The sequence below is a fragment of the Streptomyces taklimakanensis genome (assembly GCF_009709575.1).
Lineage (GTDB): Bacteria > Actinomycetota > Actinomycetes > Streptomycetales > Streptomycetaceae > Streptomyces > Streptomyces taklimakanensis.
Genome location: NZ_WIXO01000001.1, coordinates 4,463,555 through 4,520,443, shown reverse-complemented (window position 1 = coordinate 4,520,443; position 56,889 = coordinate 4,463,555). Strand labels below are relative to the sequence as shown.

Annotated in this window: 50 protein-coding genes (2 of these 50 only partly in view); 18 read left to right on the top strand and 32 right to left on the bottom strand. The window is 72.5% G+C overall.

Annotated features, from left to right (window positions below; all coding sequences use genetic code 11):
• Positions 1-107: the final stretch of a sucrase ferredoxin gene (locus F0L17_RS20035; protein ID WP_162466471.1), read on the top strand. Its footprint begins 820 nt before the window's first position; 107 of the gene's 927 nt are visible here — the last part of the coding sequence; the start codon falls outside the window, past its left edge; the stop codon is at positions 105-107.
• 39 nt (positions 108-146) lie between these two features.
• Here the strand turns inward: F0L17_RS20035 and F0L17_RS20030 are convergent, their stop codons facing one another.
• The 3 genes from F0L17_RS20030 to F0L17_RS20020 all read right to left on the bottom strand — a co-directional run bounded on the left by F0L17_RS20030 (position 147) and on the right by F0L17_RS20020 (position 4,631).
• Entirely contained in the window at positions 147-1,817 is a 1,671-nt protein-coding gene (locus tag F0L17_RS20030) for a sodium:solute symporter family transporter (RefSeq protein WP_155072133.1), read from the bottom strand.
• Positions 1,814-2,338, bottom strand: coding sequence for a DUF485 domain-containing protein (locus F0L17_RS20025; protein WP_155072132.1), 525 nt, complete (start codon positions 2,336-2,338; stop codon positions 1,814-1,816). Before F0L17_RS20025 ends, F0L17_RS20030 begins: the two co-directional genes overlap by 4 nt.
• Before the next feature lie 190 nt (positions 2,339-2,528).
• The gene (locus F0L17_RS20020) at positions 2,529-4,631 is read right to left on the bottom strand and encodes a DNA gyrase/topoisomerase IV subunit B (protein WP_155073912.1); all 2,103 of its coding nucleotides are present in this window, start codon (positions 4,629-4,631) and stop codon (positions 2,529-2,531) included.
• Positions 4,632-5,102: 471 nt separating this feature from the next.
• Here F0L17_RS20020 and F0L17_RS20015 point away from each other — a divergent pair, with 471 nt between their 5' ends.
• Entirely contained in the window at positions 5,103-5,333 is a 231-nt protein-coding gene (locus tag F0L17_RS20015) for a DUF7455 domain-containing protein (protein WP_162466470.1), read from the top strand.
• A 469-nt stretch (positions 5,334-5,802) separates the two neighbouring features.
• Here the strand turns inward: F0L17_RS20015 and F0L17_RS20010 are convergent, their stop codons facing one another.
• The 4 genes from F0L17_RS20010 to F0L17_RS19995 form a co-directional block, all read right to left on the bottom strand.
• Positions 5,803-7,377 (bottom strand): RNA polymerase sigma factor, encoded by a 1,575-nt coding sequence (locus F0L17_RS20010; protein WP_338018149.1) that lies wholly within the window; start codon positions 7,375-7,377, stop codon positions 5,803-5,805.
• 375 nt (positions 7,378-7,752) lie between these two features.
• On the bottom strand, positions 7,753-8,775 hold the full coding sequence (locus F0L17_RS20005; RefSeq protein ID WP_338018148.1) for a FadR/GntR family transcriptional regulator: 1,023 nt from the start codon (positions 8,773-8,775) through the stop codon (positions 7,753-7,755).
• Between the two features lie 235 nt (positions 8,776-9,010).
• Positions 9,011-9,766, bottom strand: coding sequence for an NUDIX hydrolase (locus F0L17_RS20000; protein WP_155072130.1), 756 nt, complete (start codon positions 9,764-9,766; stop codon positions 9,011-9,013).
• Positions 9,767-9,819: 53 nt separating this feature from the next.
• The gene (locus F0L17_RS19995; RefSeq protein WP_155072129.1) at positions 9,820-10,983 is read right to left on the bottom strand and encodes a DUF4192 domain-containing protein; all 1,164 of its coding nucleotides are present in this window, start codon (positions 10,981-10,983) and stop codon (positions 9,820-9,822) included.
• 140 nt (positions 10,984-11,123) lie between these two features.
• On the opposite strand from F0L17_RS19995, the gene F0L17_RS19990 reads away from it, so the two are divergent.
• Positions 11,124-13,286 (top strand): RecQ family ATP-dependent DNA helicase, encoded by a 2,163-nt coding sequence (locus F0L17_RS19990; RefSeq protein ID WP_155072128.1) that lies wholly within the window; start codon positions 11,124-11,126, stop codon positions 13,284-13,286.
• Positions 13,287-13,513: 227 nt separating this feature from the next.
• The gene (locus tag F0L17_RS19985; protein WP_238419465.1) at positions 13,514-14,098 is read left to right on the top strand and encodes a hypothetical protein; all 585 of its coding nucleotides are present in this window, start codon (positions 13,514-13,516) and stop codon (positions 14,096-14,098) included.
• Between the two features lie 64 nt (positions 14,099-14,162).
• Here the strand turns inward: F0L17_RS19985 and F0L17_RS19980 are convergent, their stop codons facing one another.
• The 4 genes from F0L17_RS19980 to F0L17_RS19965 all read right to left on the bottom strand — a co-directional run bounded on the left by F0L17_RS19980 (position 14,163) and on the right by F0L17_RS19965 (position 17,035).
• Positions 14,163-14,795: a hypothetical protein gene (locus tag F0L17_RS19980; protein WP_155072127.1), complete on the bottom strand. Its 633-nt coding sequence runs from the start codon at positions 14,793-14,795 to the stop codon at positions 14,163-14,165.
• Positions 14,796-14,862: 67 nt separating this feature from the next.
• A complete protein-coding gene (locus F0L17_RS19975; protein ID WP_155072126.1) occupies positions 14,863-15,540 on the bottom strand; it encodes a ribonuclease HII in 678 nt (225 codons plus the stop codon).
• 63 nt (positions 15,541-15,603) lie between these two features.
• Positions 15,604-16,332, bottom strand: coding sequence for a histidine phosphatase family protein (locus tag F0L17_RS19970; RefSeq protein WP_155072125.1), 729 nt, complete (start codon positions 16,330-16,332; stop codon positions 15,604-15,606).
• A gap of 94 nt (positions 16,333-16,426) precedes the next feature.
• Positions 16,427-17,035, bottom strand: a complete 609-nt coding sequence (locus F0L17_RS19965; RefSeq protein ID WP_162466469.1) for a DUF4937 domain-containing protein — start codon at positions 17,033-17,035, stop codon at positions 16,427-16,429.
• A gap of 446 nt (positions 17,036-17,481) precedes the next feature.
• On the opposite strand from F0L17_RS19965, the gene F0L17_RS19960 reads away from it, so the two are divergent.
• Entirely contained in the window at positions 17,482-18,012 is a 531-nt protein-coding gene (locus F0L17_RS19960) for a TerD family protein (protein ID WP_338018147.1), read from the top strand.
• 188 nt (positions 18,013-18,200) lie between these two features.
• On the opposite strand, the gene F0L17_RS19955 is transcribed toward F0L17_RS19960, so the two are convergent.
• Positions 18,201-21,071 carry a vitamin B12-dependent ribonucleotide reductase gene (locus F0L17_RS19955; RefSeq protein ID WP_155072124.1) on the bottom strand — a complete coding sequence of 957 codons (2,871 nt, stop codon included), beginning with the start codon at positions 21,069-21,071 and terminating at the stop codon, positions 18,201-18,203.
• 112 nt (positions 21,072-21,183) lie between these two features.
• A complete protein-coding gene (gene nrdR / locus F0L17_RS19950) occupies positions 21,184-21,834 on the bottom strand; it encodes a transcriptional regulator NrdR (RefSeq protein WP_155072123.1) in 651 nt (216 codons plus the stop codon).
• A 403-nt stretch (positions 21,835-22,237) separates the two neighbouring features.
• Between nrdR and lexA the strand changes: the two genes are divergently transcribed.
• Positions 22,238-23,041, top strand: coding sequence for a transcriptional repressor LexA (lexA, locus tag F0L17_RS19945; protein ID WP_162466468.1), 804 nt, complete (start codon positions 22,238-22,240; stop codon positions 23,039-23,041).
• A gap of 91 nt (positions 23,042-23,132) precedes the next feature.
• Here the strand turns inward: lexA and F0L17_RS19940 are convergent, their stop codons facing one another.
• The 3 genes from F0L17_RS19940 to F0L17_RS19930 form a co-directional block, all read right to left on the bottom strand.
• A complete protein-coding gene (locus tag F0L17_RS19940; protein ID WP_155072121.1) occupies positions 23,133-25,184 on the bottom strand; it encodes an ATP-dependent DNA helicase in 2,052 nt (683 codons plus the stop codon).
• A gap of 109 nt (positions 25,185-25,293) precedes the next feature.
• A complete protein-coding gene (locus F0L17_RS19935; RefSeq protein WP_338018146.1) occupies positions 25,294-25,950 on the bottom strand; it encodes a GNAT family N-acetyltransferase in 657 nt (218 codons plus the stop codon).
• 20 nt (positions 25,951-25,970) lie between these two features.
• Positions 25,971-28,016: an IucA/IucC family protein gene (locus F0L17_RS19930; RefSeq protein WP_338018145.1), complete on the bottom strand. Its 2,046-nt coding sequence runs from the start codon at positions 28,014-28,016 to the stop codon at positions 25,971-25,973.
• Positions 28,017-28,289: 273 nt separating this feature from the next.
• Between F0L17_RS19930 and F0L17_RS19925 the strand changes: the two genes are divergently transcribed.
• Complete coding sequence (locus tag F0L17_RS19925; RefSeq protein ID WP_155072120.1) at positions 28,290-29,507, top strand: trypsin-like serine peptidase; 1,218 nt, start codon at positions 28,290-28,292, stop codon at positions 29,505-29,507.
• A gap of 149 nt (positions 29,508-29,656) precedes the next feature.
• Here the strand turns inward: F0L17_RS19925 and panD are convergent, their stop codons facing one another.
• The 6 genes from panD to miaA form a co-directional block, all read right to left on the bottom strand.
• On the bottom strand, positions 29,657-30,073 hold the full coding sequence (panD, locus tag F0L17_RS19920; RefSeq protein WP_155072119.1) for an aspartate 1-decarboxylase: 417 nt from the start codon (positions 30,071-30,073) through the stop codon (positions 29,657-29,659).
• Positions 30,074-30,576: 503 nt separating this feature from the next.
• Positions 30,577-32,076, bottom strand: a complete 1,500-nt coding sequence (gene hflX / locus F0L17_RS19915; protein WP_155072118.1) for a GTPase HflX — start codon at positions 32,074-32,076, stop codon at positions 30,577-30,579.
• Between the two features lie 191 nt (positions 32,077-32,267).
• Positions 32,268-34,421, bottom strand: coding sequence for a RelA/SpoT family protein (locus F0L17_RS19910; RefSeq protein WP_155072117.1), 2,154 nt, complete (start codon positions 34,419-34,421; stop codon positions 32,268-32,270).
• An 83-nt stretch (positions 34,422-34,504) separates the two neighbouring features.
• Complete coding sequence (gene dapF, locus F0L17_RS19905; protein WP_162466465.1) at positions 34,505-35,407, bottom strand: diaminopimelate epimerase; 903 nt, start codon at positions 35,405-35,407, stop codon at positions 34,505-34,507.
• 88 nt (positions 35,408-35,495) lie between these two features.
• A complete protein-coding gene (locus tag F0L17_RS19900; protein ID WP_155073905.1) occupies positions 35,496-35,972 on the bottom strand; it encodes a hypothetical protein in 477 nt (158 codons plus the stop codon).
• Between the two features lie 107 nt (positions 35,973-36,079).
• Positions 36,080-37,018: a tRNA (adenosine(37)-N6)-dimethylallyltransferase MiaA gene (gene miaA / locus F0L17_RS19895; RefSeq protein ID WP_162466463.1), complete on the bottom strand. Its 939-nt coding sequence runs from the start codon at positions 37,016-37,018 to the stop codon at positions 36,080-36,082.
• 184 nt (positions 37,019-37,202) lie between these two features.
• On the opposite strand from miaA, the gene F0L17_RS19890 reads away from it, so the two are divergent.
• Both F0L17_RS19890 and F0L17_RS19885 read left to right on the top strand, forming a co-directional pair.
• Positions 37,203-37,562: a hypothetical protein gene (locus tag F0L17_RS19890; RefSeq protein WP_155072116.1), complete on the top strand. Its 360-nt coding sequence runs from the start codon at positions 37,203-37,205 to the stop codon at positions 37,560-37,562.
• 63 nt (positions 37,563-37,625) lie between these two features.
• Positions 37,626-37,835: an antitoxin gene (locus F0L17_RS19885; RefSeq protein WP_155073904.1), complete on the top strand. Its 210-nt coding sequence runs from the start codon at positions 37,626-37,628 to the stop codon at positions 37,833-37,835.
• Between the two features lie 150 nt (positions 37,836-37,985).
• Here the strand turns inward: F0L17_RS19885 and F0L17_RS19880 are convergent, their stop codons facing one another.
• Positions 37,986-38,693 (bottom strand): class III extradiol dioxygenase subunit B-like domain-containing protein, encoded by a 708-nt coding sequence (locus F0L17_RS19880; protein ID WP_155072115.1) that lies wholly within the window; start codon positions 38,691-38,693, stop codon positions 37,986-37,988.
• A 142-nt stretch (positions 38,694-38,835) separates the two neighbouring features.
• On the bottom strand, positions 38,836-40,323 hold the full coding sequence (gene miaB / locus F0L17_RS19875) for a tRNA (N6-isopentenyl adenosine(37)-C2)-methylthiotransferase MiaB (RefSeq protein WP_155072114.1): 1,488 nt from the start codon (positions 40,321-40,323) through the stop codon (positions 38,836-38,838).
• Between the two features lie 77 nt (positions 40,324-40,400).
• Here miaB and F0L17_RS19870 point away from each other — a divergent pair, with 77 nt between their 5' ends.
• Positions 40,401-41,399 (top strand): TAXI family TRAP transporter solute-binding subunit, encoded by a 999-nt coding sequence (locus F0L17_RS19870; protein WP_155072113.1) that lies wholly within the window; start codon positions 40,401-40,403, stop codon positions 41,397-41,399.
• Here F0L17_RS19870 and F0L17_RS19865 read toward each other — a convergent pair.
• Both F0L17_RS19865 and F0L17_RS19860 read right to left on the bottom strand, forming a co-directional pair.
• Positions 41,389-42,840 carry an ATP-binding protein gene (locus F0L17_RS19865; RefSeq protein WP_162466462.1) on the bottom strand — a complete coding sequence of 484 codons (1,452 nt, stop codon included), beginning with the start codon at positions 42,838-42,840 and terminating at the stop codon, positions 41,389-41,391. The two genes, F0L17_RS19870 and F0L17_RS19865, sit on opposite strands and share 11 nt — an antisense overlap.
• Positions 42,841-42,861: 21 nt before the next feature.
• On the bottom strand, positions 42,862-43,629 hold the full coding sequence (locus F0L17_RS19860; protein ID WP_155072112.1) for a response regulator transcription factor: 768 nt from the start codon (positions 43,627-43,629) through the stop codon (positions 42,862-42,864).
• A gap of 296 nt (positions 43,630-43,925) precedes the next feature.
• On the opposite strand from F0L17_RS19860, the gene F0L17_RS19855 reads away from it, so the two are divergent.
• The 7 genes from F0L17_RS19855 (at position 43,926) to F0L17_RS19825 (ending at position 51,191) form a co-directional block, all read left to right on the top strand.
• Positions 43,926-44,702 carry an amino acid ABC transporter ATP-binding protein gene (locus F0L17_RS19855; RefSeq protein WP_155072111.1) on the top strand — a complete coding sequence of 259 codons (777 nt, stop codon included), beginning with the start codon at positions 43,926-43,928 and terminating at the stop codon, positions 44,700-44,702.
• Between the two features lie 47 nt (positions 44,703-44,749).
• On the top strand, positions 44,750-45,577 hold the full coding sequence (locus tag F0L17_RS19850; protein WP_202917898.1) for a glutamate ABC transporter substrate-binding protein: 828 nt from the start codon (positions 44,750-44,752) through the stop codon (positions 45,575-45,577).
• 99 nt (positions 45,578-45,676) lie between these two features.
• Positions 45,677-46,354, top strand: a complete 678-nt coding sequence (locus tag F0L17_RS19845) for an ABC transporter permease subunit (protein ID WP_162466461.1) — start codon at positions 45,677-45,679, stop codon at positions 46,352-46,354.
• Complete coding sequence (locus F0L17_RS19840) at positions 46,351-47,262, top strand: amino acid ABC transporter permease (RefSeq protein ID WP_155072109.1); 912 nt, start codon at positions 46,351-46,353, stop codon at positions 47,260-47,262. Before F0L17_RS19845 ends, F0L17_RS19840 begins: the two co-directional genes overlap by 4 nt.
• Before the next feature lie 178 nt (positions 47,263-47,440).
• Complete coding sequence (locus F0L17_RS19835) at positions 47,441-49,006, top strand: FAD-dependent monooxygenase (RefSeq protein ID WP_162466460.1); 1,566 nt, start codon at positions 47,441-47,443, stop codon at positions 49,004-49,006.
• A 140-nt stretch (positions 49,007-49,146) separates the two neighbouring features.
• Positions 49,147-49,833, top strand: a complete 687-nt coding sequence (locus F0L17_RS19830) for a winged helix-turn-helix domain-containing protein (protein ID WP_155072108.1) — start codon at positions 49,147-49,149, stop codon at positions 49,831-49,833.
• Positions 49,830-51,191: an MFS transporter gene (locus F0L17_RS19825; protein ID WP_155072107.1), complete on the top strand. Its 1,362-nt coding sequence runs from the start codon at positions 49,830-49,832 to the stop codon at positions 51,189-51,191. The genes F0L17_RS19830 and F0L17_RS19825 overlap by 4 nt, the downstream gene beginning before the upstream one ends.
• 54 nt (positions 51,192-51,245) lie before the next feature.
• Here the strand turns inward: F0L17_RS19825 and recX are convergent, their stop codons facing one another.
• The 6 genes from recX to F0L17_RS19795 form a co-directional block, all read right to left on the bottom strand.
• The gene (gene recX / locus F0L17_RS19820; protein ID WP_155072106.1) at positions 51,246-51,776 is read right to left on the bottom strand and encodes a recombination regulator RecX; all 531 of its coding nucleotides are present in this window, start codon (positions 51,774-51,776) and stop codon (positions 51,246-51,248) included.
• Between the two features lie 4 nt (positions 51,777-51,780).
• Positions 51,781-52,908, bottom strand: a complete 1,128-nt coding sequence (recA, locus tag F0L17_RS19815) for a recombinase RecA (RefSeq protein ID WP_155072105.1) — start codon at positions 52,906-52,908, stop codon at positions 51,781-51,783.
• Positions 52,909-53,126: 218 nt separating this feature from the next.
• Positions 53,127-53,321, bottom strand: a complete 195-nt coding sequence (locus F0L17_RS19810) for a DUF3046 domain-containing protein (RefSeq protein ID WP_155072104.1) — start codon at positions 53,319-53,321, stop codon at positions 53,127-53,129.
• Positions 53,322-53,396: 75 nt separating this feature from the next.
• Entirely contained in the window at positions 53,397-53,705 is a 309-nt protein-coding gene (locus F0L17_RS19805; protein WP_162466459.1) for an AzlD domain-containing protein, read from the bottom strand.
• On the bottom strand, positions 53,702-54,517 hold the full coding sequence (locus F0L17_RS19800) for an AzlC family ABC transporter permease (protein ID WP_420802477.1): 816 nt from the start codon (positions 54,515-54,517) through the stop codon (positions 53,702-53,704). Before F0L17_RS19800 ends, F0L17_RS19805 begins: the two co-directional genes overlap by 4 nt.
• Positions 54,518-54,538: 21 nt before the next feature.
• Positions 54,539-55,399, bottom strand: a complete 861-nt coding sequence (locus tag F0L17_RS19795; protein WP_155072103.1) for an AraC family transcriptional regulator — start codon at positions 55,397-55,399, stop codon at positions 54,539-54,541.
• Between the two features lie 71 nt (positions 55,400-55,470).
• Here F0L17_RS19795 and F0L17_RS19790 point away from each other — a divergent pair, with 71 nt between their 5' ends.
• Positions 55,471-56,889: the 5' end (the start) of an ATP-dependent helicase gene (locus F0L17_RS19790; protein WP_155072102.1), read on the top strand. It continues 3,315 nt past the right edge of the window; the window shows 1,419 of its 4,734 coding nt (coding positions 1-1,419); it begins with the start codon at positions 55,471-55,473; the stop codon falls past the right edge of the window.

The window sequence follows — 56,889 nt, the reverse complement described above, 5'->3', positions numbered from 1 at the left end:
GCGTGACGGTCGCCGAGAACTCCGACGTGCCGCCCGTGGCCGCCGGCTGCGGTGTCGAGCCCGTCGCCCAACCCCGGATGACGGTCACGGCGGTCGTCCCGCTCTGAGCGCCCCGCCGCGCGGCGGGCGGGGCGGGGCGGGTTCCGTCACACCGCGCCCGTCCCCGTCAACGCCCGTACCTCCGTCTCGGCGTGACCGACCGCGCCGGCCGCCTCCCGGCGGGAGAGCAACGTCCCCGACAGTCCCGCGAGGAACCCGATCGGGACCGAGACCGGAGCCGGGTTGCACAGGGGGAAGACGGCGAGGTCCAGCTCGGGCAGGAGGGCCTGCGGATGGCCGGAGACGAGCGGGGAGAGGATCGTGAGCCCGACGGCGGAGACGAGCCCGCCGTGGAGGGCCCACCGGGCGCCGCGCGCGGTGAAACGACGCCAGAAGAGCGTGTACAGCAGCACGGGGAGGTTGGTGGAGGCGGCCACCGCGAGGGCCGAGCCGAGGACGAGGACGGGGCCCGCCTCCCCCAGGAGCGCTCCCGCGGCGACGCCCGCCGCGGTGACGCCCATGGCAGCGGCCCGAGCGGCCGGGACCTCGCTCCCGGACCGTCCGCCGCCGAAACCGGCCCCGGGGCCGCGACGACGGCGGGCGAGGGAGGACCGGGCGCCCGTCGAGACGGGGAGGCGCAGGTCGCGGACGACGGAGGCGGCGGAGGCGAGCGCGGTGCCCGCCACGGCGGCCGCGGTGGCGGTGAGGCAGACCACGACGACCGCCGCGGGCAGCACGGCTCCCCCGGCCGCCCCCACACCGCCACCCGCCTCGGCGACCAGCAGCGGGACGGCCGCGTTCCCGGGTGCGGCCGGACCGTTCCCCACCGGCCCCGCCGCACCGCCCGTGACACCGGCGGCCGCCGCGCCGAGGCCGAGCACCACCGCGGCCGGGCAGAGCAGCCCGACCGTCCCGGCCGACCACACCGCCGAGCGGCGGGCGGCCCGGGCGGTGGGAACGGCGGTGAGCCGGGCCAGGACGTGGGGCAGTCCGGCGGCGCCCAGGACGAGCGCCAGTCCGAGGGCCACGAGATCCGCCTTCCCGGCCCCGCCGCCGTCGTGGCCCGGGAAGAGGGAGAGGACGTCCCCGTCGCCCGACCCGGCCGCCGCCACGGCCGCCGACCCGACCGACGCGTCCGGGCCGGTACCGGTCCACGGCGGCGCGAACACGGCGAGCGCGCAGACGCCCACCAGGAGCGGGACGGTCACCGCGGTCAGGATGCGCGTGGTCGTGCGCATGCCGCCGTACACCCCCCGGAGCACCACCAGCGCCCCCGCGCCGGCGGCGACGCAGAGCACCGGCCCCTCGGGTTCCGCGCCGACCGTGAGCAGCCCCACCAGGGCGATCGCACCGGCCGTCTGGGCGGCCACACAGAGCACCGAGACCGCGACGGACACCACGCCCGCGGCGGTGCGGACCGACCGTTGCCCGAACCGGAGCACGACCACGTCGGCGAGGGTGAACCGGCCGCAGTTGCGGACGGCCTCGGCGACGAGGAGCAGGACCAACGGCCAGGCGGAGAGAAGGGCGGCGGCGCAGAGCGGTCCCGCCGGGCCGCCGAGCGCGGCCGCCCCGGCGAGGGGGAGGAGGACCGCGGCCGAGGGGTGTTCCCCGGCCGCGGCCAGACCGTTCTCCGCCGGAGAGAGCAGCCGCCCACCCGTCTGGTACTCCTCCAGGGTGCCGTGGCGGCCGACGCCCGTGCGGCGCGCGAGCACCAGGACGGCGACGGCCGACGCGCACAGCAGCAGGAGCGCCGGGAGCGGTGGGACGACGGTCATCGGACCGGCTCCCCGGGCTCCCGCGCCCCCGGGGCGCCGGAAGCCCGGCGGTCGGCCGAGCGCGCCAGGTCCTGGGCGTACCAGCGCAGCTCGAGCGCCGTCCCGTCCCGGTGCAGCCGCGCGTGCCCCAGGTAGGCCCGGACCACCACGAGGGCGATCACGGGTTGTGCGAGCGCGGCGAGCGTTCCGACCGTGAGCGGACCGCCGCCCGGCGCGCGGGCCATCAGACCGGGAGCGGCGACGGACGCGACCGCGTACGCCAGGTGACCGAGCAGGAGGCATCCGGCGGCCGGAAGGACGAAGCGGCGGTGGCGACGACGCATCTCCTCGAAGGCGGCGCTGCGGTGGACGGCCAGGCGGGCGGCGGTCCGGGCCGCCGCACGGGCGTCCGCGTGGCTCCCCGCGCCGCCGTTCGACCGTGTCCGAGCGGTCTCGACGCCCGGTCCGGGCGCCGGGAGACCGCCGTCCCCCTCGCCCCGGCCGGAGGCGAGTGTGTCGTGCCAGGGATCGTCGATGCGCATGCCCCAGGATGGGCAGGCTCCCGCCCTCCGGGGCGGGTGAATCGGGACTCTTCACCCCTTCAGGGGTCTGCCGGGCGGGTGGGGCCCTTCCCCGCGCCCCGTGCCCGCCCCGGTCGGTTCCTCCGGGACGGGCACGGGCACGGACACGGGTCACGGTCCGACGCCGGGCGACGGACCGGGACGCGTCCGCTCAGACGTCGATCCGGGACCGGTCCAGCGTCGCCGCCGAGGTGGTGATGAACTCCTTGCGGGGCGCGACCTCGTTGCCCATCAGCAGGTCGAAGGTCTTCTCGGCGGCCTCCAGGTCGCTGATGTTGATGCGTCGCAGGGTGCGGTGACGCGGGTCCATCGTCGTCTCCGCCAACTGGTCGGCGTCCATCTCGCCCAGGCCCTTGTAGCGCTGGATGGACTCCTTGTAGCGGATCCTCTTGCTCTGGAGCTCCAGCAGGGTCTGACGCAGCTCGTTGTCGGAGTAGGTGTACAGGTACTTGCTCTGTCCCCGCTTGGGGTTGATCAACTCGATCCGGTGCAACGGCGGCACCGCGGAGAAGACGCGTCCCTGTTCGACCATCGGACGCATGTAGCGCTGGAAGAGCGTCAGCAGCAGGCAGCGGATGTGCGCGCCGTCGACGTCGGCGTCGGCCAGGAAGATCACCTTGCCGTAACGCGCCTGGTCGATGTCGAAGGTCCGGCCGGACCCCGCTCCTATGACCTGGATGATCGCGCCGCACTCGGCGTTCTTCAGCATGTCCGAGACGGACGACTTCTGAACGTTGAGGATCTTGCCGCGAATCGGCAACAGCGCCTGGAACTCCGAGTTCCGAGCGAGCTTGGCGGTGCCCAGCGCCGAATCGCCCTCCACGATGAACAACTCGCTGCGCTCGACGTCGTCGCTGCGGCAGTCGGCGAGCTTGGCCGGGAGGGAGGAGGACTCCAGGGCCGTCTTGCGGCGCTGCGCCTCCTTGTGCTGGCGGGCGGCGATACGGGTGCGGGCCGCGGCGACGGCCTTCTCCAGCACCGCGCGGGCCTGCTGCTTGGCGTCGCGCTTGGTGGAGGTCAGGAACGCCTTGAGCTCCTTGGAGACGACCTGGGCGACGATGCGGGAGGCCGCCGAGGTACCCAGGACCTCCTTGGTCTGCCCCTCGAACTGCGGTTCGGCCAGCCGTACGGTGACGACCGCCGTCATGCCCTCCAGAGCGTCGTCCTTGACGATGTCGTCCTCGGCGACGCGCAACAGCTTGGTGGAGCGCAGCACCTCGTTCACCGTCCGGGTCACCGCCCGCTCGAAGCCGGCGACGTGGGTGCCGCCCTTGGGCGTGGCGATGATGTTGACGAACGACCTGACGGTGGTGTCGTAGCCCGTGCCCCAGCGCAGCGCGACGTCCACCCCCAGTTCGCGGGTGACCTCGGTGGGGATCATGTGACCGCGCTCGTCCAGGACGGGGACGGTCTCCTTGAAGGTGCCCTGGCCCGTCAGGCGCAGCACGTCGCAGATCGGCCTGTCCTGGGCGAGGAACTCGCAGAACTCGCTGATCCCGCCGTCGTAGTGGAAGACCTCCTCGACGGGCGGGGCGCCGTCGATCCCGCGCTCGTCGCGGACGACGATCGTCAGGCCGGGCACCAGGAAGGCCGTCTGGCGGGCGCGGGCGTGCAGGTTCTCCAGGGAGAGCCGGGCGTCCTTCAGGAAGATCTGCCGGTCGGCCCAGTACCGCACCCGGGTGCCCGTCCGGCTCTTGGGAATCTTCTTGTCCTTGCGCAGACCGCTCGCCGGATCGAAGGGGGCGTCGGGGCCGGACTCGGTGAAGATGCCGGGGACCCCGCGCCGGAAGCTGATGGAGTGGGTACGGCCACCGCGGTCGACCTCGACGTCGAGCCGGGCGGACAGGGCGTTGACGACGGAGGCGCCGACACCGTGCAGGCCGCCGGAGGCGGCGTACGATCCGCCGCCGAACTTGCCGCCGGCATGCAGCTTGGTCATCACGACCTCGACGCCGGACAGGCCCGTCTTGGGCTCGACGTCGACGGGGATGCCGCGGCCGTTGTCCCGCACCTCGACCGAGCCGTCCTCGTGGAGGACCACCTCGATGTGGTCGCAGTGCCCTCCGAGCGCCTCGTCGACGGAGTTGTCGATGATCTCCCAGAGGCAGTGCATGAGGCCCCGGCTGTCGGTCGAGCCGATGTACATGCCGGGCCGCTTGCGCACCGCCTCCAGCCCTTCGAGGACGAGCAGGTGCCGCGCGGTGTAGTTGGAGCCGTCACGGTCCGCACCGGTGAGCAGGGCGGTGGACGGCATGGGGTTTCCCCTGCCGGAGGCCAGGGGAGTCTCGGCGGTCACGCGGTTCGCTCCTCGCTGAATTTCGCTGGGGATGGCTGTCTTGCGGGTCAGAGGGTACCGAGGCCATGGAGAGGCCAGGTGAAGCCACCCAGGAGAAGCTCCATGCTAGACCAGAGTCGACCACGCGTTCGATAACTCGTCCGGGTGACGTGTACATCACGTTCCCTTCCGGGCATGAACCATCTAGGCTCCGGGCACGTCCTCAGGAACAAGACCGGGACACCGGCCCCGGAGGAGACAACCGAACAGACGGCATGACGACAGAAAAGATCAAAAAATCTCTGTAAACGGCTCATTCGCCGCCAAACCGGCAACATGTCAGCCACCTCACAGAGAGTTTTTCGAGGAAAAGCCACGAGCGGGAACGTTTTCGGCCTGGTTGGATGTTGACCCTGGTACGACAGCTCGTCGAGCTAGAGAAGAGGCGACGTGACTACTGTTCTGACCCCCGCGAGCCCGCTGACGGCCGCTGACCGCTGCGACCGCTGCGGCGCCCAGGCATACCTGCGTGTGGTGCTCGTCAGCGGTGGGGAGCTGCTGTTCTGCGCCCACCACGGCCGCAAGTTCGAGCCGGAACTCAAGAAGATCGCCGCGGAGATACAGGACGAGACGGAGCGGCTCAACGCCGCTCCCGGTACCGCGGGCGACAGCGAGCGCTGACGGCCGACCCGCCGCCTCGGCGGCGACCGCGTCCCGTATCCGACTCCGACGAGCTCGGACCGGCCCAGGGCCGGACGCGACGGGCGGTCGCCCTCCCACAGAGGGTGGCCGCCCGTTCCGATCGACTCTCCGTCGGCGCGGACACTTTCCCCTGGCACCGTCCGGTGCCGGGGCTTTTTGCGTTCGCGGCCTCCTCACGCCTCCGGGGGCGCGGTGGCTCGTGGAACGGGGCGACACCCCGTCGCGGCGCGGGAGACGACCACGACCGACACACAAAGCCTCCCGACCCTGTGACGCGTGAGGACACGGACGGCCCGGCGGTCGGCACCGCCGCCCGGCCCGGCCCATCCCAGGGTGAGCCATGCGGGCGTTTCCCGCATCCCGAGCCGGTACCGCCCCCCGCGTGCCGGAGGCCGGGCTCCCGGCGAGGAGCCCGGCCTCCGGCACGTGGATCGACCCGTCGGTCGGATCAGTCGAGGTAGTCCCGCAGAACCTGGGAACGGGAGGGGTGGCGCAGCTTCGACATCGTCTTGGACTCGATCTGGCGGATCCGCTCACGGGTCACACCGTAGACCTTGCCGATCTCGTCCAGGGTCTTGGGCTGGCCGTCGGTGAGGCCGAAGCGCATCGAGACCACGCCCGCCTCACGCTCGCTGAGCGTGTCGAGCACGGAGTGGAGCTGTTCCTGCAGGAGGGTGAAGCTGACCGCGTCCGCCGGGACGACCGCCTCGGAGTCCTCGATGAGATCACCGAACTCGCTGTCGCCGTCCTCACCCAGGGGGGTGTGCAGGGAGATCGGCTCACGACCGTACTTCTGGACCTCGACGACCTTCTCGGGGGTCATGTCGAGTTCCTTGGCCAGCTCCTCCGGGGTGGGCTCGCGGCCCAGGTCCTGGAGCATCTGGCGCTGGACGCGTGCGAGCTTGTTGATCACCTCGACCATGTGCACCGGGATGCGGATGGTGCGAGCCTGGTCGGCCATGGCGCGGGTGATGGCCTGGCGAATCCACCAGGTGGCGTAGGTGGAGAACTTGTAACCCTTGGTGTAGTCGAACTTCTCGACCGCGCGGATGAGTCCCAGATTGCCCTCCTGGATCAGGTCCAGGAAGAGCATGCCGCGACCGGTGTACCGCTTGGCCAGGGAGACCACCAGACGGAGGTTGGCCTCCAGGAGGTGGTTCTTGGCCCGGCGGCCGTCCTCGGCGATGATCTCCAGCTCGCGCTTGAGCTTGGGGGCGAGCTTGTCGCTGTTGGCGAGCTTGTCCTCGGCGAAGAGACCGGCCTCGATGCGCTTGGCCAGTTCCACCTCCTGCTCGGCGTTGAGCAGGGGGACCTTGCCGATCTGTTTGAGGTAGTCCTTGACCGGGTCCGCGGTGGCACCGGCGGCGGCCACCTGCTGGGCGGGGGCGTCGTCCTCGTCCTCGTCCGACAGGACGAAACCCTCGTTCTCGTTCTTGGGCTCGACGGCCGGCTCCTCGACGACCTTGCCGCCCTTCAGCGGAGGCTCGTCGACGAGCACGTCGTCGCCACCCTCGAGCAGCTCGTCGACGTCGCTCTTCTTGGCGGTGGTCTTCTTGGCGGCGGTCTTCTTCGCCGTCGCCTTCTTGGCGGTGGTCTTCTTGGCGGTGGCCTTCTTCGCCGTCGCCTTCTTCGCGGGCTTCGCCGGAGTCTCCTCCGCGGTTTCCTCCGCGCTCCCGGAGCGGGGCTCCGGCTCCGCGACGGCCTTCTTGGCGGTGGCCTTGCGGGCTGTGACCGTCCTGGTGGCGGTGCGCTTGGCCGGGGCCTTCGCCGCGACGCTCTTGCGGGTGCGCTTGGGTGCCTCCGCGGCGCTCACCACCAGCGTCACCCCCTCCTCGTCGAGGATCTGGTTGAGGCTGCGCAGAACGTTCTTCCACTGGGTCTGCGGAATCTGGTCAGCCTCGAAGGCCCGACGCACATCGTCGCCGGCGATCTGCCCCTCGGCCTTTCCCCGCTCAATGAGCGCCATCACAGACGCGGACTCGGCGATCTCCGCAGGGAGCGTACGGGATGTGCTGGCCGACACGAACAACCTCTCGGAACGATGGAAACGGCTTCGGCCCCGCCCGTGGCGGATCCGGGGCCTGCAAGCCCCGGCGGGGATGACCGGCGGCTCGGGCGGAGCGACGGGGGAGAGTACAGCGCCGGGCACGGCGTCCGTATTCCCCAGTGGCTGCCACCTCTTGAGTCATCGCGCTGCCACGCGAAGCGTTACGCCCAATCGGAGTGTCCCGAGTCACAGGACATATGCGACCAGATCGTCTTCAAAGTGTTCTCTTCCCCCGATGGACGGTCCGGTGCGGCGAGTACGACAGAGGTGGATCGCGGAGCCGGACGGTGTCGCCGGACCCCGCCCCGGGCGGGGTCCGGCGACACCGTGCGCGCGGTCGGCGCCTACCCCTCAGTGCTCGCGAGGGGGAGGCACCACACGGTCGGGAGCGTCGGCCGTCCCGGGTGTGGAGGGGACGGAGGCGGTCGCGGGAGTTCCGGCGGTCGCGGACACGGTGGCCTCGGCGGGGGAGGAGACGGCCAACGCCTGGCGCACCGCGCTCTCGGCGGCGGCGCCCTCCCCGGAGGCGACGGCGTCGGCGATCCTCCGGTGGTGGGCCACCAGGGCCTCGGTCGGGCGTTCGCACCCGACCGAGGCCGCCCCGGAGACCTGGAGGGCCGCGGCGACGATCCCGGACAGGTGTTCCAACATCCGGTTGCCGCCGGCCTGGAGGAGCAGGGCATGGAACTCCGCGTCCGCCCGGGAGAAGGTCAGGGCGTCCCCCTGGGCGAGCGTGTGCCCCATGATCTCGACCATGTCGGCGAGACGCTGGTGGATCTCGTCGCGGCCGTGTTCCGCTGCGAGGCGGGCGGCCAGGGGCTCGATCGCCCAGCGCAGCTCGCACAGTTCGCGGCGCTGGTCCTCTCGCTGCGGACCGAAGGCGCGCCACTCGATGATGTCCGGGTCGAGGAGGTTCCAGTCGCCGACCGGGCGCACCCGCGTACCGACATTGGGGCGTGCGCTGACCAGGCCTTTGGCCTCAAGGACCCGGAGCGACTCGCGGACGACGGTGCGGGACACCTCGAAGCGTTGGCCGATCTCCTCGGGCACCAGGGGGCGGTCGGCGCCGAGATCCCCGGAAACGATCATCTGGCCGAGTTGTTGGACGAGTTGGCCGTGCAGCCCGCGCCCCCGGTTCCCGGCGGCGCGGCGCCCGGCCCGCGCCATGTCCGCTTCGCCGCCGTCCCAGGCGGAGACGCTGGTGGCACGGACCGCGCCGGTCGACTCGGCATAGGCGTAACGGTCCGGCTCGCCCGGACCCGTGAGGCCGGAGTCGGCGGAGCGAGCCGAGGTCATCATGGTGTGCGCAAGGGTAGTCACGCATCCTTTGTCGGCGGTGCTCCGGACGGCCTTGAGGGCTTTGGTGAAAAGCACACGAAAGGGTGATCGGCGACCTCTACGCAATTGACGCCTTATCGGAAAGAAACGGTCTTCCGATCTGGTGCGTGCGAGAGTTGGGACACCTGACCGACGCCACGGGTGGTGGAGTGCCGCGGGCCGACCGGAGGAAGCCGACGAACGTAAGGCGCCAGGCCGCGCCCACCGTCCGACCGCCCCACGCGTTCGCGGGCCGACGTTCGGCGCCCCCTCCCCCGGATCCGGCCGGAAATCAGATCTCCGGTCGCAGCATCGGGGGGTTCAGCAACGTGGCGCCTCCGGCCCGGAACAGCTGTGCGGGCCGGCCCCCCTGGCGGGTGGTGGTACCGCCCGTGGGCACCAGGAAGCCGGGAGTGCCGGTGACCTTGCGGTGGAAGTTGCGGGGGTCGAGGGCGACCCCCCACACCACCTCGTACACCCGTCGAAGCTCCCCCACCGTGAACTCGGGAGGGCAGAAGGCGGTGGCGAGCGAGGAGTATTCGATTTTCGAACGAGCCCGCTCCACCCCGTCCGCGAGGATCCGACCGTGGTCGAAGGCGAGGGGATCGGGGCGTTTCCCTTCTCCGCCGTGCTCGTCACCGGCCGCGACGAGGGTGTCCACCGGGGCCCAGCGCACGCTGTGCGCGTCCCCTCCGGCCGTGGGAGTCGGCAAGTCCGGGGCGAGCACCAGGTAGGCGACGCTGACCACCCGCATACGCGGGTCACGCCGCGGATCGCCGTAGGTCGCCAGTTGTTCGAGGTGGACCCCGCCATGCGGCTCGTCCGACCCCTGTGCGTGCAACCCGGTCTCCTCGGCGAGTTCCCGGGCGGCTGCCGCTTCGAGGTCCTCGTCGATGCGTACGAAGCCTCCCGGCAGCGCCCACCGCCCCCGGTACGGCGACTCGCCGCGGCGTACGACCAACGCGCACAGCGCGTGCCCGCGCACGGTGAGCACGACCAGGTCGACGGTGACGGCGAAGGGCGGGAAGGCCGACGGGTCGTAGGGCATGCCGTGATCATAGTCGTCTGCCTGACGATAAACAGGGGTGTCGGCTGAGCCGGTCAGCCACGGATCGCCGCGGGCCCGGAGCCGTGCGCCGCCCGTTGCCTGCGCAGGCACTCCCTCAACGGTTCGGGATCGAGACCGCTGTTGCACGCGCTGTGCAGCAACCGCGCGAAGACGTACTCGGGGTCGAGTTCCAGAGCGCGCCCCAGCGCCACCCGTGCGCCGGGTTCGTCGCCGCTGGACCACGCGACCCATCCCGCCAGGGTGAGCGGGGCGGCGGCGTGCTCCCCGTAGGCGCCGACGCACCGCCGCGCCAGGGAGCGCCACAGCCGCAGCGCGGGCCCGGCGTCCCCTCCTTCCATCCACTCCGCCGCCCTGTCCCGGGTGACCCTGTCCTGGAGGCCCAGGATCAGTGTGGCGGCCTCCCCGTGGGAGACGAGCGCGTCGTCCCGGGCGTCCGCCCGGGACGGCCCCTTCCGCGGGTCCACGGGTGGGGCCGCCCGGTAGCGCTCGAGCAGCCGGCGGACGAGCGTGAGGGTCTCCGTGCGCACCGCCTCCCGGTCGTCCTCACCGAGCATCCGGGGCACCAAGGCGGCACCCGCGGTGTCGAGCGCCCGTTCCTGTGGTTCGGCGACCGGTGGACCGAGCGGCGCCACCCTGGCCTCCAGTTCCCGCAACGTCCCCTCCACTCGCAACCCGGCGTACGCGGCCGCCGCCGCCATGGCGGACGTTCCGGGAGGATCGAGCGGAACGCCGTCGGCGGGGCAGCACCGGGTGTCGGGGCAGCAGTAGGACCAGTACCTGCCGTTCGAGACGCACAACGCCTCGTAGACGGGCATCTCCAGCGCCCCGCAGGCGGTCCGCAGCCGCTGGGCGAGCGGCCTGAGCCGCTCCATGACGGCCCGGCCGTCGGCGCCTTCGGTCGGGTCCCGGTACAGGAAGACGAGGGCTCCGTCGGGACGGCCGACCCGTTCGACGCTGCTGTCGCGCAGGCACTCCGCGAGCTGCTCGGCGAGCTCGGACCAACCTTCCTCGCCGGCGGGGATCCCCACCCTGAGCCGGCCGCCGAAGCGTCCGTTCGGGCCGTGGAGGCCGACCAGGACGATCGAGTCGTCGGGGTGGTAGCCGAGCAGGTACGGGAGCGAGTCGATCAGTTCGGCCGGGCCGCGCAGGGTGATCCGGGCGGGCTGCTGCGGAGCGGATTCGCTGTGCTGTGTCATGCCCCGACAGTGCCCCGGGAGGGCGGTGCGCCGGGCGCCGTTGTCCACAGGCAGCGCCGATGGTCGTACTGATCATACGAATACCGTCTTCTCCACAGGCCCGTTCGCGCGATGTCGGTGCGATCGGGTTGCATGGGCGTATGAGCGAGGAGAATCTGCGTGCCGCGGCCGACGCCGTACTGTCCCGCCTCGTCGGTGACGCCGGCGGCACCGCGCGGCTGCGCGTCGACCAGTGGCGGGCCGTCGAGGCGCTGGTGGTGGAGCGCCGCCGGACCCTGGTGGTCCAGCGCACCGGGTGGGGGAAGTCCGCGGTGTACTTCGTCGCGACCGCGCTGCTGCGCGAGCGTGGCAGTGGACCGACGGTGATCGTCTCCCCGCTGTTGGCCCTGATGCGCAACCAGATCGACGCGGCGGAGCGGGCCGGCATCCGCGCGCGCACGATCAACTCCGCCAACCCCGAGGAATGGGAGGCGGTCCGCCTCGAGGTGGCCTCGGGCGAGGTGGACGTGCTGTTGGTGAGTCCCGAGCGGCTCAACAACCCCGACTTCCGCGACGGGGTACTGCCCGAGCTGGCCGCCACGACCGGTCTGTTGGTGGTCGACGAGGCGCACTGCATCTCCGACTGGGGCCACGACTTCCGGCCCGACTACCGGCGGTTGCGCACGATGCTCGCCGATCTCCCTCCCGGCGTCCCGGTGCTGGCCACCACCGCCACGGCCAACGCCCGGGTGACGGCCGACGTGGCCGAGCAGTTGGGCACCGGCGGCGACACCCCGGACGCCCTCGTGCTGCGTGGCCCCCTGGAACGCGAGAGCCTCAGCCTGGGGGTGCTGCGCCTGCCGGACGCGGCGCACCGGTTGGCCTGGCTCGACGGCCACCTGAACGAACTGCCGGGCTCGGGGATCGTCTACACCCTGACGGTGGCGGCGGCCGAGGAGGTGGCGGCGTTCCTGCGGCAGCGTGGGCACGCGGTGGCCGCCTACACCGGTCGGACCGAGAACGCCGACCGGGAGGCCGCGGAGGCCGATCTGCTCGACAACCGGGTCAAGGCGCTGGTGGCCACCTCCGCGCTGGGCATGGGGTTCGACAAACCGGATCTGGGCTTCGTGGTCCACCTCGGCTCCCCCTCCTCCCCCATCGCCTACTACCAACAGGTGGGCCGTGCCGGGCGCGGTGTGGAGCACGCGGACGTGCTGCTGCTGCCCGGGCCGGAGGACGAGGCGATCTGGCGTTACTTCGCGTCCCTGGCCTTCCCCGCCGAGGAGCAGGTGCGTCGCACCCTGGAGGTGCTGGCCGCGTCCGACCGTCCCCTGTCCCTGCCGGCCCTGGAGCCCCTGGTGGAGCTGCGCCGGTCGCGGTTGGAGACGATGCTCAAGGTCCTCGACGTGGACGGGGCGGTGCGACGGGTGCGCGGCGGATGGGTCGCCACCGGCGCCCCGTGGTCCTACGACCGCGAGCGGTACGACTGGGTGGCGCGGCAGCGGGAGGCCGAGCAGCGGGCCATGAAGGAGTACGCGGCCACCGCGGAGTGCCGGATGGAGTTCCTGCGGCGGCAACTGGACGACGAGGGCGCGGCACCCTGCGGCCGCTGCGACAACTGCGCGGGGCCCCGTTTCACCCCGGAGGTGGATCCCGCGGCCCTGGAGGCCGCCCGCGGGGAACTGGGCCGCCCCGGCGTGGAGGTGGAACCCCGCCGGATGTGGCCGACGGGGCTGCCCTCGGTCGGCCTGGAGCTCAAGGGCCGCATCCCGCCGGGTGAGCAGGCCGCCCCCGGCAGGGCTCTCGGACGGCTCTCGGACATCGGCTGGGGCAACCGGCTGCGGCCCCTGCTGGAACAAGGGGCTCCGGACGGTCGGGTGCCGGACGACGTGGCCGACGCCGTCGTCGCGGTGCTCGCCGACTGGGCCAAGGGCCCCGGTGGTTGGGCTTCCGGCCGACCGGAGGCCCCGGCTCGGCCGGTGGGAGTGGTGACGGTCGCCTCCCGGACCAGGCCGCTGTTGGTCCGGTCCCTGGGGGAGCGGATCGCCGCGGTGGGCCGTATACCGCTGCTGGGCACCGTGGAGTACTCCGATGACGCGGTGGACGCCCGTGTCCCGCGCAGCAACAGCGCACAGCGCCTGCGGGCGCTGCACGGGGCACTGACCGTGCCCGGGACGTTGGCCGAGGCGATCGCCGGCGGCGGGCCGGTGTTGCTGGTGGACGACTTCACGGAGACCGGGTGGACCCTGGCGGTGGCCGCACGGCTGCTGCGCCGGGCCGGAGCGGAAGCGGTGATGCCACTGGTGCTGGCGGTACGAGGCTGATCCGGAAGCGGCGCCGTTCGAGGAGCGCGGTCCCCGGGACGGAGCGGGTTCCGACCGGGCGCGGAGCAGCCGGCACGGCCGGGGCGAACGACGTGGGCGGGGCGGTGCGGCGGCCGCCTGACACGGCCTGGAGACCATCGGGCCGACGGGACGGGGGCCTCCATTGCCACCGACGCGCCCACCGATGAGAATCGGTGTGATCCGTGGACGGAGGGAAGGAGGGGGCCATGGCCTTCGGTTTCGCCACGCCGTCCCCTTCCGAGGTTCCGCCCGGCCTCGGCCGTGCCCTCGAGCCCGCCGAGTGGGTGTCCGCCGGGATCCCGCTGCTGCGCAGTCCGCGCGAGGTGGTGGTCGGCCTGCACACCCGCCATCTGCCCGGCCCGGCCACCACCGTCGTGGCGGTCCTCGGGCCGGACGAGCGAATCGTCGCCGGTGCCTCGTTCGTCCGGGCCAACTCCCGACCCGACGGCTGGGAGTGCCGCAACGTCCTGCTCTCCCACCTGCGCAGGATCGTCCCGCACGACCTGCGCCGCCGCAGGCCCGTGCGCACCGCCGTGCTGCTGTCCTGCCGGGAGGATCCCCCCGGGTGGACGGAGGAGGACGGTGCGTGGATGTGGGGGCTGCGTGACGCCTGTACCCTGCACGGCCTGCGGTGCGGGGCGTACATCACCCTGACCCGTACCGGTTGGCGGGTGCTCGGCGAGGACCGCGGTGGCCGACGTCCCTGCCTCGCCCCGGCGGACCGAGGCGGACGGACAGGAGACGGGAGCCCCGCCGCGGACGGCGCCTCGCGGCGCGCGGCGGCCCGCTGAGCGGCCCGTCCTCCGGATCACGGTCCCGCGCACGGGACCGCGGGACGGCAGCGGCCGCAGCCACTCAGAGCAGGCTGCGCAGTCGCTGCGGGTCGCCGCAGACGATCAGTCGGGTGTTCGCCCTGGAGAGCGCCGCGGGCAGCGCCCGGGCGGCCTGCTCGTCCGTGCCTCCGTTGACGACGAGCACGACGACGGAGCGGGCCGAGACACGGTCCGTGGTCTCCGCGTGGGCGTAGAAGACGTCCTGGCCGTCGGTCTGCTGGCTCCAGTAGGCGTCCTCACCGAAGGAGAGTTCATGCTGGGCCCACGGGTGGGGTTCACCGGTGGTGAGCACCAGGATGTCGGCGGGCGGGCAGCCTCCGTCGAGCAGTCCGTCGATCGTCTCGTCGGCGGTCTCGACCGCGGTGGCGTCGGTGGCCGTGACGAGTTGGATCTGCGGTGCGCTCCGGTCCGTTTCCTCGGGGGACGACCGCTTCCGCGCGGCGGGGCGCGGAGCCACCGCGGTGCGAGCCGGCGCGGTCCCGCCCGGGGCGGGGCGGCCGCTGTCCGCGCGCGGCGGCGCGGGCCTGGGGCCGGGTCTGGGGCCGGGAACGGGTGCGGAGGGACGGGGAGTCTGTGAGGTCCGGGGGGTGCCCGCGGAGTCGCGGGGGCCGGGAACGTTGGGGTGGATCTTGGGCTCCTTGGAGCTGTGCGGCATGGGCTGTTGTCTATCAAACGCCTGTGCCGAACTCGTCAGCGGGTTCGGGAAAAGATGCGGTTTCGATTCAGAAGAGGCCGATCTGCTCTGTTGGCCCGGGACGCGTCCGCTTCATGTGCCGCCAGCGCGGCAGCGCGTCCAGGTACGACCAGGAGAGCCGGTGGTGCGGTGTCGGTCCCCGTTCCGCGAGGGCGGCACGGTGCGCGGGCGAAGGGTAGCCGGCGTTCCGCTCGAATCCGAAGGCGGCGTGCTCGGCCCCCAGACGCGCCATGAGGGCGTCTCGACGTACTTTGGCGATCACGGACGCGGCGGCCACCGCGACGCAGCTCTGGTCGCCCTTGATCACCGTCCGGACCCGCCAGGGCGCGCCCAGGTAGTCGTGTTTGCCGTCGAGGATGACGGCGTCGGGCCGTACCGGCAGTGCTTCCAGGGCGCGCACGGCGGCGAGCCGGAGCGCGGCCGTCATGCCCAGCTCGTCGATCTCCCGCGCAGAGGCGTGCCCCAGGGCGTGAGCGGTGACCCACTCGACGAGTTCCTCGGCGAGGGCGGTCCGGCGCCCGGGCGCGACGAGCTTGGAGTCCGTGAGCCCCTCGGGCGGTCGACGCAGGCCGGTGACCGCCGCACAGACGGTGACGGGCCCGGCCCAGGCCCCACGGCCCACCTCGTCGACCCCGGCGACCACCTTCGCTCCCGTGGTGGCCCGTAGTGAGCGTTCGACGCGGTGGGTTGGAGGCTCGTACGGCATGGCGTCAGCCAGGGTACGCCCCGCCGGTCGGGGCGCGTTCCGGGGGTCGGGTCGGCGCCCCCCTCACCGCACGCCCCACCGGGCGGGGCGTCCCCTGATCTCGGCCGGACCGTAGCCCTCGCCGGACTCTCCCGCGTAGGGGCCCGCGTACGACTCGGGGGTGCACCACCGTTCGAAGGGCCGGTCGAGGTGGTAGCGACCGTTCGCGCCCAACAGCAGCGCCCTGATCTCCCCGTTGCCGGGGTTGGAGAGCGATTCGAACTCCGCGACCGTCCAGTGCAGCCACCTCATGCAGAACAGCCGCATGGTCAGCCCATGGGTCACCAGCAGAACGTTCGGCGGGTGGTCGGACGACTCGAAGCTGCGCCACAGGCTCTCCAGGAAGGCCCCGACCCGGTCGTAGACGTCCGCGCCCGACTCGCCCTGCGCGAAGCGGTAGAAGAAGTGCCCGTACGCGTCCCGGGCCGCCTTCTGGCGCCGCACCTCCTCGCGGTCCTGCCAGTTCCCCCAGTCCTGCTCGCGCAGTCTCGGCTCCTCGCGCATCCGCACCCGCGTCGGATCCAGGCGGAGGGCCCGGAAGGTCTGGTGGGTGCGACGGTACGGCGAGACGTACGCCGAGACGTGCTCGTCGCCGAACATCGCCCGCAGCCTCTCGCCCGCGGCCTCGGCCTGCCGGAACCCCCGCGCGGTCAGGCTCAGGGCATGGTCGGGGATCCGCTCGTAGGCGGAGTCGTCGACGTTTCCCTCCGACTCCCCGTGCCGGACCAGGACGATGCGTCGGGGTCGTGCCATGCGTCCAGCCTAGGCGCGCCCCGAACCGGTGGCCCAATCGCGCGTCGGGACCCGACGGCCCGAGCGGTCCCGGGTGCCCGTCGGCGGTCCGGGGTCAGACGGTCCAGGCGGGCTCGACGTCGATCACGTCCCCGCCCACCGCCGCGACGTCGGCTCCGAGTTGGGCGCGCAGCGCCAGTCGCTCGATGCGTTCCGTCCGGTACTTACCGTGTTCGGCCGCCGAGTCCCACATGGACAGCACCAGGAACTCGTCCTCGGACCGTGCCTGGGCGAACACTCCGCGCAGCATCCCGGGGGATCCGGCCATCGCCGGGTTCCACACCTTCTCCTGCATCAGGGTGTAGTGCTCGACGCGCTCCCGGCGGACCTTGCAGTGAGCCACCCGGAGCAGGTCCGCGTCCCCGAACCGGGGCTCGAAACCCACCTTCACGTCGAAGCGGTACTCGAAGAGACGGACCTGCGCGTCCTTGTGGGTGCCGTTCTGGGCGGCCGCCAGCCGGTCGTGGGAGCGCGCCATGAACGAGTCGTAGAAGGCGCGGCTCTCCCAGAAGCCGAAGAGGTGCGCCACCCCCGGACGGGAGCGGCTCCAACCACCGCCCTGCGCGCGGAAGCCGGGCTCGCCGAGCAGGCCCGCCCACTTCCGCTGCCCCCGTTCGAAGCCCCGGCGGTCGACCACCGTGCACCGCATCCACTTGACCAGCACCGCGCCATCGTACGGCCATCCGGGTGGCCCGTCGCGGGCTCGTCACGGACGGGGCCGGCGGAAGCGAGGACTCCGCCCTCGTATTCGACCGCCACGGCAGCGGCGGACCACCCCGTGCCGCCACGGTGCCACGGCCGGTCCCGACCCGACCGGAGGAACGGGCCCCGCCCCGTCCCTCCGGTCGGTGTCCCCTCCCCGCCGAAGGACCGTCACGGCCCCGCGGAACGACGGTCCGGTGTCGTGGGGGCACCGAATCTCCGGGCGTCCGAACCGGCCTCCGAGGAGGGTTCCTGACGGCCCGTCCGCACTCCGTCCGGGTTCGGGTTCCCCGTCCCGTGGGAATGCCGGGCGTGGCACCATGGACACACAGCGTCGAGCCCCGGCCGGGAACCGCCCGCGCGGTGGGGGAAGTTCGCGACGGCCCAGTCGCGAGGAAGGGGAGCCTGGTGAGCAGTCTCAACAAGGGGGTCGAGAAGGTTCAGGTGGCGCTCAGGTGGGATCCCAGCCCCTCCGGCGCGCCGGCCAACGACCTCGATGTCATCGCCGCGGTCTACTCCGCGGACGATCCGCACGGCGAGCCGGTCCACCTCGTGCACTTCGACAGGCGCTCCCCCGACGGCACCATCACCCTCAACAGGGACAGCAGGACGGGACTGGGTTTCGGCGACGACGAGGTCATGACCCTGGAACTCGACCGGATGTCGGACTCGTACACCCGTGTGGTGGTGGGCGTGACCATCCAGCAGGGCGGCCCCCGCAGGACGTTCGGCGACATAGCCAACGTCGGTCTGCGCATCACCGAGGGGTACGACGAGCTGGCCCGGCACGACTTCGCGGCCGTCTCCGACGCGACGGCGGCGACCGTCGCGGAGTTCACCCGGAACGGCTCGGGCGTCTGGGAGTTCCGCGAGGACGTCCGCGGGTTCGACGCCGACCCGGACTCCTTCGCGCGCCTGCTGGGTGCCGCTCCGGCCTGACGGGGAACACCCCGCGGAACGTCCCACGCCCCGGCTCGTGCGCACGCGTCCCGCGGCGCGCCGGTGGCGTCCGGCGAGCCGACGGACGAGGGAGGGGGCGCCGACCGGTGGTCGGCGCCCCCTCGTGTGCTCTCGGCGCTTCCGGCGAGGCGGACGCCACGGTCGTCTCGGACCGCGTCCGCCCGCCCTCAGCTGCAGCCGCTGGTGGAGCCGCACCCCTCGCACAGGTAGCAGCTGCCCGCGCGACGCATCTTGGTGCCGCAGGAGAAGCACAGCGGGGCGTCGGCGTTGAGGCCGAGCTGCATCTCCACCAACTCGGTGGAGCTGTGCGCCTCCTTCGGGGCCGGGACCGGAGCCTGGGGCTCAAAGGAGGCGCGCTCCCCCGTCCTGGGCGCGTCCACCTGGCGCGGTGCGGACTGTGCCAGGCCCTCCACGTCCACCTCGTCGTCGGTGGGCTCGTAGGAACCGGTCTCCAGATGACGCTGACGCTCCTCGGCGGAGTGGATGCCGAGGGCCGAACGGGTCTCGAACGGCAGGAAGTCCAGCGCCAGGCGGCGGAAGATGTAGTCCACGATCGACTGCGCCATCCGCACGTCCGGGTCGTCCGTCATGCCGGCCGGCTCGAAGCGCATGTTGGTGAACTTCGAGACGTAGGTCTCCAGCGGCACGCCGTACTGCAGTCCCACCGAGACGGCGATGGAGAAGGCGTCCATCATGCCCGCGAGGGTCGAGCCCTGCTTGGACATCTTCAGGAAGACCTCGCCCAGGCCGTCGTCCGGGTAGGAGTTGGCGGTCATGTAGCCCTCGGCACCGCCCACGGTGAAGGAGGTGGTGATGCCGGGGCGCCCCTTGGGCAGGCGCTTGCGCACCGGGCGGTACTCGACGACCTTCTCGGTCTCGCCCTTCTCCTCGGCCCGCTTCTCCTCCTTCCTCTTGGCGGAGAGCGGCTGGCCGACCTTGCTGTTCTCGACGTAGACGGCCAGTGCCTTCAGACCGAGCTTCCAGCCCTGGAGGTAGATCTCCTCGACGTCCTCGACCGTGCTGGTGGCAGGCATGTTGACGGTCTTGGAGATGGCGCCGGACAGGAACGGCTGGGCGGCGGCCATCATCCGCACGTGCCCCATCGGGGAGATGGAGCGCTCGCCCATGGCGCAGTCGAAGACCTCGTAGTGCTCGGGCTTCAGGCCCGGCGCGTCGACGACGTTGCCGTGCTCGGCGATGTGCTCGACGATCGCCTCGATCTGCTCGGGCTGGTAGCCCAGGCGCTTGAGGGCCTTGGGGACGGTGTTGTTGACGATCTGCATCGACCCGCCGCCGACCAGCTTCTTGAACTTGACCAAGGCCAGGTCGGGCTCGATGCCGGTGGTGTCGCAGTCCATCATCAGGCCGATGGTGCCGGTGGGCGCGAGGACGGACGCCTGGGCGTTGCGGAACCCGTTCTTCTTCCCCAGCCGCAGCACGTCCTGCCACGCCTCGGTGGCCGCGGCCCACACCGGGGTGTCCAGGTCGTCCATGCGCCTGGCCTCGGTGTTGGCGTCGGCGTGCTGCTTCATGACGCGCTGGTGGGCCTCGGCGTTGCGTGCGTAGCCCTCGTACGGACCGACGATGGCGGCCAGCTCGGCGGAGCGGCGGTAGGAGGTGCCGGTCATCAGGGAGGTGATCGCCCCGGCCAGGGCGCGGCCGCCGTCGGAGTCGTAGGCGTGGCCGGTCGCCATCAGCAGGGCGCCGAGGTTGGCGTAGCCGATGCCCAGCTGGCGGAAGGCGCGGGTGGTCTCGCCGATCTTCTCGGTGGGGAAGTCGGCGAAGCAGATGGAGATGTCCATCGCGGTGATGACCAGCTCGACGACCTTCGCGAAGCGCCCGGCGTCGAAGGACTGGTTGCCGGCGTCGTCGTCGCGCAGGAACTTCATCAGGTTCAGCGAGGCCAGGTTGCACGAGGAGTTGTCCAGGTGCATGTACTCGCTGCACGGGTTGGAGGCGGTGATGCGACCGCTCTCCGGCGAGGTGTGCCAGCGGTTGATGGTGTCGTCGTACTGGATGCCGGGGTCGGCGCAGACGTGGGCGGCCTCGGCCATCTTGTGGAAGAGCGCCTTGGCGTCGACCTCCTCGATGACCTCGCCGGTCATCCGGGCGCGCAGGCCGAACTTCTCGCCCGCCTCGACGGCCTTCATGAAGGCGTCGTTGACGCGGACGGAGTTGTTGGCGTTCTGGTACTGGACGGAGGTGATGTCCTCGCCGCCCAGGTCCATGTCGAAGCCCGCGTCGCGCAGGGCGCGGATCTTCTCCTCCTCCTTGACCTTGGTCTCGATGAACGCCTCGACGTCGGGGTGATCGACGTCCAGGACGACCATCTTGGCCGCGCGACGGGTGGCGCCGCCGGACTTGATCGTCCCGGCGGAGGCGTCGGCGCCGCGCATGAAGGAGACCGGGCCCGAGGCGTTGCCGCCGGAGGAGAGCAGTTCCTTGGAGGAGCGGATGCGCGAGAGGTTCAGTCCGGCGCCGGAGCCGCCCTTGAAGATCATCCCCTCTTCCTTGTACCAGTCGAGGATCGACTCCATGGAGTCGTCGACGGAGAGGATGAAGCAGGCCGAGACCTGCTGGGGCTGCTTGGTGCCGACGTTGAACCACACCGGGGAGTTGAACGCGAAGATCTGGTGGAGCACGGCGTAGGCCAGTTCGTGCTCGAAGATCTCGGCGTCGGCCGGGGAGGCGAAGTAGCCGTGCTTCTCACCTGCGGCGCGGTAGGTCTTCACCACGCGGTCGATCAGCTGCTTGAGGCTGTTCTCGCGCTGGGGCGTGCCGACGGCTCCGCGGAAGTACTTGCTGGTGACGATGTTGACCGCGTTCACCGACCAGAAGTCGGGGAACTCCACGCCGCGCTGCTCGAAGTTGACCGAGCCGTCGCGCCAGTTGGTCATGACGACGTCACGGCGCTCCCAGACCACCTCGTCGTACGGGTGCACCCCCGGGGTGGTGTGGATGCGCTCGATCCGCAGACCCTTGCCGCCCTTGCTCCGGGACTTGGAGCCTCGTGCCGGGTCGCTCGTCGTCTCTGTCATTCCGCCTCCCTGTACAGGCATAACGCCCTGACACGCCCGGTACTTCCCGGACGCGGTGTTCCGTATCGATGGCCGGAACGCGACAGCGTTCCGGTCGGACCGTGTGTGCCGCTCAGTCCCTGGCGGCCGACGGCGCGGGAAGGGTGACGGGGCCTCCGTCGCCCCCGCCGTCTCCCTCGCCACCGTTCTCTCCGGCGCCCCCCGAGCCACCGGAGTCACTGCCGTCACCGGCTCCGCCGCCCCGTCTCGCGGCGGCCGCGGGTCTTCCCGACTCCTCGCCGTCCCCTCCGTCGTCCGCGTCGCCGTCCGGACCGGCGGAGCACTCCCCGCGCAGTTCGGCGATCGCGGCCTCGAAGTCCTCCAGCGAGTCGAACGCCTGGTAGACGGAGGCGAAGCGGAGGTAGGCCACGAGGTCGAGCTCGCGCAGCGGCCCGAGTATGGCCAGGCCGACGTCGTGCGTGGACAGCTCGGCGCTCCCGGTGGCGCGGATCGCCTCCTCGACCCGTTGGCCGAGTTGGGCGAGCGCGTCCTCGGTGACCGGGCGTCCCTGGCACGCCTTGCGCACTCCGGCGATCACCTTGTCCCGGCTGAAGGGCTCGGTGACCCCACTCCGCTTGATGACCGTCAGCGACGCGTTCTCCACCGTGGTGAAACGACGGGAGCAGTGCGGACACTGGCGGCGCCGGCGGATCGCGGTGCCGTCGTCGGTGGTGCGACTGTCGACGACGCGGCTGTCAGGGTGACGACAGAAGGGGCAGTGCATCGTTTCCCACCCTCCTCACACCCTCGATGGCGCGGCACTGACGCAGTAACGCAGCATGAACAACCCTCGAGTGCCCTCGGCGGAGCTCTCGAAGCGGCCCCCAGCATAGGTGATGCCCGTCCCTCCCCTGAGATGGGGGACCACAAGTTCTGGGTGGCTGCCGACCATCTAACCACTACATCTGGTGCCCGATCGACGAACACGCCGGGCATGCCGGAATCACCGGGGCGGCAAACGTACGAGAGAGTACCGTAGTGATCGGCGGCGGTTTTTCTGCCCATACATCGACGACATCGATCACGTCAGCTAATCTGCGATATTTCACTCGAACGTGTGTTTGGCGCAACCTTTCGAAAGCACCTACCGTTGTCCAGCCAGGGAGAACCGTTCGAGAGGGGCCGACGTGACCACCACCGCAGAGAGCACCACCATCGCCGCACGGGACCGTTCCCAGGGCCGGACCGACCATGCGCGCGGAGCGAACACCGTCCCGGACCGGTCCGACGGGGTGGACGCTGCGGAAGCCCCCAGGCCCACCCGTTCGCTGCCGGGCCGTCCGCCGGGGATCCGCGCCGACAGCTCCGGGCTGACGGACCGCCAACGCCGGGTCATCGAGGTCATCCGCGACTCGGTGCAGCGGCGCGGCTACCCACCGTCCATGCGGGAGATCGGCCAGGCCGTCGGCCTGTCCTCCACCTCCTCCGTCGCCCACCAACTGATGGCCCTGGAGCGCAAGGGTTTCCTGCGCCGCGATCCGCACCGCCCCCGGGCCTACGAGGTGCGCGCCGCCGACGCGCCCACCAGCCAGACGACCGACACCACCGGCAAGCCCGCCGCCTCCTACGTCCCCCTGGTCGGCCGGATCGCCGCCGGCGGCCCGATCCTGGCCGAGGAGTCGGTGGAGGACGTCTTCCCCCTGCCGCGCCAGCTCGTCGGCGACGGCGAGCTGTTCGTCCTCAAGGTCGTCGGCGACTCCATGGTCGAGGCGGCCATCTGTGACGGCGACTGGGTCACCGTGCGTCGCCAGCCCGTCGCGGAGAACGGCGACATCGTCGCCGCCATGCTGGACGGCGAGGCCACCGTCAAGCGCTTCAAGCGCGAGGACGGGCACGTGTGGCTGCTCCCCCACAACGCCGCCTACCAGCCGATCCCCGGCGACGAGGCCACCATCCTCGGCAAGGTCGTCGCGGTGCTGCGCCGCGTCTGACCCGCCGACGAAGACCGGCCCCGGGACCACTGCGCCGGTCCCGGGGCCCACTCTCGCCCACTCCCTCCGGCCCGACGACCCATCCGACGGCCTACTCGACGGCCTCCCGGGCCGCGGCATCGATGGCTGCCAGGGAACGGCGCACCTGATCACGGTCGGTGGTGTACCAGAAGTCGGGCATCGAGGCCCGCAGGAAGCCGCCGTAGCGCGCTCGCGCCAGCCGCGAGTCCAGCACGGCCACCACCCCCCGGTCCCCCGTCGCCCGCACCAGGCGGCCCGCGCCCTGCGCCATCAGCAGCGCCGCGTGGGTGGCCGCCACCGCCATGAAGCCGTTGCCGCCCGCCTCCTCCACGGCCTTCTGTCGAGCGCTCATCAGCGGATCGTCGGGGCGCGGGAACGGGATGCGGTCCATCACCACCAACTGGCAGTTCGGTCCGGGCACGTCCACGCCCTGCCACAGCGACAGCGTCCCGAACAGGCAGGTCCGAGCGTCCGCGGCGAACCGACGGATCAGCTCCCCCAGCGTCTCCTCGCCCTGCAGCAGGATCGGCACGTCCAACCGCCCGCGCAGTTCCTCGGCGGCCGCCTGGGCGGCCCGCATCGACGAGAACAGCCCCAGCGTCCGCCCGCCGGCGGCCTGGACCAGCTCCGACAGCTCCTCCAGCATGTCGCCGCGGCCGCCCTCCCGGCCGGGCGGGGCGAGGTGCCGGGCGACGTAGAGGATGCCCTGCCGGCGGTAGTCGAACGGCGAGCCGACGTCCAGCCCCCGCCAGCGCGGTACGGCCGCTTCGGCCTCCCCGGCTCCCCCGGTGCCCTCGCCCTCTCCGGCACCGTCGGTGTCCTGCCCGGTGCCGCCCCGCTCCTCAGCGTCGACACGCCCCTCGGTCGTCAGCCCCAGGGAGGCGCCCACCCCGTCGAAGTCCCCGCCGAGCTTGAGGGTGGCGGAGGTCAGCACCACCGAACGGTCCTCGAAGAGCTTCTCCCTCAGCAGTCCGGAGACCGCCAACGGAGCGACTCTCAGCGAGGCGCCGTAGCGATCGTGACGCTCGTACCAGACGACGTCGTACTCCGACTCCGTCAGGACGCGCTCGGCCACCCCGTGGACGTTCTCCACGGACGCCAGGGCCTGCTTGCGCACCGCGTCCTCGTCCTGGACGGAACGATCCCGGGTGGCGCCCAGTTCGGTGATCACCGCACGGGCCGCGTCCCGCAGTGCCGCCAGGACGTATCCGAGGTCCTCCGGGATCTTCTCCAACCTGCCGGGCAGCGCCAGTTCCATCAACCGTTCGAAGCCCTCCGAGGCGGTCTGAAGCCGGTCGGCGGCCTTCTCGTCGACCAGCTTGGCCGCACGGCGCACCGCTCGGCCCACCCCGCCCGGCGTCAGCTCCCCGGTGGCCACCCCGGTGACCCGGGAGACCAGCTCGTGCGCCTCGTCGACGATCAGCACGTCGTGGCCGGGGAGCACCGGCGCGCCCTCGATGGCGTCGATGGCCAGCAGCGCGTGGTTGGTGACGATCACCTCCGCGAGCTTGGCCCGCTCACGCGCCGCCTCCGCGAAGCACTCGGCCCCGTAGGCGCAGCGGGTGGCGCCCAGGCACTCGCGGGAGGAGACCGACACCTGGGACCAGGCGCGGTCCGAGACCCCCGGGGTGAGGTCGTCGCGATCCCCCGTCTCGGTCTCGTCGGCCCAGTCCCTCAGCCGCAGCAGGTCCTTGCCCAGTCTGCTGGTGGGAGCGGCCGCCTCGAACTGGTCGAACAGGCCGTCCTCGTCGTCCTGCGGCACCCCCTCGTGGAGGCGGTGCAGGCACAGGTAGTTGGAGCGGCCCTTGAGCATCGCGAACTCGGCGCGGCGGCGCAGCAGCGGGTGCAGCGCCTCCACCGTGCGCGGCAGATCCCGTTCGACCAGTTGCCGTTGCAGGGCGAGCGTCGCGGTCGCGATGACCGTGCGCTCCCCGTGGGCGAGGGCGGGCACCAGGTAACCCAGCGACTTGCCGGTGCCGGTGCCCGCCTGGATCAACAGGTGGACATCGCTGTCGATGGCCTCGGCCACGGCTTCGGCCATGGCGACCTGGCCGGGTCGCTCGGTGCCGCCGACGGCGGTGACGGCGGCGTGGAGGAGTTCGGTGAGGGCGGGCTTGGTCATAGGGCAGCCACCTTACGCGGCGCCGCCGACAGCCGTGCCCCCGTCCGGCCGGCGGAAGGGGGCGGGCCGACGGGCCCGGACGGACCGCGGAGGGGAACGGCGCGTGAGGTCACACAAGGTGGCGCAGCTCCCGGTCGCGCACCATCAACGCCGCGCGCTTGTCGGGGAGTTCGACCTCGGCGGCCAGCCGGAAGCCCGCCCCGAGGAAAGCGGCGACGGAAGCGGTGTTGCGCAGATCGGGCTCGGCGACCACGCGCCGGCACCGCGGCCGGTTGTCGAGGACGAGATCGGCCACGGCGCGCAGCAGCGCGGTGCCGAGGCCGCGTCCGCGGTCGGCGGCACCGCCGATCAGCAGGTGGAGGCCGGTGTCGTGCGGAAGGGCGGGGTAGTGCCCGGCCAGCGGGTCGAGGTCGGCGCGGTAGACCTCCCAGTAGCTCATGGGCACGCCGGAGAGCACGCCCAGACAGGGCACGCTGCGCCCGTCCCCGTGGAGCTGGGCCCGAAGGTGGTCGGCGGTGGCCCCGACGGGGCCGGCCAGCCCCCAGAAGGCTGCCACGGCCGGGTCGTTCATCCACGCGGCGACCAGCCGCAGATCACGTTCGAGGCGGACGGGCACGAGCCGGAAGGGGCCGGCGGGGGTGTCGACCGGCCCCCAGGCGCCGACGTCGTCCGGCGGGGCCGTTCGTGCCCGGGGGACCGGTGCGACGCCCCGGCGGGAGAGGAGACCGCCCCCGCCGGGAGCCTCGGGGTCGAGCGCGGTGGTCACGGTGCCGCCTCCCGTACGGTTCACCGCTTCACCAGCGGATTGGTGACGGTGACGTAGACGGACTGGGTGTCCACGGGGCCGACCAGCTCGTCCAGCCCGTACAGCCGGGTGAGGAGGTTGGCCTTGCAGCGCAGCGTCGGGGACCACAGCAACAGGGCGGGCAGCGGCGACCGCCCACCGCCCGCCCGGTCGGCCCCCCGCTCGACCTCGGTGAGGAACCGACGGAACGCCGCGAGCAGCAGCCGTTCGTCGACCAGGCGCTGGGAGCCGAACGCCCCGATCAGCCCCAGCACGTTGTTGACGCCCAGGTAGTAGGCGAAGCGCTCGTCCACGACCTCGTCGGCCACGAAGGTGTCGCCGGCCGAGCCGACGCCCGGCAGTCGCCCGCCGAGTTCCTCGCGGCGGGTTTCGCGGAAGTAGTAGCCCTGGTTGTCCCGGTAGCGTCCGCCCACCGGCCAGCCGTCGCCGTCCAGCAGGACGACGGTGTTCTGCTGGTGCGCCTCCAGCGCCACGCCCGCCTCGGCGTCCAGCCACAGCACCGGGCGGACGACGGTGTGGAGGTAGCGCAGGAACCACTCCGCGGCGACGGCGGGCACCGGCCGCCCGGTACGGGCCGCGAGGCGGGTGACGACGTCGGCCAGGCGCGAGCGCACCGTGCCGCCCGGGACACCCGGGGCACCCGGCCAGGGGCGGGGCGAGACGAGGCCGGCCAGGCAGACGGCGTCGTCGCCGGGACCGAAGGGGTTGTGTCGGATCACGGTCTCCAGTCCCGCCACGGGCCCACCGCGGCCGTCCGTGACGGCCAGCCAGGCCGGATCGCGCACGATGTCGAACCCGGGACGGCCGGGGAACGCGGCCCGCCACCGCTGCCCCAACCCGGTACGGAGCAATCGGTGCACCTCCACGCCCCGGTGCAGTTCCTTGCGGAGGTTCTCGCGCCGGGAGTTGGTGATCCGCATCCCCAGCGAGAGCTTGAGCATGGCGGGCACGCCCGGCCGGTAAACGGTGCGCAGGGAGGACGTCGGGTGCCAGGGCTCGCCGTGCGGACCGAGGTCGTGCAGCAGACCCGCCTCCAACAGCGCGGCGACGGCGGGCCGGTGCCGCACCTCATGGGCCTGCCAGGGGTGCAGCGGCAGGGGGACCGTCCCCTCCGGCGCCCCCGGCAGCCGTCCGGCCAGTTCGGTGACGATCCGCTCCGCGGGGACGGTCCGACCGCGTACCGTCCAGGCGGAGTCGGCGGCCACCACCGAGGGGTCGGCGGCCATCCAGTGCAGGCGGAAGGCGCCGCGCAGCTCCGGGGAGTAGGCGCGTGCCGCTGCGTCGGAGAAGCCCTCGCGGCTCTTGGGCGTGGGATGCAGCGGATGTCCCAGGAGCAGGGACTGCTCGCCGTCCAGGAACGGGTCGACGCCGGAAGGCGCCTCTGGGCGGGCCCGTCGGTCGGTGAGGAAGACGGCGGTACGGCGCACCGAGTCGGCGACCCTGCCGACCAGTTCGGCGCTCTCGCCGGCAGAGGCACCGGGTGTCCCGGCGGCCGTGGCACCGCGGTGCGCGGCCTCCCCGGCCAGCAGGGCGGCCAGCGCCACGGCGTCGAGCGGGGCGGCATCGACGGGGGCCGGGCCGTCCGGAACGGGTGGGCCGAAGCGGTGCCAGCCGGTGGCGGACCAGTGGCGGACCGGCACCCGCAGCACCAGGCCGCAGGACTCCAGGGGAAGACGGAGTTCGGCCGCGAAGCCGGTCTCCTCGGGCCCGTACCGGGTCGGCGACGCTCCTCCCGGCGGGGCCCCGTCCAAAGCTGTGAGGTCGTTCTCCCGCACCCAGCAACGCAGCAGGTTCTCGCAGGTCGCGGCGTTGGCCGCGCGGACCGGATCCGGGTCCTCCAACGGATCGCCACCGGTCCGGTCGACGGCCGGGGACGACGTGGCCCCCGGTGTCGCCCCGGCCTCCGCGCCCCGGACCCCGTCGGTGTCCGTCCCGTCGCGGCTCGGCTGCCGGGGCACGACGGGAGCCGGCGGGCTCCCGGTGTCGGCAGGACCCTCGGCCCCGTCCGGGCGGGTGGATGCGTTCACGGAAAGTCTCCCTGGGGTGAGGGCACCGCTTCCGGGCGGTGGCCGTCCGGTTCCCGTGGACACGGCGTGCGCCGCGCTCCCGCACCTACCAACGACGCCACCCCGGCCGGATCACGGTCGCACGCGAGATCCTCGACCTTCCGGGGGACGGGAACCGGGAGTCCGCCGCGTGCCGTCCCCAGCAACACCGGCACGGTGGGGCCCGCTCCGTTCGGCGGGGTGCACGGCGTGCCGGTCGACGAAGAGCGCCGTTCCAGGGGGGGATTTCCGTCCATGTCATCTACCGGCAGGAGACGAGCCGTACCGATCGCAGTGGTGCTGGCGGCGGCTCTGACCGTCACCGCCACCGCGTGCGGACCCGAGGACGGCGGGAGCGACGCCGGAGCCGAACCCGGCGTCTCCGCCTCGGCCGGGAACGGCTCCGACGGCGGACGGCTGGGCGGCATCCGTCTGCCGGACGAACTTCCCGCCGCGCTGAGGGACTTCGATCCCGAGAAGTGGAAGAACGGGGAGTGGCGGGACTGGGACCCGGACCGCTGGCTGCGCGAGGCCAAGGACTTCGTCAACCCCGTCATCGAGGGCCTGTGGGACCCGGACCGGATGAGGGACGCCGAGGAGAACGACCGCCGGGTCGATGAGGAGGACGTCGACGGCGGCACCGACGGGGGCGGTTCGAGGGACGAGGGCGTCACCGACCCCGAGCCGGAACCGCGGAAGGCCCGACCGGTGCGGACCCCCTACCGGGAGAACGCCCCGGCGGTGGGCAAGGTCTTCATGGACACTCCCAAGGGGGCCATGGTCTGTTCCGGCACCGTCGTGAAGGATCCCAACCGTCCCGGCAGGTCCGATCTCGTCGCCACCGCCGGCCACTGTGTCCACGCCGGCAGGAACGGCGGCTGGTTCCGCAACGTCGTCTTCGTCCCCTCCTACAACGACACCGCGCTGGGGGCCGCCGAGTTGGGGAGAGCCTCCCGCGAGGAGGTCGCCCCGCACGGCGTGTACTGGGCGACCTGGGCGCAGACCACCGAACACTGGATCGAGAACGGCGCCGAGACCGGTGGGGCGGGCGCCTCCCAGGACTTCGCCGTGTTGCGCGTGGAGCCCGAGGAGAAGGGCGGCAGGTCCCTGGAGGAGACCGTCGGCGCCGCGCTGCCGGTCGACTTCGGCACGCCGGCGGTGTCCTCGGTCGCCGCGCACGGCTACCCCGCGGCCCCGCCGTTCGACGGGTTGACCATGCACACCTGCGCCGACCGGCCCGGGCGGCTGACGCTCGGCCCCTCGGAGTCCACGATGTACCGCATCGGCTGCACCATGACCGGCGGTTCCTCCGGCGGCGGCTGGTTCGCCGCAGACCCCTCGGGCGGGTCCGTACTGGTCTCGGTCACCTCCATCGGCACCCCGGACCATACCTGGTTGGCCGGGCCGCGGCTCGGGGACGAGGCCGAGGGCGTCCTGACGGCCGTCAGCGAGAAGTACGCCGGCGGGAGCTGAGGCCCGAGGGGTGTGCGGTGGGCGCCGGGGCCGGCCCGGGGTCCCGGCGCCCCGGTGGACGGCCGAGGGCCCCGTCGCTCCCTTCCCGGGGAGGAACGGGGCCCTCGATCGTCCGTACGCGGCCGCGGGCCGCCTCGGTCACGGCTCCGTCAGGCCAGTGCCATGGGGCTGCGCCGGGTGTCGCCGCCGGGGACCGGCTCGGACGGGTCGGTGCCCAGCTCCACGATGCGGTTGTCCGCGTCGACGTGCACCACCTTCGGCGTGTGGGCGCGCGCCTCGGCGTCCTCGAACTGCGCGTAGCTGATGAGGATCACCAGGTCGCCGGGGTGCACCAGATGCGCGGCGGCACCGTTGATCCCGATCACCCCGGAGCCGCGCCGTCCCTCGATGACGTAGGTCTCCAGACGGGCCCCGTTGGTGACGTCGACGATGTGGACCAGCTCGCCGGGCAGCAGGTCCGCGGCGTCCATCAGGTCCGCGTCGATCGTGACGGACCCCACGTAGTGGAGATCCGCCTCGGTGACCGTGGCCCGGTGGATCTTCGACTTGAACAGAGTACGCAGCATCGAACGCTCCCAAAATTCGGCTCCCTGCCTGCTCTCTGCAGGTCAAGGGCACTTCCCCACTCTACAGCGGTCCGGTTTCCGGCTGTTTTCCCGACTGGCGTTCCGGTGTTGGCGCCGACCGTTCGCCGAGCTCCCCGACGTCGCACCCGGAGGATGTGGAGACGTCCGCGCGGACCTTCCGCTTCACGACCACGGCCGACAGGCGGAACCAGGGTACGGAACGACGCTTCGGGCCGCACCGAGAGCCCTGTCACACCGACAAGGAACCCAAGCGGTCCCCGACACCGTCTCCGGCCCGTGCGCAGGCCCGACCGCATCGCCACCGGTCCCCGGAGACGGTCCCCCCTCACGGCCGGGCCGCGCGGAGGCGTACGCGGTCGTCCGGGGCGTGCCGTGCCGGTCCTCGGCGGGTGGCCGGGCGGGCACGGGCGCGGGCCCGCCCCCGAAGGGTGCGGGCCCGGTGTGCCGTGCGGTCGGTCGGAAGGCGGGTGCCCGGGGACGGGTCAGACCCCCGTGCCCGCCGTGACGTACGTCCTGAGTTCGGCCGCCAACTCCTCGTGGACGCGGACCGACAGGAGCGTGCCGCCCTCGGTGTGTTCCTCGGAGACCACCTCGCCCTCGGCGTGGGCCCGGGAGACCAGGTCGCCGCGGGTGTAGGGCACCAGTGCCGTCAGCTCCACGCCGGGGCGCGGAAGCTCACGGTCGATCAGCTCCAGCAGCTCGTCGACGCCCTGGCCGGTACGGGCCGAGACGGCGATGGCGTGCTTCTCGGCGCGCAGCAGTCGCTGGAGGACCAACGGGTCGGCGGCGTCCGCCTTGTTGACCACCACGATCTCCGGCACGTCCGCCGCGCCGACGTCCCGGATCACCTCGCGCACGGCGGCCAGTTGCTCCTCCGGCGAGGGGTGGGAGCCGTCGACCACGTGGAGGATCAGATCGGAGTCGCCGACCTCCTCCATCGTGGAGCGGAACGCCTCGACGAGGTGGTGCGGCAGGTGTCGCACGAATCCGACGGTGTCGGCCAGGGTGTAGGCCCGGCCGCTGGGGGTCTCGGCGCGGCGCACGGTCGGGTCCAGGGTGGCGAACAGCGCGTTCTCCACCAGCACGCCCGCGCCCGTGAGCCGGTTGAGCAGCGAGGACTTGCCGGCGTTGGTGTATCCGGCGATGGCGACCGAGGGGACCTTGTTCCTGCGGCGCTCCTGCCGCTTGACGTCGCGGCCGGTCTTCATCTCCGCGATCTCGCGGCGCAGCTTCGCCATCTTCTCGCGGATCCGTCGCCGGTCCGTCTCGATCTTGGTCTCACCGGGACCGCGGGTGGCCATGCCGCCGCCCGAGGAACCGGAGCCACCACCACCCATCTGTCGGGACAGCGACTGGCCCCAACCGCGGAGCCTGGGCAGCATGTACTGCATCTGGGCCAGCGCCACCTGCGCCTTGCCCTCGCGGGACTTGGCGTGCTGGGCGAAGATGTCGAGGATCAGGGCGGTCCGGTCGACCACCTTGACCTTGACGACGTCCTCCAGGTGGATGAGCTGGCCGGGGCTGAGTTCACCGTCGCACACGACGGTGTCGGCGCCGGTCTCCAGCACGATGTCGCGCAGTTCCTGGGCCTTGCCGGAACCGATGTAGGTGGCCGGGTCCGGCTTGTCGCGGCGCTGGACCACACCGTCGAGGACGAGCGCGCCCGCCGTCTCGGCGAGGGCGGCGAGCTCCGCGAGGGAGTTCTCCGCGTCCTGCACGGTGCCGGAGGTCCACACGCCCACGAGCACCACGCGTTCCAGACGCAGCCGGCGGTACTCGACCTCGGTGACGTCCTGGAGCTCCGTGGACAGGCCCACGACCCTGCGGAGGGCGGCGCGGTCGAAGCGGTCGCGCTGGTCACCGTCGCGCTCGCCGTCGATCTCGGGGATCCAAGCGACGTCCTCCTCCATCAGGGCGTCGGCTCGGCGGGGCGTCTCGGCGAGGCGCTGGCCGTTCTGCGGGAGGGAGGAAGAGAAGGTCATCGTGTCCTTACGTCGATGGAGTGACTGTCCGGGTCAACGCACGAGGTTCCCGGAACATTCCCGGGTGGCGCCGCCCCGACGTCGGGGCGTGGTCCGGCACCTCGATGGTGGCACGGTGCCGCCCGATCGTCACCTGGTTTGCGCCGCTTCCGGGGGCGCGACGGGCGTTCGGGTGGGCTCGGGAGCGGTTCTCAGGGAGTCCGGCGGGTGGTCCGTTCGACGTCGTAGACGCCCGGCACGTCCCGCATGGCCCGCATCAGCCGGGGCAACTCGCCGGCGTCCTCCAACCGCAGGGTGTAGGTGTGTCGCACCCGGTGTTCCCGGGGAGGTTCGACCTCGGCGGAGACCACGGCGGCGCCCTGCGCCGCGATGGCCTCGGTGAGGTCGGCGAGGAGGTGGGGGCGGTTGAGCGCCTCGGCGTACAGCCTCACCCGGCAGCCGGCACCGCCGGCATGCCACCGCACGGGGACGGTGGGACGTCCGGCGGCGACCATCCGGGCCACCGCGGGGCAGCCCTCGCGGTGGGCGGTCACCGCGCCGCCGCGCACCGCGAAGCCGACGACCGCGTCGGGGGGCACGGGCGTGCAGCAGCGGGCCAGCCGCACGGGGGCGCCGGGCGGTACGGCGACGGCCGCGGGCTCCTCCCGGGGGAGGTCGGGACGCCCGTGCGGGTCGTGGCGCTCGTCCGGGGCGGACGCGAGGGCGACGGCGGTGACGGCAGGGGCGGGAGCGGCGTTCGGGACGTCGGTGGTCCCGTCGGCCCCGGCGCCGTCGCCGGCGTCGAACGGGCCCGAAGTCCGGCTCCCGTCCCCCTGGTGGGTGTCGAGCCAGGTCCGGATGGCGATCCGGGCAGTGGGCGTGTGGGCGTGCTCCAACCATTGCGGGGAGGGCCCGGAGGTGCCTTCGGGCGCCATCAGCAGGTGCAGGGCGTCACCGTCGCGCAACACGGTGCCCAGCGTGGTCAGTCTGCCGTCCACCCTGGCGCCGACCAGCGCGTGCCCGGCCGCGCCGTAGCGGGCGTAGGCGGCGTCCACGCAGGTGGCGCCCGCGGGCAGGTGGAGGGTGGCCGTCCGGGCGGCGTTGTCCGGGTCGACGCAGAAGACGGTGATCTCCCGGTCCTGGGCGAGGTCGTCGCGGAGTTCGGCCCAGAAAGTGTCGGGATCGGGCGCCTGGCTCTGCCACTCCAGCAGCCGCTCCAGCCAACCGGGGCGGGTGGGGTCGGCGCGCTCGCCGCCGTCGGCACCGTCCTCGCCCGGGGCGTGGTGCGGGTCCCCCAGGGCGATCACCCCGGCCTCGGCGACGCGGTGCATCCGACGGGTGCGGACCAGTACCTCCGCCACCCGGCCCTCGGCGTCGGCGAAGGCCGTGTGCAGCGACTGGTACAGGTTGAACTTGGGAACCGCGATGAAGTCCTTGAACTCCGACATCACCGGGGTGAAGCAGGTGTGCAGCTCCCCCAGGACGGCGTAGCAGTCGGCGTTCTCGGCGACCAGGATCAGCAGCCGTCCGAAGTCGCAGGGACCCAACTCGCCGCGTTTGGAGCGGGCCCGGTGGACGGAGAGGAAGTGCCGGGGCCGGATGAGGACCTCGGCCGCGATGCCGGCCTCCCGCAGCACGCCCCGCACCGCCTCGGCGATCTCGGCGAGCGGGTCGGGGCCGGCGTTGTGCTCCCGGATCACCTCCCGGGTGCGGGCGTACTCCTCGGGGTGGAGGACGGCGAAGACCAGGTCCTCCAGTTCGGTCTTGAGCGCCTGCACGCCCAACCGCTCGGCCAGCGGGATCAGCACGTCACGGGTGACACGGGCGATCCGCGCCTGCTTCTCGGGCCGCATCACGCCCAGGGTGCGCATGTTGTGCAGCCGGTCGGCGAGCTTGATGGACATCACACGGACGTCGTTGCCGGTGGCCACCAGCATCTTGCGGAAGGTCTCCGGCTCGGCGGCCGCCCCGTAGTCGACCTTCTCCAGTTTGGTGACGCCGTCGACGAGGTAGCTCACCTCCTCGCCGAACTCCTCGCGCACCTGCTCCAGGGTGACGTCGGTGTCCTCGACGGTGTCGTGGAGCAGGGACGCCGTCAGCGTCGTGGTCTCGGCGCCGAGTTCGGCCAGGATCAGGGTGACGGCCAACGGATGCGTGATGTAGGGCTCGCCGCTCTTGCGCGTCTGGCCGCGGTGCGAGTACTCCGCCAGGACGTAGGCGCGGCGGAGGATGTCGAGGTCCGCGCCGGGGTGGTGGGCGCGATGGGCCTTGGCGAGGTGTTCGATGGCGTCGGGGAGGGCGTGGCGGGGCGAGGCGCCCAGGAGGGCCGCACGACCGAGCTTGCGAAGGCTCCGTACCGCACTCATGGCACCTCCCACTGCGCCGGGGCGCTTGATCCTATCGAGCCTGCCACGCGCCGCGTGTCGCCTCCTGTCCACAGTGGCCGGGATCACTCGTTCGAGTGGCCGCCCTTCCCGGGGGCGGCGAACCAGTCGGGGTCGATGGTGCCCTCGGCGACGATCACGGCGGGGCCGGTCATCTCGACACCGCCGTCCGGGTGTTCGGTGATCACCAGGCGCCCGCCGGGCACGTCGACGGTGTAGGAGACCGGAACGCCCTCGGTCGCCGGATCGACGCCGTCGCGCCGGGCGGCGGCGACCATGACCGCGCAGGCGCCCGTACCGCACGAACGGGTCTCGCCCGAACCGCGCTCGTGCACCCGCAGGGCCACGTGGCGCCGGCCGCGGTCGACGACGAACTCCACGTTGACGCCCTCGGGATAGGCCTCGGCCGGGGTGACGGCGGGGGCGGTGAGGAGGTCGCCGGCGTGGTCGAGGTCGTCGACGAAGGCGACGGCGTGCGGGTTGCCCATGCTGACGTTGCGCGCCGGCCAGTCGCGTCCGCCGACGGTGACGGTGACCGACGGATCGGCTCCGGCGGGCAGCCGGGCGGCGCCCATGTGGACGGTGACGTCGCCGTCCTTGGCCAGGTGCACCCTGCGCACGCCCGCCCGGGTGGCGACGGCGAGATCGCCGGCTCCGGCCAGCCCGGCACGCTGGAGGTGGCGCGCGAAGACCCGTACGCCGTTGCCGCACATCTCCGCGACACTGCCGTCGGCGTTGCGGTAGTCCATGAACCACTCGGCCTCGTCGGCCATTCCCCGCGCCTCGGGGTGGACGGCGGAGCGCACCACGCGCAGCAGTCCGTCGCCGCCGATGCCCGCGCGCCGGTCGCACAGTCGGGCCACGGCCTCGGGAGACGGGTCCAGCGTCCCATCGGGGTCGGGGATGATCACGAAGTCGTTCTCGGTGCCGTGTCCCTTGAGGAACCGCACGGGGGCAGAGCTGTCCACGTGTCCATCGTACGGGCCGGCCGCGCCCCTCGACGCGGGCGCCTCCGCCCCGGCGGGGGCCCGGTCACCGGGCGGGCGCCCCCGGCGGTCAGCGCAGGCGGGCGACGCGCCAGACGGCCAGGGCCACCAGGGTGCCGACGACCACCGTGTACAGCGCGACCAGTCGCCAGTCGGGGCGCTCGCCGGAGCCGCGCGCGGGCAGTCCGGGCCAGGCCAGGCCGGCCCGACGGGCGGCCATCATGCCCCAGCCGGCGGCGCAGCCGCTGAGGAGCAGACCGAGCATGGCGACCACCGCCCCCCCGTCGCCCAGTCCGAAGGCCAGGGGGAACGCGAACATCAGCGAGCCGGCGGCGCCCAGGCCCACGATCGGGGCGGTCTGCCACAGCCGCAGCCGCCGTGGTGGGCGGAGCTCGCCGTAGGACTCGTTCCCGTCCGCGGCGGGGTCCTCCCCCAGTCCGTCGAGGCCCTCCGCGTCCTCCAGTCCGATCGGACCGTCGGCCTCCGGGCCGTCGACCCGGATCGGCTCGACGGTCGGCTCGTCGCCGTTACGAGGGCCGGCCTCCATCGCCACGTGCCCTCCCAACTCCCGGCTCTGCGGCTCATCGATGGTCGATGATGGCACGTCCGGACAGCTGTCCAGTGCTCTCTGGGCGTCCCGATGCCATCACGTGATCAGGCTGTGACCGCCCGTTCGAGGAGCGCCAGGGCGCGCCCGGGGAGGGCGTCACGGTGCTCGGCCGCTCCACTGAGCCAGTGCACGCGTGGATCACGGCGGAACCAGGAGGCCTGCCGGCGGGCGAACCGCTTGGTGGCGCGCACGGTCTCGGCCCGCGCCTCCTCATCGGTGCACTCACCGGCCAGCGCGGCCAGCACCTGCTGGTAGCCCAGGGCGCGGGAGGCCGTGCGCCCCTCGCGCAGGCCTTCGCGCTCCAGTTCGCGCACCTCTTCGACCAGTCCCGCCTCCCACATGCGGTCCACGCGGCGGGCGATCCGTTCGTCCAGCTCCGGGCGCTCGACGTGAACCCCGATCTGGAGGGTCTCGTAGACGGGATCGGGGCCGGGGAGGTTGGCGGTGAAGGGACGGCCGGTGATCTCGACGACCTCCAGCGCGCGGACGATCCGGCGCCCGTTGCCGGGCAGGATCGCGCGGGCGGCCTCGGGATCGACCGCGGCGAGCCGGGCGTGCAGGGGTCCGGAGCCGTGCTCGGCCAGTTCGGCCTCCAGCCGGGCCCGCACCGTCGGGTCGGTGCCGGGGAACTCCAGGGCGTCGATGGCACCGCGCACGTACAGGCCCGAGCCGCCCACCAACACCGGGGTGCGCCCCCGCGCGAGCAGGCGGTCGATCTCGGCGCGGGCCAGCCGTTGGTACTCGGCGACGCTGGCGGTGACCGTGACGTCCCAGACGTCCAGGAGGTGGTGGGGGACGCCCTGTCGCTCCTCGGGCGTCAACTTGGCGGTGCCGATGTCCATGCCGCGGTAGAGCTGCATGGAATCGGCGTTGATCACTTCGCCGCCCAGGTGCCGGGCGAGGAAGACCCCGAGGTCGGACTTCCCGGCCGCGGTGGGGCCGACCACGGTGATGACACGGGGGGTGGAGGGTGGGCTGCTCACGGCCCAAGTCTCGCAAACGCGCGGAGGAGGAATCCGAACGAGTGACGTGACACCACACGTCCGGGGTCGTTGCCTGTTTGCGAGGTTCCGCCCGCGGACCTCGCGGACGAGGGTCCCGGGCGACCCCGTGAGCCGCTCCGGAGTGGGCGGAACATCGACCGCACGAGTAAGCTCTGGAGATGATATGGGCGTTTTTGCCTGGTTCCGTCGTGGTTCGAAGGCACCGGAGGAGGACGTCTCCCCCGCCCCCGCTCCCCTCCCGGAGGACGAGGGCGCACCGCGTGAGGGGGAGGGCCCGGACACCGGGGCCGGGCGGGCCGGTGAGGAGGTGGCCGGGACCGCGGACAAAAGCACCGCGGAAGGCGCTGGCCGGAGCAGCGCCGAGGAGACCGGCGCCGCCACGGGCGCCGGAAGGGGCGACACCGGCGGGGACGGCGAATCCCCCGGGGCCGCCGACGGCGACGCCGGGAGCACCCGGATCCCCGGACAGCAGTCCGCCGGACGGACGGCGGACGACGCCACCGGCACGGGCACCGCGGGCTGACGGCCCGCCCTGCCGCGCAGTCGCCGCCGATCCGTCACGGAGCCGAGGAACGGAGTGACCGCCATGGGCTTCAAGGACAAGGTCAAGGGCATGATGAGCCAGCACGGCGACAAGGCCGACCGGGGCGTCGAGAAGGCCGGGGACGCCGTCGACGAGAGGACCGGGGGCAAGCACCGGCGCCACATCGACACCGGCACCGACAAGGCCCGGAAGACCAGGAAGCGGATGACCCGCGACGAGGGCGAGGGCGGCACCGGCGGCCCCGCCGCCTGACGTCTCCGCCGCGGCGACGGCCGTACGGCTCCCCGGGCCGTGCGGCCGTCGCTCGTACCGGCCCGCGCGGAAGCCACGCGCGCGACGCGCGTCCGGCCCCGGTCGGTCCGGCGGCCGCAGCCGCGGCTACGGCTACGGCTACGGCTACGGCTACGACCAGCTCGCCACCAGGTAACCGACGCCGTACGGCGCCTGGTCGTACAGCAGGTGCCCCTCCAGCCCGGCTCCCCGCGCCGCACCGGCCAGCACCTGCCAGCAGGCCCGCCCGGACGCCCCCAGCTCGTAGGCCGTCTCCTCGTCGAGTTCCAGCAGCGCCTCGACGTCGGCCGACCCCAGGGCTCGGGCGGCGGCCGCGTCGAAGCCGGCGGCGCGCTCGTCGAAGTAGCCGGGGGCCTTCACCGTCCGGCAGATGGTGCCGTCCCCCATCACCAGCAGGGCCGTCCGCTCGGGGCCGGCCGCCACCTCGCGTCCGACGGCCGCGCACCGGTCCCCCGGCAGCGGCTCGGCCACCCCGAGGCCCTCCACGGGGGCCGCGCCCCACTCCGTGCGCCCGAGCAGCCAGGCGCCCACGGTCAGTGACGGTGGAAGCGGACGGTCGGCCGGCTCCCCCGCGCCGAGGACGACCTCCAGATCGACACCGAAGGGCTTGAAGGAACCGACGGCACCGCCGGGGTGTCTGCCCCGGCCCGCCGGGGCGGCGGGCCCGACGACGACGAGCCGGTCGGGCCGGGCGGCGGCCAGCACGGCGATCGCGTCGTAGCAGGCGGCCCGGGCGTCGTCCATCTCGTGGGCGGCGCCCCCCGCGACCTCGGGCACCAACAGGGGCGGACAAGGGCACACGGCGGCGGCGACAAGCATGTCGCGCAGCCTACCGCCGCCCTACCACCGCCGCCTCGCCCCGCCGGAGGGCACACGGGGGCTCACGTGGTCACCCGTCCGGCGCACGGTCGGCGGGCGGAACGCGGAGGGCGACCACCGCGGACCGGCGCCGGACACGGGATCAGCAGGTGCCACAGCCGTCCGGCGCGGCGGGCAGCGGCTCGGGAACACCGACGGTCGGCAGCCCCAGCATCACGCCCTTGCTCTGCGGCGCGGGCGAGGCGTTGCGCCGCTCCCATGCCTCCCCCGCGCGGGTGCGACGCACTCCCAGCACCGGCCCCTCGGCCAACAGGTGGTGCGGAGCGGCGTAGGTGACCTCGACGGTGGCCATGTCGCCGGGCCGCGGCACCGAGTCCTCGGGGCGGGTGAAGTGGACCAGCCGGTTGTCGGGGGCTCGGCCGGACAACCGCCGGGTGGCCCCGTCCTTGCGGCCCTCGCCCTCGGCGACCATGACCTCCAGCACCCGGCCGACCTGCTTCCTGTTCTCCGCCCAGGAGATCTCCTCCTGGAGGGCGACCAGGCGCTCGTAGCGCTCCTGCACGACCTCCTTGGGGACCTGTCCGGCCATCTCCGCCGCCGGGGTCCCGGGGCGCTTGGAGTACTGGAAGGTGAACGCCTGCGCGAAGCGGGCCTCGCGCACCACGTGCAGGGTCTGCTCGAAGTCCTCCTCGGTCTCGCCGGGGAAGCCCACGATGATGTCGGTGGAGATCGCCGCGTCCGGGATGGCGGCCCGCACCTTCTCGATGATCCCCAGGTAGCGCTCCTGCCGGTAGGAGCGGCGCATCGCCCGCAGCACGCGGTCGGAGCCGGACTGCAGCGGCATGTGAAGCTGCGGCATCACGTTCTCCGTCTCGGCCATGGCGGCGATGACGTCGTCGGTGAAGTCGCGCGGGTGCGGGGAGGTGAAGCGGACCCGCTCCAGCCCCTCGATCCTCCCGCAGGCACGCAGCAGCTTGGAGAACGCCTCGCGGTCGCCGATGTCGGACCCGTAGGCGTTGACGTTCTGCCCGAGGAGGGTGATCTCGGTGACGCCCTCGGCCACCAGCGCCTCGACCTCGGCGAGGATGTCGCCGGGGCGGCGGTCCTTCTCCTTGCCGCGCAGGGCGGGGACGATGCAGAAGGTGCAGGTGTTGTTGCAGCCGACCGAGATGGAGACCCAGGCCGCGTACGCGCTCTCGCGCCGGGTCGGCAGCGTGGAGGGGAACGCCTCCAGCGACTCGGCGATCTCCACCTGCGCCTCCCGCCGGACGCGGGCGCGTTCCAGCAGCGCGGGCAGGCTCCCGATGTTGTGGGTGCCGAAGACCACGTCGACCCAGGGCGCCCGCTCCACGATGGTGTCGCGGTCCTTCTGCGCCAGGCAACCGCCGACCGCGATCTGCATGCCCGGCCGGGACGCCTTCTTCGGGGCGAGGTGGCCGAGGTTGCCGTACAGCTTGTTGTCGGCGTTCTCCCGCACCGCGCAGGTGTTGAAGACGACCACGTCGGCGTCGTCGGCGTCCCCCGGGGCCCGGACATAGCCCGCGTCCTCCAGCAGGCCCGACAGGCGCTCGGAGTCGTGGACGTTCATCTGGCACCCGTAGGTGCGCACCTGGTAAGTCTTCGCACTCATCTCAGTCGACAGGGTACGTGCTCGCGCCCCTCCCCCGCCTCTCCCTTCCGCACTCCGCTCCTGGCAGGATCGGTGTCATGGTCCCACCGTCCGCCCGCCGCCTCGGGAAGCGGCCGTCGACCGCCGCCGTCGCGGTCGTGGCCGCGCTGGCGCTGTTGCTGTGGTGGCTGCTGCCCGGCGGCGGATCGGCTCCGAGCGGTTCGCTGGTGTTCACCACGGGTGTCCCGGGCGGGGTGTACGAACGTTACGGGGAGCTGCTCAGGCAGCAGCTGGGCCGCGACCTGCCCGAGGTCGAGGTGTCCCTGCTGCCCAGCGAGGGCTCGGTGCAGAACATCGACCGGCTGGTCTCCGGCGAGGCGTCGTTCACCATCGCCGCCGCCGACGCGGTGGCGGCCCACCTGGAGGAGGACCGGCCGGGCGCGGACCGGCTGCGGGCCTGCGCGCGCCTGTACGACGACTACATCCAGCTCGTCGTCCCGGCCGACTCGCCGGTGCGCGAGGCCGCGGACCTAAAGGGGCTGCGGGTCGGGCTCGGGCAGGAGCGCTCCGGCGTCAACCTGATAGCCGGACGGCTGCTGCGGGCCGCGGGCCTGGATCCGAAGCGGGACGTCCGCCCGGTGCTCGAGGGCATAGACCGGATGCCGGAGTTGCTGGTGCGGGAGGAGTTGGACGCCTTCTTCTGGTCCGGCGGCCTGCCCACCGGCGCGATCGCGGAGCTCGCCGACACCGCCGACGTCCGCCTGGTGCCGCTCGGCGACCTGGTGCCCGCGCTGCACTCCCGGGCGCCCGAGACCCGTTCCTCCTACCGGGCCGCGCTGATGCCGGCCGACGCCTACCCGAAGATCCGGAACAGCAGGGCCGTCGAGACGATCGCGGTGGCGAACCTGCTGGTGACGGTGGAGGGAACGGACGACGCGCTGACCGAGGGCGTGACCCGCTCGGTGATCAACAGCCGCGACCGCATCGGCCGCGAGGTGCACGCGGCGCAGAAGGTCGATCTGCGCACGGCCATCTACACCCATCCGCTCCCGTTGCACAGCGGCGCCGAGCGCTACTACCGCTCCGTCAAGTCCTGATCGTCCCGTCCTCCGGCTCGTCGTCCGGCGCGTTCCTCGGAAGGTCGATCGACACCCGAAGACCGTGGGGATCGTTGTGGGCGTAGGAGAGCCGCGCCCCGCCCGCGGCGAGCAGGGCGCGGGAGACGGAGAGTCCGAGTCCGGAGCCGGAGACGTTCTGGTGACGACCGCTGCGCCAGAAGCGATCCCCGATCCGGGCCAGTTCGTCCTCGGTGAGGCCGGGGCCTCGGTCGGCGACCTCGACGACGACCCGGTCGCCCTCGGGCGCGACGGAGACCGTGACCGTCTCTCCTGCCGGGGTGAACTTCACCGCGTTGTCCACCACCGCGTCCAGCGCGCTGGAGAGGGTGACGGGGTCGGCCCAGCCCGTCACCGCGCCGTTGCCCTCCGCGCGCAGCTCCACCCCCTTGTTCTCCGCGGTCGGCCGCCACGCCGCGACGCGTTCGGCGGCGAGCGCGGCGATGTCGGTCAGCCGCAGGTCGGCGGAGGAGTGCTCGGCCAGCGCCAGGTCCAGGAGACCGTCGAGGACCCGGGCCAGCCGCCTCCCCTCCTCCCGTACCGAGGCGATCTCCTCGTTGCCCTCGGGGAGTTCCAGGGCCAGCAGGTCGATGCGGAGCAGGAGGGCGGACAGCGGGTTGCGCAGCTGGTGGGAGGCGTCGGCGACGAAGGCGCGCTGCTGTTCCAGGACGGTCTCGACGTGGTCGGCCATCTCGTTGAAGGACCGGGTCAGGCGCCGCAGTTCGGGCGGCCCGCTCAGGGCCGCCACCCGGGAGGCCAGCCGACCGGTGGCGATGTCGTGGGCCGCCCTGTCCAGTACGCGCACCGGTTCGAGCACCCATCCCGTCATCCGGAAGGCCACCGCGACCGCGACGAGCATGGCGGCCGCCTCCCCGGCGGCCAACGGCAGCCAGTCGCGCAGGATGCGCGAGCGCATCGGTCCGGTGGGCGAGTCGGTCAGGACGACGGCCACGACGTCGCCGTCGCGGACCACCGGTGAGGCCACCGCGAGCCGGCCGTCCTGCCAGGGCCACACCTGCGGGGGATCGTGGCTGCGGCGCCCGACCAGCGCCTCGGCGAAGGCGGCGGCGCCCTCCCCCGCTTCGGGGACCTGCCAGTCCGACGGAGCGGCGGCCATCGTGCTGCCGTTCCGGTGGAAGACGCCGGCGCGGATGCCGTACAGGTCGTGGTAGCGCTCGAGTTCGTCGACGAGCGTGGCCAGCCGCTCGTCCTGCTGCCGGTTCTCGGCCGTGGTGGGGCTGCGGGCCTGGGAGCGGGTGGTGACGTACTGGGCCAGGGAGGCGAAGCGCGCGGTGTCGTCGATGCGGTCCACCACGACGGCCTGCTGTTCGGCGGCGGCCATGCTCGCGGCGAGCGGGAAGCCGAGGGCGAGCAGCACCGCGGCCATCAGGGCGATGAGGAGGGCGAGGAGACGCGTGCGCACGGTGGGGGCCGTTCTCCTGCCTCAGTCGGCGGGAGCGGTGAGCCGGTAGCCCACGCCCCGCACCGTCTCGATCAGGGTGGGCAGGCGCAGCTTGGAGCGGAGTGAGGCGATGTGCACCTCCAGGGTGCGGCCGGTGCCCTCCCAACTGGTGCGCCAGACCTCGCTGATGATCTGCTCGCGGCGGAAGACGACGCCGGGACGCCGGGCGAGCAGCGCGAGCAGGTCGAACTCCTTGCGGGTGAGGGGGACGCCCTCGCCCCGCACCGTCACACGGCGGGTGTCGGTCTCGATGGTCAGCGGTCCCAGGAGCATCCGCTCGGGGGCCGCTCCGGCCGTCCCGGCGCCGCCGTGGCCACCGCCGTGGCCACCACCGTGACCGCCGCCGTGACCTCCGTCGGCCCCGGTGGGCGCGGTGGTGGCGGCGGTGCGGCGGCTGACGGCGTGGATGCGGGCGAGGAGTTCCGCGGTGTCGTACGGCTTGACCACGTAGTCGTCGGCCCCGAGGTTGAGCCCGTGGACCCGGGAACGCACGTCGGACCGGGCCGTGACCATGATCACCGGTGTGGTGGTCAGCCGGCGGATGCGGCCGCACACCTCGAAGCCGTCGGTGTCGGGCAGACCGAGGTCGAGCAGCACCACCCCGAAGGGCGGCGCCGCGCCGTCCGGCAGCAGGCACCGCAGGGCCTCCTCGCCGCCGCGGGCGTGCACCACCTCGAAACCGTGCCGGGTGAGCACGGCCGACAGCGCCGCGGCCACGCGGTCGTCGTCCTCGACGAGCAGCAGCCTCATCGGACCTCTTCTCCTCCCCCGACGCTCGACGAGTTCTCTCGCGGCTCTCCCTGCGTCTCTCCTCGTGTCGGCTCCTCGATCGAGGCCATCCACGCCGATCCGGACCGGTACGTCAAGGTCCCGGTCGTGGCAAACCCCCACGTTATGCAGCTGATACGCCGTTCGCCGCACCGTTCGAGCCATATGCCCGTTTGCTGCTGAATCGTTATGCTCAAGTTCAGCTCAGATGTGCTGACGCTGCTCAGGGGTCGTCACTAAGGTCCCCTCAACCGACGAGGACGGAGCGAATGACGCCGATGAGCAACGTATCGGTGACCAAGGACGCCGCACCGACGGCGGAGAACCTGGTCGTCCTGGAGAACGTCAACAAGCACTTCGGTGCCCTGCACGTCCTCCAGGACATCGACCTGACCATTGCGCGTGGCGAGGTCGTCGTCGTCATCGGGCCCTCGGGATCCGGCAAGTCCACGCTGTGCCGCACCATCAACCGCCTGGAGACGATCGACTCCGGAACCATCCTGATCGACGGCAAGCCGCTGCCGGCCGAGGGCAAGGAGCTGGCCCGGCTGCGCGCCGACGTCGGCATGGTCTTCCAGTCCTTCAACCTCTTCGCGCACAAGACGGTGTTGGAGAACGTGATGTTGGGCCAGCTCAAGGTCCGCCGCGCCGACAAGAAGGCGGCGGAGGAGAAGGCCCGCTCCCTCCTGGACCGGGTCGGGGTGGCCAGCCAGGCCGACAAGTACCCCGCCCAGCTCTCCGGCGGTCAGCAGCAGCGCGTGGCCATCGCCCGCGCGTTGGCGATGGACCCGAAGGTGATGCTCTTCGACGAGCCCACCTCCGCCCTCGACCCGGAGATGATCAACGAGGTCCTGGAGGTCATGCAGCAGCTCGCGCAGGGCGGCATGACGATGGTCGTGGTCACCCACGAGATGGGCTTCGCCCGCTCCGCCGCGAACCGGGTCGTCTTCATGGCCGACGGGCGGATCGTCGAGGAGGCCACGCCCGACCAGTTCTTCAGCAACCCGCGCAGCGACCGCGCCAAGGACTTCCTGTCGAAGATCCTCCACCACTGAGCTCGGCTCAGCGGAACCCGTACAACTCGACCCCAGGGATGTTCACCATGACCCTCCGCAAGGCCGGCTTCGCGGCCGCCACCGCACTCGTCCTCTCCCTGACCGCCACGGCCTGCGGGGGCGACAGCGGCGCGGGCGACGACAAGATCAACATCGGCATCAAGTTCGACCAGCCGGGGCTGGGCCTGAAGACCCAGGACGGCGAGTACACCGGCTTCGACGTGGACGTGGCCACGTACGTCGCCAAGGAGCTGGGCTACGACGAGAAGGACATCGTCTGGAAGCAGGCCCCCAGCGCCGAGCGCGAGAACATGATCGCCAACGGCGACGTGAAGTTCATCGTCGCCACCTACACGATCAACGACGAGCGCAAGCAGCGGGTGGACTTCGCCGGCCCGTACTTCCTCGCCCACCAGGACCTGCTGGTGAGGGCCGACGACGACACCGTCCGGACCGAGGACGACCTCAACAGCAGCGAGATGAAGCTCTGCTCGGTCACCGGCTCCACCTCGGCGCAGAACGTCAACAAGAAGTTCGCCCCGAAGGCCAACCTGATCAACTACGGCGGTTACTCGGAGTGCCTGACCGGCCTGGAGAACAAGGCCGTCGACGCCCTGACCACCGACGACTCCATCCTGGCCGGCTACGCCGCGCAGGAGGAGCACCAGGGCAAGTTCAAGCTCGCCGGCCTCAACCTCAGCGACGAGCCCTACGGCATCGGTCTGAAGAAGGGCGACACCGAACTGCGGAAGCAGATCAACGACGCCCTGAAGAAGATGGTCGACGAGGGCGCCTGGGAGGAGGCCGCGAAGAAGCACTTCGGCCCGGCCGACTACGAGTACGAGCCCGCCCCGGAGATCACCGAGACGAACTGACGCCGTCCGCGGTGTGCCGCCGTCCGCGGGGGGCGGCACACCGCACCTCCGACGGTGTCCGACGAGACGCCATCCGACGAGGCGAGAGCGCGGGAGAACGTGTTCGACTTTCTTGATTCCGGGCAGTACGACGTGCTCGGAGCCTTCTGGGTGACGGTGCAGCTCACCGTTTATTCGGCGATCGGCTCCCTGGTGTGGGGAACGATCCTGGCCGCCATGCGGGTCAGCCCGGTGCCGCTGATGCGCGCCTTCGGCACCGCCTACGTCAATGTCGTGCGGAACACCCCGTTGACGGTCATCATCCTGGCCGCCTCGCTGGGCCTGTTCCAGACGCTGGGCATCACGCTGGCCGGTGGCGGCGACTTCGAGGTGATCGGCTTCCGGCTGGCCGTGCTCGGACTGGTCGCCTACCACGCCACCTTCGTCTGTGAGGCGCTGCGCTCCGGCATCAACACCGTGCCCGTCGGACAGGCCGAGGCGGCCCGCGCCATGGGGCTGAGCTTCCTCCAGGTGCTGTCCCTCGTCGTCCTGCCCCAGGCGTTCCGCTCGGTGGTGGCGCCGCTGGCGAACGTCCTGATCGCCCTGACCAAGAACACCACGGTGGCGGCCGCCATCGGGGTGGCGGAGGCCGCGGCGCTGATGAAGACGATGATCGAGTACGAGAGCGACGCCATCTTCCTGGTCTCCGCGATGTTCGCCTTCGGATTCGTTGTCCTGACACTCCCGACCGGCATGCTGCTGGGCTGGGTCAGCAAGCGCGTGGCGGTGAAGCGATGAGCAACCTCTCCGTTCTGTACGACGCCCCGGGCCCGCGGGCCAAGGCGCGCAACATCGTCTACTCCGTGGTCTTCGTGGTTCTCCTCGCCCTCGTCCTGTGGTGGGTGCTGGCCACCATGGCCGACAAGAACCAGCTCGACCGGGCGAAGTGGGAGCCGTTCGTCGCCGACTCCCGGGTGTGGACGACGTATCTGATCCCCGGCCTGCTCAACACCCTCAAGGCGGCGGCCCTGTCCATCGTCATCGCGCTCCCGCTGGGCGCGCTGTTCGGTGTGGCGCGGCTCTCCGACCACCAGTGGGTCCGTGGTCCCGCCGGCGCCGTGGTGGAGTTCTTCCGCGCCATCCCGGTGCTGTTGATGATGTTCTTCGCCAACGCGGCATACGCGCAGTTCACCGACCTCCCCTCCGAGGTGCGCCCGCTGTACGCCGTGGTGACGGGCCTGGTGCTGTACAACGCCTCGGTCATCGCCGAGATCGTCCGGGCCGGCATCCTCTCGCTGCCCTCGGGCCAGACCGACGCGGCCAAGGCGATCGGCATGCGCAAGGGCCAGACCATGGTCTACGTCTTGCTGCCGCAGGCGGTCACCGCGATGCTCCCGGCCCTGGTCAGCCAGCTCGTGGTGATCGTCAAGGACACGGCGCTGGGCGGCGCGCTCCTGAACTACCCCGAGCTGCTGAGCCAGGTCCGTCTGATCACCGCCAACTACGGCGCCAACACCATCGCCGCCTTCACGGTGATCGCGCTGCTCTTCGTGCTGCTGAACTACCTGCTCACCAGCCTCGCGAGCTGGGTGGAGGGTCGGATCCGGCGCGGCAAGCGGTCCGCCGGGGCCGTGCTGCACGCCGACACCAACACGGAGATGGAGTTCGACGAGCCCCACGTGGAGGCCCCTGCCCGCAAGGGATAGCGGCCGCACACCGTACCCCCCGTCCACTGCCTGTGCCCCCGTCGCTTGACGGGGGCACAGGCAGTGGGTTGCATACATCTGTGATCACGTTCCGGGCCGCCTCTTCCTCGCCGACTCCCCCGCCCCCCACGCTCCCCACCGTCCGTGAGAACCGCGGGAAGTGCGAGGTCCGCCCGTCGTGGATCCGGTGATCGTCGTCGGCGCGGGACCGGTCGGACTCGCGCTGTCGCTGGCGCTCGCGCGCCACGGCGTTTCGTCGGTGGTGCTCGACGGGGGCGACGGCCGGGTCGAACAGCGTGCGGCCCGAACCTGCGTCCTGCACCCCGACACGGCGGCGTACGTCTCGCTGTTGGGCGGCGCCCGGTGGGCCGCCTGGCGCACCGAACGGCGGCGGCAGGTCGTGCGACGGACGGAGTTGGACGCCTCGACCTCACCGGTGCACATCCAGCAGTACGCGTTGGAACGGAGTCTGCGGGCCACGCTGGAACGCGAGCCGCTGGCCAGGGTCGTCACCGGAGCCCGCCTGGACGAGTTGGAGCAGGACGCGCACGGGGTCCTCGCGCACACCCGCGGCCCGAACGGCGCCCGGTGGCGCGGCGGCTACCTGGTGGGATGTGACGGCGCCCGCTCCACCGTGCGCAAACTGCTGGGGATCCGCTTCCCCGGGCGCACCTCGGTCGAGCGGCACGCGGTGGCGGCGCTCCGCCTCGAACTGCCGTGGGACGGCGAGGCGCTGCTCCACCACGACCTTCCGGGGGTGGCCGAAGAGGTGGTGGCGCGCCCCCTGCCCAACGGCGTGTGGCGACTGGACTGGTTGCTTCCGCCGCGCGGCGACCTGGTCACGCCCGACGAACTGCTCGCCCGGATACGCGGCACACTCTCCGCCTGGTGCGGCGAGGTACCGCCGTACGAACTGCTGGACACCGGCGTGCACACCGCGCACCAGCGGTTGGCGCGGCACTGGCGCTCGGGACGCGCCTTCCTGGCCGGAGACGCGGCGCACCTGCTGGGGGCGCTGGGCACCCGGTCCGTCGACGAGGGGCTGCGGGACGCCGCCAACCTCGCCTGGAAGCTGGCGCTGTGCCTGCGCCGCCGGGCACCGGACGAGCTGCTGGACACCTACGAGACCGAGCGCCGCGGCTCGGTCGGCGCCCGACTGCGCGCCCTGGACCAGGCGTTGCCGCTGGTGCGCGGGGGCGGGGGGTTGCGCGCCCTGCTGCCCGGCGGCTCCCGGGGGCGGCTGGAGCTGCTGACGGACGGACATCTGGGGCGGGGCGCGCTGGGCGCCCCGCCCGACTACGGGCGCTCGCCGCTGACGCCGGGCGGGGAGGTGGCGCCCGGCGCGGTCACGGTGGCGACGGACGTGGGCGCGCCCACGCCGAACGTACCCGTCACGGCGTTGGACGGCTCCCGGGGACTGCTGTGGGAGCGGCTCGGACGGGATCTGCTGGTGCTGCTGGTGGCACCGGGCACCCGGGTGTGGGACAGCCGCCACTGGCTGACGGCCGGGCTGATGCCGGAGCTGGCCACCGTGATGGAACGGCTGCCGATGTCCGCGGAGTTGCTGGTGACCGAGGAGTTCCCGGGAGCGACGGCCCACACCGTCGTGCTGGTCCGTCCGGACGGACACCTGGTGGCCGCGCTGCCGGGCGCCCGGACCGGTGACCTGCGCGCCTGTGTGGAGGCGGTGCGCGGTGCCCTCTTGGCCGCCGGGGACCCCGTCGGCGCGACGGACCGCGACTGAGCCCGCGCCGCGTTCTCCCGGCCGGCCCGGCGGATTCCGCCTCCTCGGCCGGCCTCGCACGCACGCCCGCCACTCACATCACCAAGGAAATTCTGCAAAAATAGTTTTGCCTTTCTGTCGTGGCGCCCTACCCTCCCGCCATGACCGAGGAACAGGACCACCCACACCAGGACCGCGTGCTCGATCCCGAACGGGACGCCGCGGCGCTGAAGGCGCTCACCCATCCCCTGCGCGTCCGCCTGCTCGGGTTGTTGCGGGAGGACGGCCCGGCGACCGCGACCGAGCTCGCCGCCCGCACCGACGAATCCTCCGCCTCCACCAGCTACCACCTGCGGGTGCTGGCCAAGTACGCGTTCGTCGCCGAGGCCGAGCACCGGGACGGACGGGAGCGCCGCTGGCGCGCGGTGGACTCCCTCACTTCCTGGGACAACGCCGCCATGCACGCCTCCCCCGGCGGCCGGGCCTCCATCGGCGCCCTCCGGAGGGTCCAGCTCGACCATCTGGAACTCTCCCTGCGCCGCCACGAGGAGGGTCTCGCCTCCGGACGGCTGGGACCGCAGTGGGTGGAGCCGTCCGGCATCAGCGACCTGCTCCTCCGGCTGACCCCGGAGTCACTCGCCGAACTGCAGGAGACCGTTCACCGGAAGGCCGACGAGCTGGCGGCCCGGGACGAACGCGATCCGCGCGCCGAGAAGGTCGTGTTCCTGTGGGCCGGACTGCCGTTGGCACCGGACGGCACCCTCGGCGCCGAAGCGCCCGACACCGACACCGACACCGGCGAGCGGGGCGACGACCGCGACGGCCGCCGCTCGGACGGTGCGCGATGACCTCGACCCCGGACCCCGGGACCGCGCGGCGTCGCTTCGCCACCGTCACCTTCTTGTTCTGGCTCCCCGTCGGCCTCTACCTGCCCGCACAGGTCCTGCTGTTGGGCGAGCGCGGCATGAGCCTGGCCACCGTCGCCGGACTCTTCGCCGTGCACTCCCTGACCGTCACCGTGCTGGAACTCCCCACCGGCGGCCTGTCCGACGTCGTCGGCCGCCGCGCCGTGCTGGTCGCCGCGGGAGTGCTCAACACGGCGGCTCTGGTCCTGCTGGCGCTGGGCACCGCCGTGTGGGTCCTCGCCCTGGCCATGGTCATGATGGGCACGGGCCGTGCGCTGTCCAGCGGTCCCGCCGAGGCCTGGTACGTCGACACCGTGCAGGCTCACTCCGGGCCCGACGCGGAGTTGCGCACCGGACTGGCACGAGGTGGTACCGCGTCCGCCGCGGCCCTGGCCGTGGGCACCCTGTGCGGCGGCGGACTGCCCTGGCTGCTGGGGCTCGGGCCGGACGTGGGTGCCCGACTGAGTGGCGCCACCTCCGGACTGGTGCCGCCGCTGTCGGTGCCGGCGCTGTTGGGCGCGGCCGTCGGGGTGGTCTTCACGGTGTACGTCCTGACCGCCCTGCCGGAGCCGCCCCGTCCTCCGGCCGGTGTGCGGGGGATGCTGCGGGACGTACCGGACACCGTGCTGGGGGGCTTGCGGCTGGGGGTGGGGAGTTCCCTGGTCCGCCGGGTGCTGTTGAGCGCCGCCGCGGCGGGAACCGCCCTGGCCGCCATCGAACTGCTGGCACCGGGGCGCTCCGCCGATCTGACGGGCGCGCCCGAGTCGGGTGCGTTGCTCTTCGCCGCGCTCGCCTGCGCCGGATTCGTCTGTACCGCCCTGGGCAGCCACTGCGCCCCGCTGGTCGCCCGGCTGGCCGGCGGCGGCGAGCGGGGTGTCATGGTCGGCCTCGGCCTCGGTGCGACGGGCATGGTGCTGCTCGGGGCGACCGTGGTGTGGTCCGGTCCGGTCGCACTGTCCCTGGCGGCCACCGGCTACGCCCTGGTCTACCTCGGCCTCGGCACCGCAGGTCCCAACGAGAACGAGTTGCTGCACCATCGGGTCGACAGCGCGGGCCGCGCCACCGCGTTGTCCGTGCAGTCCCTGGCCCTACAACTGGCCGGCGCCCTCGCCGGTCTGGTGGCCGGTGCCCTGCCGCCCGGTCCGCTGCCCTGGTTGGCCGGCGGTACGGTCCTGCTGGCGGTCGCCCTGCTGTGGGCGCATGCCGCGGTGGTCGGGGCTCCGCCCCGCCGTCCGGGAACGCCCTCCTCGGAGGCACTCGACGGGGCCGGATCCGCACCGGCCCCGGTGATCGGCCCCTGACACGGTGGCGTTCCTCCCGGGATCCGCCCCGCGAACGCCGCGCCGGGGCCTGTTTCAGTCCGTGCCGTGGGGCAGGTACTCCTCCACGTCCTCCCCCTCCGCCTCCAGGGCTTCTCGAACCACCCGCAGGGCGAGCCCCTCGGAGTACCCCTTACGGGCGAGCATTCCGGCGAGCCTGCGCAGTCGCCTGTCACGGTCGAGCCCTCTGGTGGTTCGCAGCTTCCTCTCCACCAAGGCGCGGGCCGTCCGCTCCTCCTGCTCCGGGTCGAGGCGCTCCATGGCGTCGTCGATCAGCTCGGAGTCCACGCCCTTGTTCCGCAACTCCCGGGCGAGGGCCCGGCGGGCGAGGCCCCGACCGTGGTGACGGGACTCCACCCAGGCGTCGGCGAACGCCGCGTCGTCGATCAGTCCGACGTCCTCGAACCGGGACAGCACCGCCTCGGCGACGTCATCGGGGATGTCCCTCTTGCGCAGTGCGGTGGCGAGCTGCCCCCGGGTGCGGGGCGTTCCGGTGAGCAGGCGCAGGCAGATCGCCCGCGCCCGCTCCTCCGGATCGGACGGCCCCTCCTGCTGTCGTCCCGCCATGGGCTCAGCTCTTGGCAGCGGCGCTCTTGGCGGCCTTGGCCTTGGTCACCGGCGCGGGCACCGTCTTCGCCGCCGCGACCGTGATCGCGTCGGCGCCGGCGGCGTCCGTGCCCGGCTCCTCCTCGGGCGCCTCGGTCTTCGGACCGATGCCCAGCTTCTCCTTGATCTTCTTCTCGATCTCGTTGGCGAGGTCGGGATTGTCGCGCAGGAAGGTGCGGGCGTTCTCCTTGCCCTGACCCAGCTGATCGCCCTCGTAGGTGTACCAGGCACCGGACTTGCGGATGAAACCGTGCTCCACGCCCATGTCGATCAGCCCGCCCTCCCGGCTGATGCCGATCCCGTAGAGGATGTCGAACTCGGCCTGCTTGAAGGGCGGCGCGACCTTGTTCTTGACGACCTTGACACGGGTGCGGTTGCCGACCGCCTCGGTGCCGTCCTTGAGGGTCTCGATCCGGCGGATGTCCAGCCGCACCGAGGCGTAGAACTTCAGCGCCCGCCCACCGGTGGTGGTCTCCGGCGAGCCGAACATCACCCCGACCTTCTCGCGGAGCTGGTTGATGAAGATCGCGGTGGTCTTGGAGTGGCTGAGCGCGCCGGTGATCTTCCGCAGCGCCTGGCTCATCAGTCGGGCCTGCAGGCCGACGTGGGAGTCGCCCATCTCGCCCTCGATCTCCGCGCGCGGCACCAGGGCCGCCACGGAGTCGATCACGATCAGGTCCAGCGCGCCGGAGCGGATGAGCATGTCGGTGATCTCCAGCGCCTGCTCGCCGTTGTCCGGCTGGGACAGGATCAGGGAGTCCACGTCCACGCCCAGCCGCTTGGCGTACTCCGGGTCCAGCGCGTGCTCGGCGTCCACGAAGGCCACCGTGCCGCCCATCCGCTGGGCGTTGGCCACCGCGTGCAGGGTCAGGGTCGTCTTGCCGGAGGACTCCGGGCCGTAGACCTCGACGACCCGGCCGCGCGGCAGGCCGCCCACGCCCAGGGCCACGTCGAGGGCGGTCGACCCGGTGGGGATGACCTCGACGGGCTCGTTCGGCCGCTCGCCCAGGCGCATCACGGCGCCCTTGCCGAACTGCCTCTCGATCTGTGCGAGCGCGGCGTCGAGCGCCTTCTCGCGGTCGGTTCCTGCCATGGGTGCCACCCGGTTTGCTTGAGTCGATCGCTTCACATCAAAAGACGCTAGCGCCTGCCACTGACAATCGGGCCGGGCTCCGCCCCCGGGCGGTCCGGCTCCACCATAAGAATGCCTGTTCGATTTCCGTGTCAAGTTGTCACACAGCTCTGTGGAAAACGCGAGAACCGCAGGTCAGAGCGGTTTTTGAAGAAGCGTTCCAACCAGCGGTCCCCCGTTCACCTCAGCTCGGCGGGGACCTCGACGGCCGTACAGACCGCGCGCCACACGTCCTTCGCCTCCCACCCCGCCTCCAGGGCCTCGTGCACCGTTCGGCCACCCAGCTCGGACATCACGTGATCACGCGCGAAGGAGTCGGCGTACGCCTCACCGAAGTGAGCCGCCATTCGCTCCCAGAAGACCGTCAACCGCATGCCCCCAGTATCCGGCAGTCCCGCGGTTCCCGGACGTCCGACGGCCGTGGGCGTGACCTTGCCGTCCCGCCCCCGCTACCCCAGCGCCCGCGCCCCGGCCGTGACCAGGACCGCGACGGCCACCACCACCAGGAAGGGGGCGCGCAGCACCAGGGCGATCGCCGCCGCCCCGAGCCCCGCGGCACGGGCGTCGAGCACCAGAGCGCCGTCCTCGCCCCCGAAGGTCTGTTGCGCGGTCAACGCGGCCAACAGGGCCACGGGCAACAGGGCCGCCATCCGTCGCACCAGCGGACGCTCCAGCGCACCGGCCGGTACCGACAGCCCCAGGAGCTTGACGAGGTAGCAACCGACGACCGTCGCCCCAATGGCGATCCACACGCTCACCGCTCCCCCTTCCCCCGCGGTTCCCTCCCGCGCGGCTCCCTCCGGCTCAGCCTCCGCACCGCCAGGACCAGGGGCGCGGCCGATGCCGCCGCCAGTACCGGGACCCCCGCCGGCAGCACCGGCAGCAGTCCCAGGCCCAACAGCACCGCGAGCCCCGCCGTGGCACGCTCCACCGCCGTCCGCAACATGGGGGCGAGCAGGGCCAGGAAGACGGCCGGACCCGCCGCGTCCAGGCCCCAGGCGCCGGTGTCGCCCAGTGCCTCGGCACCCAGCGCCCCGAGCAGTGTGGTGAGGTTCCACAGCAGGTAGAGGGTCACACCGGTGACGGTGAACCCGATCCGCGCCGTGCGCCTGTCGCGCTGGGCGAGCGCGACGGCGGCGGTCTCGTCGATGACCCACTGGGCCGCCAGGGGCCGCACCGCGCGCGACAGGCCCAGCAGCCCGGACAGTCGCAACCCGTAGAAGGCGTTGCGGATACCGAGGAAGAAGGCCCCGGCGGCCGCGGTCAGCGGGGTGCCGCCCGCGGCGAGAGCACCGACCAGGGCGAACTGGGAGGCACCGGTGAAGACCAACAGGCTGAGCGCACAGGTCTGCGCGAGGGTGAGGCCGGCGCCCGCCGAGGTCACTCCGAAGGCGAAGCCGGAGAGACCGACGGCGACACCGACCCCCAGCGCGTCCCGGACGACGGCCCGGTCGTCGGCCCGGTCGTCGGCCCGGTCGTCGGGGACACCACCGCCCGGCCCCGTCGGTCCGGTCGTCGGTGGGGCCGTCGGCGGACCATCCGCCTCGGCCCCGATGCTCTGGGTTCGGATCCGTTCTGACACGGAACGACGCTAAGCGCGGACCGCCCCTCCGTTCTTGTACGTTCTTGCGCGTTCCCGCTGGTAGGCGCCAGGGGGCACGCCCACGACGCGGCGGAAGTGCCGCCCCAGGTGCGGCTGGTCGGCGAACCCCACGGCGACCGCCACCTCGGCGGGCGGCACCCCCTCCTCCAGCAGCGAACGGGCGCGGTGGACGCGGGCGCTGGTGAGCCAGGCGTGCGGCGGCATGCCGTACCGCTCGCGGAAGGCGCGCAGCAGTGAGAACGGGCCGGTCCCCAGCTCGGTGGCGAGCTCCTCCAAAGTGGGCGGGTCCGTCATGCGCTCCAGCAGGAGCTCGCGGGCGCGCGCCGCGTTGCGCGCGCCCGCCGTACGGACCGTGCGCGTGGGAAGCGGCCCCCCGTACAGGCGCAGCAGCCGGGTGACGGCGACCCTCAACAGGGTGTCGGCGGTCAGGGCGTCGCCCTGCTCGGCGGCCCGGTGCACCTCGGTGACCAGCCGCGTGGCCTCCGGATCGGACACGAGGGACTCGGCGAAGCCCACGGTGCCCCGCAGGGAGGTGGTCTCGGCCGCGATGGCGGCGACCGTGCGGACCGACGGGTAGAGCGTGGCGTAGGCCCAGCCCTCCGCCGCCCCGGCGCGCGCGGTGTGCGCCACCTCCGGGTTGATCATGACGACCGACCCCGCGCCCGCCCTCAGGACTCCCTGCGGCAGTCCGACCTCCTCCACTCCTCCGGTGACGGCCGCGATCACATAGCCGTCGTGGGCGTGCGGGGAGAAGGCGTGCCGGACGTACCGGGCACGCAGCAGGTCGGTGTCCGGCAGCCGGTCGTACCGCCAGTGCCGTGCCCACTCCCGCGTGCCCATACCGCCCATTGTGCGCGGTCCCGGGACGGCCGGCGGCCGGCCCGGACGACGCTGTCGGTGCGGGGGTGCACGATGGTCCCATGGATCGGCCATCGGCTCTCGACGCCTTCTCCCCCGCGACCCGCTCGTGGTTCACGGGGGCCTTCCACGCACCCACGGCGGCCCAGGAGGGCGCCTGGCGGGCGATCGCGGAGGAGCGCGACGTACTGGTCGTGGCGCCGACCGGCTCCGGCAAGACGCTCGCCGCCTTCCTCGCCTCCCTGGACGCGCTGGCCGCCACGCCCCCGCCCGCCGACCCGTCCCGACGCTGCCGTGTGCTGTACGTCTCACCGCTGAAGGCGTTGGCGGTGGACGTCGAGCGCAACCTGCGCAGCCCGCTGACCGGTATCCGGCAGGAGTCGGCGCGGCTGGGCCTGCCCGAACCGGAGATCCGGGTCGGTGTCCGTTCCGGGGACACCCCGCCCGCCGAGCGCCGCGCGCTGTCCCGGCGGCCGCCGGACATCCTGATCACCACGCCCGAGTCCCTGTTCCTGATGCTCACCTCCGCCGCCCGCGACGCCCTGCGCGGCGTCGAGACGGTGATCCTGGACGAGGTGCACGCCGTCGCGGGGACGAAGCGCGGTGCCCACCTCGCCCTCTCCCTGGAACGGCTGGACGAACTGCTGGACCGTCCCGCCCGCCGTATCGGCCTGTCGGCGACGGTGCGCCCGGTGGACGAGGTGGCGCGCTTCCTCTCGCCGCGCCGCGGGGCGCGGATCGTGCAGCCGCCCTCGGGCAAGGAGTTCGACCTGTCGGTCGTGGTGCCCGTTCCCGACCTGGGCGAGCTGGGCGGCTCGCCGGTGCGGGACGCGGGCGGCGAGGGGCCCGGCGGGCAGGGCGACCGTCCGTCGATCTGGCCGTCGGTCGAGGAGCGGATCGCCGACCTGGTCCAGGCCCACCGCTCCACGATCGTCTTCGCCAACTCCCGGCGGTTGGCCGAACGGCTGTGCAACCGACTCAACGAGATCGCCCACGAGCGCGCCACCGGCGAGCCCGTCCCCGAGCACCACGCGCCCGCCGACCTGATGGGAGGGTCGGGCTCCGCCGGGGGCGCGCCGCCGGTGCTGGCCCGCGCCCACCACGGATCGGTCTCCAAGGAGCAGCGGACGCAGGTCGAGGAGGAGCTCAAGGCGGGGCGCCTGCCGGCCGTCGTGGCCACCTCCAGTCTGGAGTTGGGCATCGACATGGGGGCGGTGGACCTGGTGGTCCAGGTGGAGTCGCCGCCCTCGGTGGCCTCCGGCCTCCAGCGGGTGGGCCGCGCGGGCCACCGGGTGGGCGCGGTCTCGGCCGGGGTGGTCTTCCCCAAGTACCGTGGTGACCTGGTGCAGGCCGCGGTGGTCACCGAGCGGATGCGCGAGGGCGCCATCGAGGCGCTGAAGGTGCCGTCCAACCCCCTGGACGTGCTGGCCCAGCAGCTCGTCGCCATGGCGGCCATGGACACCTGGGACGTCGACGAGCTG

Excerpts from the sequence above, each read along its gene's own strand:
- F0L17_RS19860 (WP_155072112.1), bottom strand. The coding sequence starts at position 43,629 with ATGAGGCTGCTGCTCGTCGAGGACGACGACCGCGTGGCCGCGGCGCTG.
- F0L17_RS19910 (WP_155072117.1), bottom strand. The coding sequence starts at position 34,421 with ATGAGTGCGGTACGGAGCCTTCGCAAGCTCGGTCGTGCGGCCCTCCTG.
- miaB (WP_155072114.1), bottom strand. The coding sequence starts at position 40,323 with ATGAGTGCGAAGACTTACCAGGTGCGCACCTACGGGTGCCAGATGAAC.
- recX (WP_155072106.1), bottom strand. The coding sequence starts at position 51,776 with ATGGCGGGACGACAGCAGGAGGGGCCGTCCGATCCGGAGGAGCGGGCG.
- recA (WP_155072105.1), bottom strand. The coding sequence starts at position 52,908 with ATGGCAGGAACCGACCGCGAGAAGGCGCTCGACGCCGCGCTCGCACAG.
- F0L17_RS19940 (WP_155072121.1), bottom strand. The coding sequence starts at position 25,184 with ATGACCAAGCCCGCCCTCACCGAACTCCTCCACGCCGCCGTCACCGCC.
- F0L17_RS19970 (WP_155072125.1), bottom strand. The coding sequence starts at position 16,332 with ATGGCACGACCCCGACGCATCGTCCTGGTCCGGCACGGGGAGTCGGAG.
- F0L17_RS19925 (WP_155072120.1), top strand. The coding sequence starts at position 28,290 with ATGTCATCTACCGGCAGGAGACGAGCCGTACCGATCGCAGTGGTGCTG.
- F0L17_RS19990 (WP_155072128.1), top strand. The coding sequence starts at position 11,124 with ATGAGCGAGGAGAATCTGCGTGCCGCGGCCGACGCCGTACTGTCCCGC.
- F0L17_RS19855 (WP_155072111.1), top strand. The coding sequence starts at position 43,926 with ATGAGCAACGTATCGGTGACCAAGGACGCCGCACCGACGGCGGAGAAC.
- F0L17_RS19870 (WP_155072113.1), top strand. The coding sequence starts at position 40,401 with ATGGTCCCACCGTCCGCCCGCCGCCTCGGGAAGCGGCCGTCGACCGCC.
- F0L17_RS20020 (WP_155073912.1), bottom strand. The coding sequence starts at position 4,631 with ATGCCGTCCACCGCCCTGCTCACCGGTGCGGACCGTGACGGCTCCAAC.
- panD (WP_155072119.1), bottom strand. The coding sequence starts at position 30,073 with ATGCTGCGTACTCTGTTCAAGTCGAAGATCCACCGGGCCACGGTCACC.
- F0L17_RS19880 (WP_155072115.1), bottom strand. The coding sequence starts at position 38,693 with ATGCTTGTCGCCGCCGCCGTGTGCCCTTGTCCGCCCCTGTTGGTGCCC.
- F0L17_RS19830 (WP_155072108.1), top strand. The coding sequence starts at position 49,147 with ATGACCGAGGAACAGGACCACCCACACCAGGACCGCGTGCTCGATCCC.
- F0L17_RS19890 (WP_155072116.1), top strand. The coding sequence starts at position 37,203 with ATGGGCGTTTTTGCCTGGTTCCGTCGTGGTTCGAAGGCACCGGAGGAG.
- F0L17_RS19900 (WP_155073905.1), bottom strand. The coding sequence starts at position 35,972 with ATGGAGGCCGGCCCTCGTAACGGCGACGAGCCGACCGTCGAGCCGATC.
- F0L17_RS19840 (WP_155072109.1), top strand. The coding sequence starts at position 46,351 with ATGAGCAACCTCTCCGTTCTGTACGACGCCCCGGGCCCGCGGGCCAAG.
- F0L17_RS19985 (WP_238419465.1), top strand. The coding sequence starts at position 13,514 with ATGGCCTTCGGTTTCGCCACGCCGTCCCCTTCCGAGGTTCCGCCCGGC.
- hflX (WP_155072118.1), bottom strand. The coding sequence starts at position 32,076 with ATGACCTTCTCTTCCTCCCTCCCGCAGAACGGCCAGCGCCTCGCCGAG.
- F0L17_RS20030 (WP_155072133.1), bottom strand. The coding sequence starts at position 1,817 with ATGACCGTCGTCCCACCGCTCCCGGCGCTCCTGCTGCTGTGCGCGTCG.
- F0L17_RS19955 (WP_155072124.1), bottom strand. The coding sequence starts at position 21,071 with ATGACAGAGACGACGAGCGACCCGGCACGAGGCTCCAAGTCCCGGAGC.
- F0L17_RS19850 (WP_202917898.1), top strand. The coding sequence starts at position 44,750 with ATGACCCTCCGCAAGGCCGGCTTCGCGGCCGCCACCGCACTCGTCCTC.
- F0L17_RS19980 (WP_155072127.1), bottom strand. The coding sequence starts at position 14,795 with ATGCCGCACAGCTCCAAGGAGCCCAAGATCCACCCCAACGTTCCCGGC.
- F0L17_RS20000 (WP_155072130.1), bottom strand. The coding sequence starts at position 9,766 with ATGCCCTACGACCCGTCGGCCTTCCCGCCCTTCGCCGTCACCGTCGAC.
- F0L17_RS19825 (WP_155072107.1), top strand. The coding sequence starts at position 49,830 with ATGACCTCGACCCCGGACCCCGGGACCGCGCGGCGTCGCTTCGCCACC.
- F0L17_RS19975 (WP_155072126.1), bottom strand. The coding sequence starts at position 15,540 with ATGCCGTACGAGCCTCCAACCCACCGCGTCGAACGCTCACTACGGGCC.
- F0L17_RS19995 (WP_155072129.1), bottom strand. The coding sequence starts at position 10,983 with ATGACACAGCACAGCGAATCCGCTCCGCAGCAGCCCGCCCGGATCACC.
- F0L17_RS20025 (WP_155072132.1), bottom strand. The coding sequence starts at position 2,338 with ATGCGCATCGACGATCCCTGGCACGACACACTCGCCTCCGGCCGGGGC.
- F0L17_RS19810 (WP_155072104.1), bottom strand. The coding sequence starts at position 53,321 with ATGCGGTTGACGGTCTTCTGGGAGCGAATGGCGGCTCACTTCGGTGAG.
- nrdR (WP_155072123.1), bottom strand. The coding sequence starts at position 21,834 with ATGCACTGCCCCTTCTGTCGTCACCCTGACAGCCGCGTCGTCGACAGT.
- F0L17_RS19885 (WP_155073904.1), top strand. The coding sequence starts at position 37,626 with ATGGGCTTCAAGGACAAGGTCAAGGGCATGATGAGCCAGCACGGCGAC.
- F0L17_RS19795 (WP_155072103.1), bottom strand. The coding sequence starts at position 55,399 with ATGGGCGGTATGGGCACGCGGGAGTGGGCACGGCACTGGCGGTACGAC.